This window comes from Klebsiella sp. RCJ4, from assembly GCF_009025755.1.
GTDB lineage: Bacteria > Pseudomonadota > Gammaproteobacteria > Enterobacterales > Enterobacteriaceae > Klebsiella > Klebsiella michiganensis.
The window spans coordinates 115344-171479 of record NZ_WCIN01000023.1 but is presented as its reverse complement, the minus strand read 5'-3'; the positions used below and the strand labels follow the sequence as shown (position 1 = coordinate 171479).

Sequence of the window (56136 nt, the reverse complement as noted above, 5' to 3'; positions counted from 1 at the left end):
CGCCGACCCCCTCCTTGTAAGGGAGGTGCTCTCCCAGCTGAGCTAATCACCCACTTCGGTACTTCATTTTACGGCAAGAAATCCAGCTGGCGAGAAAGTGGTGGGTGATGACGGGATCGAACCGCCGACCCCCTCCTTGTAAGGGAGGTGCTCTCCCAGCTGAGCTAATCACCCACTTCTCAATTTCTTGCTACACGGCGGAGACTACGTAAAGTAGTTGGTGGGTGATGACGGGTTCGAACCGCCGACCCCCTCCTTGTAAGGGAGGTGCTCTCCCAGCTGAGCTAATCACCCCCGCTGTGTGGAGTCGCATTATAGGGAGAGTTGAAAATGAGTCAACGCCTTTTCTAAATAATTTGTTTGTTCGTCGTAAAATTAAACAAAACGATCGCAATGTCATCCGTGGCGCATGATTTATAAACAAAAAGGGGAAAGCGTGACGTTGAAACGGTAACAACATTGAGGAATCAGCCCACGGTGTTAGAATATTCCTCCATAAAATCCAACGAACACTGCCGCGTGTCGGCACCTTTATCAAACGTAAGGCCACTTCATGAAAATCAAAACTCGCTTCGCGCCCAGCCCGACAGGCTATCTGCACGTTGGCGGCGCGCGTACTGCTCTCTATTCCTGGCTTTTTGCACGTAATCACGGCGGTGAGTTTGTGCTGCGTATTGAAGATACCGATCTTGAGCGCTCCACGCCGGAGGCCATTGAAGCCATTATGGATGGTATGAACTGGCTGAGCCTGGAATGGGACGAGGGTCCGTACTTCCAGACCAAGCGTTTTGATCGCTACAACGCCGTTATTGATGAAATGCTGGCAGCGGGCACGGCCTATAAATGCTATTGCTCTAAAGAGCGTCTGGAAGCGCTGCGTGAAGAGCAAATGGCAAAAGGCGAGAAGCCCCGCTACGACGGTCGCTGCCGCCATGGCCACGAACATCATGCTGATGACGAACCTTGCGTCGTCCGTTTCGCCAACCCGGAAGAGGGTTCCGTTGTTTTTGACGACCAGATCCGCGGTCCGATCGAATTCAGCAACCAGGAGCTGGACGATCTGATTATCCGCCGTACCGATGGTTCTCCAACCTACAACTTCTGCGTCGTGGTTGACGACTGGGATATGGAAATCACCCACGTTATTCGCGGCGAAGACCATATCAACAATACCCCGCGCCAGATTAACATCCTGAAAGCGCTGAATGCGCCAGTGCCGGTTTACGCCCACGTCTCGATGATTAACGGCGACGACGGTAAGAAACTGTCCAAGCGCCACGGTGCGGTCAGCGTTATGCAGTATCGCGACGACGGCTACCTGCCGGAAGCGCTGCTGAACTATCTGGTGCGTCTGGGATGGTCCAGCGGCGACCAGGAGATTTTCTCTCGCGAAGAGATGATTAAACTGTTCAGCCTGGGGGCGGTGAGCAAATCGGCGAGCGCGTTCAATACGGAAAAGCTGCAGTGGCTGAACCACCACTATATCAACTCGCTGGCCCCGGAGTACGTGGCAACGCATTTACAGTGGCACATTGAGCAGGAAAATATCGACACCCGTAACGGCCCGCAGCTGGCTGAGCTGGTGAAGCTGCTGGGCGAGCGCTGCAAAACCCTTAAAGAGATGGCGGCGAGCTGCCGCTATTTCTATGAAGATTTTGCCGAGTTTGATGCCGATGCGGCGAAAAAACATCTGCGTCCTGTTGCTCGTCAGCCGCTGGAAGTGGTGCGCGACAAATTAGCCGCCATCAGCGACTGGACGGCGGAAAACGTCCATCACGCGATTCAGGCGACGGCCGATGAGCTGGAAGTGGGGATGGGCAAAGTGGGAATGCCGCTGCGCGTCGCGGTGACCGGTGCGGGTCAGTCTCCGGCGCTTGATGTGACCGTCCATGCGATCGGTAAATCACGTAGCGTAGAACGTATCAACAAGGCGCTGGCCTTTATTGCTGAGCGCGAAAGCCAGCAATCCTGATCCTGATACAGCGATTGTTAAACGGCGGGGATAGCGAACCCCGCCGTTTTTTTGCCCGTTACTTCGCATCAGTAATGCCAAGCCGGGACAGAAACCCGCTGATCCCCTCGCGCGCAAGAAAATCCCGCAGGTGCAGCTGCTCAGTTGGGGTCATCAGGTGCATGGTCTCGACAATCTGGCGCCAGACTGTGTCCGCATCGTTCACAAAGTATTTGACGGGTGGTTCCGCCAGCTGGTTATCCATGGTCAGATGCCGCAGCGCCGGGATATTTGCCAGGAAATCGATCACCGACCTGTCGATGACGATAAGACGAGCGCGTCCGCCTTTGACTCCGGGGATCGGTTCCGTCCGCCATTTTTGTTCTCTGGCCCAGCGGTTTATGGTTTGCCGGGCGAGGTTAAGGCACTCGGCGAGCTCCGCTGGGGTCATTTTATCTTTAAGTTTCATCATGCTTTCACCGATCGCGAATGCCGAGTCGGTTGAGTAACCCGGTGATCCCCTCACGCAGCAGCAGCGACATCAGCAGCTTTTGCTCTCCCGGCGTCATCTCTTTACACAGGGTAAGCAGAAGAGATTCGAGATCGTTATCCGTTGCGGAATAGGGGACAGGGTTTTCGGCCACGCGCTGCGCGCTGCGAATAAACTCGCGAACCTGCTCATTAACATGTACGAGGCGCGCTTTGCCACCCTGTACGCCGGGGCGCGGGGACGTTTGCCATCCCTCTTTACGTACCCATTTGTTAATCGTTTGCCGACTGAAGCCAGTCAGATGCGCTATTTCTTCAGGTGTCATTCGTTCCTTGAGCATACTATTTCCTGAGTAAATATGTGGGAATTAGTTGCACATGTTATAGCATCCTTTTAAAGGAAAGAGTGACATGTTTAACTTCTGGCTGCGATAAGGCTCGCAATGTCAGCCGTTTGCCTGCTTTTTCAGCGATCAAATAGCCGGGATTGATTTTGCCGTTGACACCTGGCGAAGGAATTCATATTATGCCGCCCGTCAACACGACACGCTTTACGTTACGGGGCTATAGCTCAGCTGGGAGAGCGCTTGCATGGCATGCAAGAGGTCAGCGGTTCGATCCCGCTTAGCTCCACCAACACCTGCACCCATCAGGTTTGGTTCGTAAAGAGTTCCTGTGGGGCTATAGCTCAGCTGGGAGAGCGCTTGCATGGCATGCAAGAGGTCAGCGGTTCGATCCCGCTTAGCTCCACCAAATTCGGAACCCTCGCTACGGCGGGGGTTTTTTGTTTGTCTGGCGGAGGAAATGTAAAGCATTCTCTGAATAAGTCAGCAAACCTCTGCGTTAAGTAATTTCAGATTTTTTCACTATTTAAAATCTTGCCTGCCTTTATTAAGCAAAATAATATCTGTTGCCTGAATATATTTATTGCAGCCGGAGTTTTAATTAACAATAATGATTGATCATCTTAACATTAAGATCAAAAAAACTCTGCTGGCGCTCCTGGTCTGCTTTATCGCAATTCCGCTGTCCCGATTTATTTCCCCACAAACCATTATTGACGGAAATCAAATTTATCTGGCGTGGCTACCGCTGAGCTTAATGTATTCCGTACTTTTTATTTTTGGCCGCTACGCCGTTGCGCCATTGATTATCGCGTTTGCGATCACTAATGCCTGGATAATCGATCTGACGCTAACCCAGGCGCTGATCCTGCTATTTTGCCAGCTCTTCTCAGTTTTCTTGTCCTGCGCGATTGTTCGCTTTCAGCTTGGAAGGCGCTGGCGCGCTGGGCTGACGGCAAAACATATGGGCGCGAGGATTTTTTGGGGCGGCTTTTTTGCACCGCTCCTTTTGAAGGTCACCATGTATCTGGCGGGGCGTTTTTTTGCTTTTCCGTTGGCAATATCCAGCTATTTCGGCAGTATGTCGGTTATTTACACCATTATCGATATACAAAGCCTGATTAGCGCCGCATTAATTTTCACGACATTTTTTTATTATCCGTTGCGGATGATTATCAGTCCACGTTATGCACGAGCATTCTGGCGCAATCTTTGCCACTCATGGCGGGCGGGCGAGCAGCGGGTATTTACGTTGTATTGGTTTGTGGCCCTGGCGGCAATATTACTGGTGCTGTGTACGCCTTATGATTCTGTTTTTATTGCCGGTTATTTAGTCCCGCTTATTTTCATTTTATACTTCATTGGTATTAGCCGCCTGGGGCATACGCTGATTCGCATTTCATGGTCCGTTTCAGCCTTTTTACTCGTGGCGTATAACCAGAATTTTTTACACGGCGTACAAACTGAATATTCACTGTCGTTTGTCCTTTCGGTACTCATTTGTTTCACTATCTGCCTGTTTTATATGGCGGATATCTACGCTCGCAGTGAAAGAATGAAGTTCAGATGGCGGGATCAGGCGGAAGAAGATCCGCTAACCGGTTTACCGAATCTGCGCGCGCTGGAGAGTCACCTGCAGCGGAATCCTGCTGTGGCCATCAGCAGCCTGCGCATTCAGAATCTGGACTTCCTGAGCCGCCATTATGGCATGATGATGAGAGTGGAGAGCAAACGGCAGATAGCCCGGAAGCTACAGCCGCTATTAGCTCCCGGCGAGCGAATATTTCAGCTTCCCGGCAGCGAGCTACTGCTGGTACTGAAGGGGCCGGAGCCAGAGGCGCGGTTAAGTCATATTGTTTCCACGCTTAACCATAAAAAGTTTAGCTGGAATAACCAGGCGTTGGATCTGGAATTTGGCGCATCGTGGGGCGGCTACCGCGGCATAGAATCTGAGCTTCACCCGATGCTTGGTCAGCTTAGCTGGTTATCGGAGCAGGCCGGCGCTGCGCGGCGCGTATTACCGCTGGACGCGGCGCAAGAGCAGATTTCCGATCAAACGAGCGAACAGGTACGGCTGCTGGCGAAGATTAAGCAGGCGCTTAACGAACGTGGGCTGGTGCTGTACGCCCAGCCTATCCGTGACGCCTCCGGAGAGGGGTATTACGAGATACTGAGTCGTATGCGCTGCGGTAATACCATCATTACGCCCGATCGGTTTATCCCGCTGATTGCGCAGTTTAACCTGAGCCAGCGTTTTGATATGCAGGTGCTGGAAACGCTGTTTAGTTCGCTCAATCACCATCAGGGTCAGCATTTCTCCGTCAACCTTCTGCCCTATACGCTGATGCAAAAGGATAGCGCGACGCAAATCATCGCGCTGTTTAAACGCTATAACCTGTCGGCGGAGGCGATAACGATTGAAGTTACCGAAGAGCAGGCGTTTTCCGATGTCGAGACCAGCATGCATAACATCCAGCTGCTGCGAGATTTCGGTTGCGGTATAGCGATTGATGACTTTGGTACCGGCTACGCTAACTACGAGCGTCTGAAAAGCCTGCGGGCCGATATCCTGAAAATTGACGGCTGCTTCGTGCGTGATATCGAGACCGATCCGCTGGACGCCATTATGGTCAAATCCATTATTGAAATGGCTAAGGTTAAGAAGATGAAAGTGGTGGCGGAATACGTTGAAACGCCGGAGCAGCGGGAAAAGCTTCTCGAGTTAGGCGTCGATTATCTCCAGGGATATCTGGTGGGTAAGCCGCTGCCGTTGAGCGAACTGCGGGCATGAAAAAGCCGGGACTTGCCCGGCTTTCGCGATACCGCTGACGAATTACAGTACCAGCGCGGCGATAGACGCAGAGAGCACGCTCACCAGCGTAGAACCGTACACCAGCTTCAGGCCGAAGCGGGAAACCACGTTACCTTGCTCTTCGTTCAGGCCCTTAATCGCGCCGGCGATGATACCGATAGAAGAGAAGTTGGCGAAGGAGACCAGGAAGATAGAGATGATGCCTTCCGCACGCGGAGAGAGCGTGGCGGCAACTTTCTGCAGATCCATCATGGCGACGAATTCGTTAGAAACCAGCTTGGTGGCCATAATACTTCCTACCTGCAGCGCTTCACCTGCCGGTACGCCCATCACCCACGCAACCGGATAGAAGATATAGCCGAGGATCCCCTGGAAGGAGATGCTATAGCCGAACCAGCCGGTGACGGTGGCGAACAGGGCGTTCAGCGCGGAAATCAGCGCGATAAAACCAATCAGCATGGCGGCCACGATAATCGCCACTTTAAAGCCTGCCAGGATGTATTCACCCAGCATCTCGAAGAAGCTCTGTCCTTCATGCAGGTTAGACATCTGCAGATTTTCTTCGCTTTCGTCAACGCGATACGGGTTAATCAGCGACAGCACGATAAAGGTGCTGAACATGTTCAGTACCAGCGCCGCAACTACATATTTCGGCTGCAGCATGGTCATGTACGCGCCCACGATAGACATGGATACCGTAGACATCGCGGTCGCCGCCATGGTGTACATGCGGTTGCGGGACATCTTGCCAAGAATATCTTTATAGGCGATGAAGTTTTCGGACTGGCCCAGAATCAGCGAGCTGACAGCGTTAAAGGATTCCAGCTTGCCCATGCCGTTGATTTTGGACAGCACGGTACCAATCGCGCGAATGACGATAGGCAGAATACGAATATGCTGCAAAATACCAATCAGCGCAGAAATAAAGACGATCGGGCACAAAACCTTCAGGAAGAAGAACGCCAGGCCTTTGTCGTTCATGTTGCCGAAGACGAAGTTTGTCCCTTCGTTGGCGAAACCGAGAAGTTTTTCAAACATCTCGGAGAAGCCCTTCACAAAACCCAGACCAATGTCAGAGTTCAGGAAGAACCAGGCCAGCAGCACTTCAATGACAAGCAGCTGAATGACATAACGAATACGAATCTGCTTACGGTTGTGGCTGACCAACAGGGCCAGAATGGCCACCACTACGATCGCGAGAATAAAGTGCAGGACGCGGTCCATATTTGCTCCAAATATGAGGCAGGTTAAATTTCTGTGCACATTCTATGTAACAAGCGCAAAGAAAACGAGAGCCAGCACACACTATTGCAAGGATATGTGACTAATGGCAAAAATAGTGATCAACCATGCATTTTTGTTATGTTACGTAAAGGTTTTAAAAGTTGCTCGGTTGTACTATTCTGGTGATTAATTAAAAGCGTTTATCAGTTCCCCGGTTTTCCGTTGCCAACCCGCTATCGTTCTCTCCTATCACAGCAATCATTATCATCGCTCCAAATGAACTTGATAATCATTCGCATTTTGATAGCATAAAACATAGCAAAGGCTATATTTCCAGAGGCAGAAAATGACCAACAGTCGCGTTGAGAATAGCAGCGGTCGCGCAGCGCGCAAGATTAAGCTCGCCCTGATGGGGCCGGCGTTCATTGCTGCCATTGGCTATATCGATCCGGGTAACTTCGCCACCAACATTCAGGCCGGCGCCAGCTTTGGCTACCAGCTGCTGTGGGTGGTGGTATGGGCTAACCTGATGGCGATGCTGATTCAGGTGATGTCGGCGAAGCTGGGCATCGCCACCGGTAAAAATCTGGCGGAGCAAATTCGCGACCACTACCCGCGTCCTGTGGTGTGGTTCTACTGGGTGCAGGCCGAAATTATCGCTATGGCGACCGATCTTGCCGAGTTTATTGGCGCGGCTATCGGATTTAAGCTGGTGCTCGGCGTGTCATTGCTTCAGGGCGCTGTATTGACCGGAATTGCGACGTTCCTGATTCTGATGCTGCAGCGTCGCGGTCAAAAGCCGCTGGAAAAAGTGATAGGCGGGCTGCTGTTGTTTGTCGCCGCAGCGTATGTCGTTGAGCTTATCTTCTCCCAGCCCGCGCTGGCACCGCTGGCGAAAGGGATGATCGTTCCTTCACTGCCGACCAGCGAAGCGGTGTTTCTTGCCGCCGGGGTATTGGGGGCGACCATCATGCCGCATGTTATCTACTTACACTCATCGCTCACTCAGCACCTGCACGGGGGGACGCGCAAAGAGCGCTATAACGCCACGCGCTGGGATGTCGCCATCGCCATGACCATCGCGGGTTTTGTTAACCTGGCCATGATGGCGACCGCCGCCGCCGCCTTCCACTTTAACGGCCACACCGGGATTGCCGACCTCGATCAGGCCTATCTGACGCTGGAGCCCTTACTGAGCCACGCGGCAGCTACCATCTTTGGTCTGAGCCTGATAGCGGCGGGTTTATCCTCCACGGTTGTGGGAACCCTGGCAGGGCAGGTGGTAATGCAGGGCTTTATCCGCTTCCATATCCCGCTGTGGTTTCGCCGGGCGATCACCATGCTGCCGTCGTTTATCGTCATTTTAATGGGGCTGGATCCCACGCGTATTCTGGTGATGAGCCAGGTATTGCTGAGTTTTGGTATCGCCCTTGCGCTGGTGCCGCTGCTGATATTCACCAGCGATTCCCGGTTAATGGGCGACCTGGCCAATTCCCGGTGGGTAAAACTGCTGGGGTGGGGGATAGTTGCGGTCGTTGTGCTGCTTAACGGCTGGCTGATTATTGGAACGATATTCAGTTAAGCGTGACGATGAAAAAGGGAGCCGAATGGCTCCCTTTTGCGATTAATGATGGCCGTGGCCATGTCCGCGTCCGCCGCCTGGCCCACGCCCCCAGCCGCCGCGTCGGTCATCGCGATCTTTCCAGCCTTCGCGATAGCCGCGTTCGTAGGCTTTACCTTTATCCCAGCCGCGATGCCAGCCGTTGTCGTGACGGCGCCAGCGGTTATCGCGCCACTCATAGTGTCGACGCCAGTAATCACGGTCGCGCCAGCCGCCACCGTCCCAGTAGTTACCGTAATTGTCGCGATCGCCAATTTGTAATTTTATTGATGGCAACAGGGTGATTTCACCAGCGTTAGCGACCAATGGCGCTGAAGCCAGAAGCACTGCAGCCAAAATCAGTGACCTGAACATACTCTTCTCCTTCACGATCGGGGCCGTTGTCGGCCTGTTAACCTGATATTACGGGGCGGTAAAGCCCCGCCGCATCGGAGGAACTCCTAAATCGCAAGTGAGAGCACTTTTTGCTAAAGTAACAATGAATTTACACCGCAAGGATCGCGTCAATGGTGGCCCGTTCTTCGGCGCTGAAATGGCGGTTTTCCAGCATGCCAACCGCATCGTCGAGCTGCGAAGTTTTACTGGCGCCAATCAGTACCGACGTCACTTTCTCATCGCGCAGTACCCAGGCCAGCGCCATCTGTGAGAGCTTTTGCCCGCGGGATTCGGCCAGCGCATTCAGCTTACGAATCTTTTCCAGCTTGCTTTCAGTAAGCTGCTCCGGTTGCAGGAACCGGCTGCCGCTGGCGGCGCGGGAGTCTGCAGGGATACCGTGCAGGTAACGGTTGGTGAGCTGGCCGCCCGCAAGCGGTGAAAACGCTATACTTCCCACCCCCGCGCTCTGCAGGAAATCGAGTAACCCCTCCTCGACCCAGCGTTCAAACATCGAATATTTGGGCTGATGAATCAGACACGGCGTGCCGAGATCGTTAAGGATATTGACGGCTTCCTGGGCCTGTTCGAGCGGATAATTCGATAATCCGACGTAGAGCGCTTTCCCCTGGCGGACGATGTGGTCCAGCGCGCCCATGGTTTCCCGCAGCGGCGTTTCGGGATCGGGGCGGTGATGGTAGAAGATGTCGACATAGTCGAGACCCATTCGCTTAAGGCTCTGGTCGAGGCTGGCAATCAGGTACTTGCGCGATCCCCAGTCGCCATAGGGGCCGTCCCACATGGTGTAACCGGCTTTACTGGAGATAATCAGTTCATCGCGATAGGGCAAAAAATCCTCTTTCAGGATGCGGCCAAAATGACTCTCCGCCGAACCCGGCGGTGGCCCATAGTTGTTGGCTAAATCAAAATGAGTCATGCCGAGATCGAATGCGTGACGCAGAAGCTGGCGGCTGGTTTCCACCCGCGTTTCGTCGCCAAAATTGTGCCAAAGCCCAAGAGAAATCGCCGGTAGCTTTAGTCCGCTATGACCGCAGCGGCGGTATTCCATCGTTTGATATCGCGTGGCGTTTGCCTGGTAAACCATACTTCCTCCGCAGATAAAACAGGGTTGTGTATACGTTTACACTAAAGAATGTTTGCCGCGGAGTACACACCCTGAAGGCGTAAATTTTGCTTTCCACCGCCATTGTTGAGCGCAATCTGGACAGCGCACCTGCTTATTCAATACTCAACTTACCTGCACGAGAGGAGAGTAAGGATATGCAACCGACTTATACCATTGGCGATTATCTGCTGGATCGTCTCGTAGATTGCGGCATAGACCGCTTGTTTGGCGTACCGGGTGATTACAATTTACAGTTTCTCGACAGCGTTATCGCGCAGCAGAGCTTAGGGTGGGTAGGCTGTGCTAACGAGCTAAACGCCGCCTATGCCGCCGATGGCTATGCGCGCATTAAGGGCGCGGGCGCGCTGTTGACCACCTATGGCGTCGGTGAACTGAGCGCGCTCAACGGCGTTGCCGGGAGCTACGCTGAGCATGTACCGGTCCTGCATATCGTCGGCGCTCCCTGTACCGGCGCACAGCAGCGCGGCGAGCTGCTGCACCATACGCTTGGCGACGGTGATTTCAGCCACTTTTCGCGTATGAGTGAACATATTACCTGCTCTCAGGCGGTGCTCGCAGCGGGAAATGCCTGCCATGAAATAGACCGGGTACTGAGTGAAATGCTGACCCAGCATCGCCCCGGTTATCTCGTGCTGCCGGCCGATGTGGCCAAAGCAAAGGCCACCCCGCCAGCTCACCGCTTGCTTATTCACACGCTGCCCGCCGACGAGAACCAGCTGGCGGGGTTCCGCGAGCACGCCGAGCGGATGCTCAGAAGCAGCCGTCGCGTATCGCTGCTGGCGGATTTCCTCGCCCAGCGCTATGGACTACAAAACGCTCTGCGAGAGTGGGTGGCGAAGGTGCCGGTTGCTTACGCCACGATGCTGATGGGCAAAGGGCTTTTTGATGAGCAGCAGCCTGGGTTCGTCGGGACTTACAGCGGGATAGCCAGCACAGAGGATACCCGCGATGCCATTGAAAGCGCGGATACCATTATCTGCGTCGGCACGCGTTTTACCGATACCATTACCGCCGGTTTCACCCAACACCTTCCGCAGGAAAAAACGATAGAAGTCCAGCCCTTCGCCGTGCGGGTTGGCGATCGCTGGTTTAGCCGGGTACCGATGGAAAAGGCGCTGGATGTCTTAATCGAACTCTCTGCCAGCCTGGCGGCAGAATGGCATGCGCCAAATGTTCAGGCGCCGGGCGTCAGCGGCGCGCCAGAGGGGAGCCTGACGCAGAAAAACTTCTGGAGTACGGTGCAGAAACAGCTGCGCCCGGGAGATATTATCCTTGCCGATCAGGGGACGGCCGCTTTTGGCGCCGCCGCGCTTAAGCTGCCCCCTGACGCAACGCTGATTGTCCAGCCGCTATGGGGATCGATAGGCTTTACCCTTCCGGCAGCCTACGGGGCGCAAATCGCGGCAGCGGACAGAAGGGTGGTGCTGATTGTTGGCGATGGCGCTGCGCAGTTAACTATTCAGGAGCTGGGGTCGATGCTCAGAGACAAGCAGCGCCCGCTGATCCTGTTGCTCAATAACGAAGGCTATACGGTCGAGCGCGCAATTCACGGCCCCGAGCAGCGCTATAACGATATTGCGCTCTGGGACTGGAATCGCCTGCCTGACGCTTTTGCGCCGGATGTCCCTTCCCGATGCTGGCGAGTGACGCGCACCCACGAACTGCAGGAAGCGATGAATAGCAGCGTCGCCTCAGACAGGCTGACGCTGGTGGAGGTGATGCTGCCAAAAATGGATATTCCCGACTTTCTGCGCACGGTCACTCAGGCGCTGGAAGAGAGAAACAGCCGGGTTTAATCTCCACGCTTCCTGGCAATCATCAACGGTTTACCGGCCAGCAGCAGCCAGGCCGGAAGCATGACGATACACAGCAGCGGAAGCAGCGTGGAATCGGGCACCACGACCGCTGCCATAAACAGGCTCAACCAGCCATCACGCGTCACTACCAGCGTCAGTCCGAGGATGGCGCAGGAAACGGTGATGGCTGCCGGCACGGCATCCACGTGTGCGTGAAGCATCAGGCCTAGCGCGACGCCGACGAACACCGCCGGAAAAATTCGACCGCCGCGAAAACCACAGGCGGCCGCCAGCACCAGCGCCGCCAGCTTCACCAAAGCAATAAGCATGTAATCGCTGGCGGTTAACGTCTGGCTGAAGGCTAATTGCTGCATTTCATCCAGGCCTTTAAACAGCGTGATATGCCCGCCGACGACGCCCAGGATCCCCAATAAAAATCCGCCAATACCGAGGGTTAAGATCGGATTTTTCAGCCGCTGCATCAGCGCGTGCAGGCGCGGTAAGCACCAAACGCCAACCATGCCGACGGCAATAGCAATCAGCGTCACGATAGCCCCGCTAAAGATATCGACAAGCTGCCACCGCTCGTAGTGCGCAATAGGTAACGAAAAGTTGGGGTGGAAAAACAGCCCGGTGGTCAGAGAGCCCGCCGCCGCGGCAAGTAAGGGGGCGAAGAGTCGGTCCCAAAGCGGCACATCGTTACTGCTGTTCAGCGTTTGCGAAAAGATCAGCGCCGCGGCAACAGGCGTGCCAAATAGCGCCCCGATAGTGCCGGAGGACGCCAGGATCGTCCAGTCCAGCGCGCTGACTCGCGGGAAAAGGCGGGAGCCAAGCGCCACCGTGAGGGCGATATTAATCACCATGATAGGATGCTCCGGCCCGAGGCTAACGCCGCCCGCCAGGCCGACGATCAGCGCAGCGAGCAGGCCGGGCAGAGCGCCGGGACTCACCGGTGCGCCAATGAGTGACTCGGTGGCCGGATCGGGTCCGGCGTGACCAGGACTAAAACGCACGACCAGACCTACGGCGATGCCGGTGCCGGTGAGGATAGCTATCGTCCAGAAAGGGCCGCTGGCGTTCATGCCCAGCAATCCAGGCAGGCTACTCCAGAGAATATTCTGCAGCATGGCTGCCGTTTTCATCGCCACAATCAAGACCAGGCTGGCAGCAATACCAATCACGATTGCGGGTATCGATAACAACAGCATCGTTCTGGCGCGCGGGTGCAGCATGAAAATATCCTTCTGAAGGTTTCGACGCACTACTTTGCCCGGGCGCGTTAAGGTCGTTGGCGCAAATGGTGCTGAAACGATAAAGTAAAGAGCTGGCCTGACGATCGGCCGCACAATAATTTCATAAATTACAGCCTAACTGTGACGTAGGTCGCTAAACAAAGGGCGCTTATGCGTTGGTCGTTGTTGTTAGGACGTCATGAATTTAGAGTGTGCCAAAGAATCATTTTGACTTTAGCGGAGCCGTAACGGAATGACAAAATTTGCTTTAGTAGGGGACGTTGGCGGAACGAATGCTCGTCTGGCGTTATGCGATCTGGCAAGCGGGGAGATCTCCCGTGCTAAGACCTATTCCGGGCTCGATTATCCCAGTCTTGAAGCCGTTGTTCAGGTCTATCTGGAAGAGCATAACGTCCGGGTCGAAGACGGCTGTATTGCCATCGCCTGTCCGATTACCGGCGACTGGGTGGCGATGACCAACCACACCTGGGCATTTTCTATCGCTGAGATGAAAAAGAACCTGGGTTTCTCGCATCTGGAAATCATTAACGATTTTACCGCGGTATCGATGGCGATCCCCATGCTAAAAGCTGAACATCTGATTCAGTTTGGCGGCGCGGAACCGGTGGAAGGCAAGCCGATTGCCGTCTACGGCGCCGGTACCGGGCTGGGCGTTGCTCATCTGGTACACGTTGATAAGCGCTGGGTGAGCCTGCCGGGTGAGGGCGGCCATGTGGATTTCGCCCCCAATAGCGAAGAGGAAGGCATTATTCTCGAAGAGCTGCGCAGCGAGCTGGGGCACGTCTCCGCTGAACGCGTCTTATCTGGGCCGGGGTTGGTTAATCTTTACCATGCGATCGTGAAGTCTGACGGGCGTCTACCGGAAAATCTGCAGCCTAAAGATGTGACCGAACGCGCGCTGGCCGATACCTGCATCGATTGCCGCCGCGCGCTGTCGCTGTTTTGCGTCATTATGGGCCGATTTGGCGGTAACCTGGCGTTGACCCTCGGCACCTTTGGCGGCGTGTATATTGCTGGCGGTATCGTGCCGCGCTTCCTTGAATTCTTCAAAGCCTCCGGCTTTCGCGGCGGTTTTGAAGATAAAGGCCGATTTAAAGCCTTCGTCCAGGATATTCCGGTCTATCTGATTGTCCACGATAATCCGGGGCTGCTGGGCTCCGGCGCGCACCTGCGTCAGACTCTGGGGCAGATTCTGTAAGCCCCGCCTCTTACCCGAATAAAATGATTATTCGGGTAAATCCTCTACAGATGCATGAGCTGGCGAAACTCTTTCACCTTGCTGCGGCTCACCGGTACCTGAAACTCAAGGTCGCGTAGCCGCAGAATATAGGTGTTGTTGAACCAGGGTTCGATTTCGCGAATTTTGCTCAGGTTGACGCAGTACGAGCGGTGACAGCGGAAAAAGTGCGCCGGCGGTAGCTTGTTGCAGAACTCCGTGATATTCATCGGCATCACGAAGGACTCCTTGCGGGTATAAACGAACGTCATCTTTTCATGCGCTTCCGCGTAGTAAATATCGTGGATGCTGGTGACGATAATCCGTTCATCTTTAACCAGATTAATCGTGTCGTTTTCCCTGGCTGGATTGGCCGCTGCCCCGCTACCGGCGCTGACCTGCTGCTGTTGCTGCCAGGCGCCGGTCAGCTTTTGCAGCATGTTGATAATGCGTGATTCCTGGTAGGGCTTGAGAATATAATCAAACGCCTCCAGCTCAAAGGCTTCCACCGCATGCTCTTTCCACGCGGTAATAAAAACGATAAAGGGCTTATGCGCGAACTGGCTGATGTTTTGCGCCAGCAGTACGCCATCCAGAGATGGAATATTGATATCGAGAAAAATGGCGTCGACTTTGTTGTGCTGTAAAAACTTCAGCACATCCAGACCGTCGTCAAAGGTACCGACAATCTCCATTTCGCTATGGGTGTTAATCAACCAGGTGAGCTCTTGCTGCGCGAGGAACTCATCCTCCACAATGATGACCTTCATTTTATCTCCGCTCATGACAGCAGCGACTCCGTAGCCACCTGGGGCGCGTGTTGGGTTGGCACATAGAAGGCAATTTCGGTCCCCGGCGTCAGGCGTCGGATATGCAGTCCTTCCCCGTACAGTAGCTTGACCCGGTGATGAACATTGAGTAAACCGATTTTATTTCCCGGCATTTCGTCAGCCTCTACCCTCGCTACTACCGCAGGGTCGATACCGTTCCCCGTATCGCGAACGCTAATTCGTACCCGATTCCCGCACTCATTGATGCCAATGGTCACCACGCCTTTTCCTTTGCAGGGCTGAATCCCGTGGACGATAGCATTCTCCACCAGCGGCTGAATTAGCAGGCTGGGGATCATAAAGCTGACTTCATCATCAATATCATAAATCACCGTCAGCTTGTCGCCGAAGCGAGCCTGTTCAATCGCGATGTAATCCTTGATTTGATACAGCTCCCTTTTGATATCTATCTGTTCATCATCTTTTAATTCAATGTTGTAGCGTAAATAGCGCGACAAATTAAAAATTAGCTGACGCGCGGTGTCCGGATTCATGCGAATCGACGATGAAATGGCGTTCAGCGCATTAAATAAGAAATGGGGATTGATTTTGCTTTGCAGCGCCCGCAGCTCGGCTTTATTGGCCATTTCACGCAGCTGTTCAGCGCGGGAAACCTCCAGCTGCGTAGAGATGATTTGCGACAGGCCTACCGCCATTTCCTGCAATGAGGAGGTGATGCGGTGTGCGTGGCAGTAATAGATTTTTAGCGTACCGGTGACGACGCCTTTTTCCCACAGCGGAATGACCAGCATAGAGTGTATTTCCGGCGTGCGATGAGCTTCATCATTGTTTTTAATAATGATTTTCCCATAGCGGATCGCCTGTTGCGTCGTTGGGCTGATAAAGTCATCGTTATCGCGGTAGTTGATTTCCCCGACGCCGACGTAGGCCATCACGTGCTGGGTATTGGTAATCGCGACGGCATCGGCACTGATATCGCGGCGGATAATGTCGCATACCTGACGCAGGGACTCGCTGTTGACGTGGCGAAATAGCGGGAGAGTTTTGTTGGCGATGTCGAGCGCCAGTTTTGCCTGACGGGCGGCGCTGGCTTCCTTTTCCCCCTCAACGCTCTGCACCAGCAAAACGATAAAGCCGATACATACGCTGCCAAGGATCATCGGAATACCAATCTTAGACACGATATCTATCCCTAGCGCGAATGAAGGCGCCCACACGATCACGAGAATCATGGTTAAGGTTTCGCATAGCATCCCGGCGAGGATCCCCGCTTTCCAGCGCTGGGCTTTCGGCACTTTACGACCAATAAAACCAGAGAGCAGACCGGCGACAATGCTGGTAATAAAGCAGGGGACGGCGGTGACGCCATCAATATCAATCAGGTAGCGATGTACGCCGGCGATCGCGCCGACGATAGCCCCAACCCACGGGCCGAACAGGATCCCGCCGGACATGACCGCGATAATACGCACGTTGACCAGCGATCCCTCGACCGGTACGCCAGACCAGGTGCTAAAGAGGGCAAAGAGAGAGAAGATCGCGGTAACGGCCAGCAATTCTTTAGGGGTGTGCGCGGATTTATGCAGAAGTTCACGAAACAGGCGCAGGCGAATGAGGAAAAAGAGACAAATCAGCATTAATGCCGCGCGGTCAAAAACCGCCAGCAGCATAGTAAATATTTCGTGCATGTGTGCGCCGTGTTAATCGCGAGAAAGCAACATGATAGAAAACCTCGCGGCAGAAGGCCAGCTGAAGGCATGAATAGGGAAAAGTCTTACAAATAAAAGGGGATTAATAACAAACACCCGCGATTCAATAGCGTCTACGGATGAGCAAGCATTTAAGTAAAATTAAAGATATCAGCATGTTAATTTTGATGGAGTAGGCGAGGAGGGGAAAGAACGTTGCTGCCGTATTTAGTCGTACTGATGCCCGTTTTTATCGCCAGAAATTATTTTTCTCTGCCCCTCTCGACAGCAGGAAAATTTTCGGGTTATTTTCTAAACGTGCTGCACAGGCAGCAGCGTCGCTCGGACGGTCCGGGCGCTAACGTTAATCCGAGGAATCTATGGCTGAATTCAGTCCTGAACGCCGTTTTACGCGTATCGATCGTCTCCCCCCTTACGTTTTTAATATCACTGCTGAACTAAAAATGGCTGCGCGACGCCGCGGCGAAGATATTATTGATTTCAGCATGGGTAACCCCGATGGCGCCACTCCGCCGCATATCGTTGAGAAACTCTGCACCGTTGCCCAGCGTCCCGATACCCACGGCTATTCTACTTCCCGCGGCATTCCGCGCCTGCGCCGGGCGATTTCTCGCTGGTATCAAGAGCGCTATAACGTTGAGATCGATCCGGAATCAGAAGCGATAGTCACCATTGGTTCAAAAGAGGGGCTGGCGCATCTGATGCTGGCGACGCTTGACCATGGCGATACCGTACTGGTGCCAAATCCCAGCTATCCCATCCATATTTACGGTGCGGTGATTGCCGGAGCCCAGGTACGTTCGGTACCTCTGGTCGAAGGCGTGGATTTCTTCAACGAGCTTGAGCGCGCGATTCGTGAGAGTTACCCGAAGCCGAAAATGATGATCCTCGGTTTCCCCTCCAACCCGACCGCACAGTGCGTCGAACTGGAGTTCTTTGAGAAAGTCGTGGCGCTGGCGAAGCGTTATGACGTGCTGGTGGTGCACGATCTGGCCTATGCCGATATTGTTTACGATGGCTGGAAAGCGCCCTCTATCATGCAGGTCCCCGGCGCGCGCGATGTCGCCGTCGAATTCTTTACGCTCTCTAAAAGCTATAATATGGCGGGCTGGCGTATCGGCTTTATGGTCGGTAACAAAACGTTGGTTAATGCGCTGGCGCGCATTAAAAGCTATCACGATTACGGCACTTTCACCCCTCTACAGGTTGCGGCGATTGCCGCGCTTGAAGGCGATCAGCAGTGCGTTCGCGACATTGCCGAGCAGTATAAACGTCGTCGCGATGTGCTGGTGAAAGGGCTGCATGAGGCCGGATGGATGGTGGAATGTCCGAAGGCGTCAATGTATGTCTGGGCGAAGATCCCGGAGCAGTATGCGGCGATGGGCTCACTGGAGTTTGCTAAAAAGCTGCTGCAGGATGCAAAAGTCTGCGTTTCTCCGGGCATTGGCTTTGGAGACTATGGCGATACCCATGTACGCTTTGCGTTAATTGAGAACCGCGATCGTATCCGCCAGGCGGTGCGCGGCATTAAATCAATGTTCCGTGCCGACGGGCTGCTTCCCGCGTCGGCTAAGTTGACCAGCGAAAGCCACGAATAAAAAAAGGAGCCGAAAGGCTCCTTTTTTTTACACCGTTAAAGCTAGATCATCAGGGCGAAAGTTCCGGCCCAAACGATGACCATAAAAGAAATGCCCATTAAGAAATATTTCACGACTCATCACTCCGCGCTCTCGGCGAGACGCCTTAAATGAATTTGCTCTTCATTGCCTGCTCAGCTATCGCTCACGAAAACGACGCTTTTTCAGCGGGCGGTAGCTGTAAATTCTGAGCGTAAACGGCTCCAGATGGCGCTAATGTACGCCTAAAAAATGAGGGAAACAAGAGCCATTTTTTTATTAATTTTTAGTTACTTACGAGTGTCGTGATTCGGCGACACATTAATTTCATTCGGTATTAAATTTCATTCTGGCGACGGTCATTAACAACAGTTTTTGTACTGATATAGTTGTTTGATTTTGTGCTTTTTTCTGCCTGAATGCGGGAGGTGTTAACTATCCCGCATGAGGAGATGACGGGTTTAGCGAGCGGCTGAATCCTGATGTTGCCACTCTTGCGGGTAGCGTGCGGGAGCGAAACGCAGCGTTATGGCCATTAGGGCCAGGACGCAGGCGGCGTGAAGCATCCAGTCGAGCTGGTAATTGCCGCTTAAACTCCGCAGCAGTCCCGACAGCCAGGGGGAAAGCCCGGCGACAATAAAGCCTACTCCCTGCATAAACGCGACCAGTCGGCCCGCAATGGCGGGGTGCCTGGCGTGATCGAGCGCCAGGACCAGACACAGCGGAAATGCGCCGCCAAGCCCAATACCGCAGCAGATGGCCCAGACAAGCGGTACCTGCTGCGGTAGCCAGATAAAACCGCAGAAGCCGACAAGCTGTAAGGCCAATGCCAGCATCAGAAGCGTTCGTCGATCCTCATGTCTGGCCAGGATGGGCAGCAGGAGCGCTCCGCCGGTCTGGCCGATGGTCATTAACGCCAGCAGGGTACCGCTGAACTGCGCGCTGTAGCCCGACTGCATATAGTAAGGCGGCAGCCAGGCAATCAGGCTGGCATAGCCGCCGTTGATCAAACCAAAATAGAGGCTGAGCGTCCACGCGCGACGATGGCGAAAAAGCGTGACCCGGGTTGTTGATGGCGTCCGGGCGGGTAACGTTCGGCTTAGCGGCCACCAGCAGAGGAGCGCGGCGGCGGCGGGTAACGCCCACCACGCAAGCGCGTGATACCAGATAGCGCTATGCTGCGCCAGCCACGGCGTGAATGCGGCGCCCAGGCCGCCGCCGCCCATCAGCGCCGCGGACCAGAGCCCCATCACCTGCGGCATCCGACGATGAAAAAGACGCTTTATCACCGCGGGAATGAGCGCCTGAATAATACCAATGCCGATTCCGCCAAGGAGCGCGCTGCTGAGTAATAGCGCGCTCTGCGGTACCAGTTCGCGAAGTAAAGCCCCGGCGACGATCGTTAACAGGCTGAGGGAGATACTTTGACGCTCGCTGAAATGACGGTTAATCCAGCCGCCGGCTAGCGCCAGCAGACCCATGGCGATCACCGGTAGCGCGGTGAGCAGAGAGGCAAGCGTGAAGCTCATGCCGCTTGCCTGCTGGATCTGCGGAAGGAGGGGGCCAACAGAGGTCAGCAGCGGACGCATATTGATACCGATAAGCACCAGTACCAGCAGCATCGTGCCATTACGTTGCGTCAGGTTCATCGTTGAGTGGCCGGCGTTTGTTTCGCAGTGGGGAAGGTATTGAGGCAGCTCATGCCGATCTCCTGTGGCGTTTGGTAAAGAATCGCGAGCAGAGTACGTAACTTATTTCATAAGTTAAAATACTTAATTATGATTGAGTTCATTTGAATTTCTTATGGATGAATTCATGCTGCCGCGACACCTCAACTACTTCATTGCCGTTGCTGAACACGGCGGCTTTACGCGAGCGGCAGCCATCCTGCATGTTTCACAGCCGGCTTTGTCGCAGCAGATTCGACAGCTGGAAGAGACGCTGGGAGTACGGCTTTTTGATCGCAGCGGGCGCAACACTTGCCTGACGGACGCCGGTAAGGTCTGGTTAATTTATGCGCGCCGGGCTTTACGGGAACTGGCCGAGGGGCAGCGCGCGCTCCATGATGTTGACGATTTGCAGCGCGGCACCTTACGTGTGGCGGTGATGCCAACCTTTACCCATTATTTTATGGGGCCGCTGGTGGCTTCGTTTTATCAACGTTACCCGAATATAACGCTGGATATACAAGAGCTGGCGCAGGATCGAATGGAGACTCTGCTGCTCAATGATGAGCTGGATATCGGGATCGCTTTCGACGGTAGCGATTCGCGGGATATTGTGTCTCAGCCGCTGCTCTCTGAAACCCTGGCGCTGGTGGTTGGCCGCTCTCATCCTCTGGCGGCGACCCGTCGTGTGGCGCTGACGGCGCTCAATCAGGCGTCACTGATTCTGCTAAGCTGCGCTTTTGCTACTCGCGAACAAATCGATCGCGACTGCCGACAGCGCGGTATTCAACCGAAAGTGCAGATGGAGGCCAACTCGATTAGCGCAGTGCTGACCGTGGTTGAACGCACGTCGTTGGCAACCTTGCTTCCTGCTGCTATTGTTCAGGGGCGTGACGATTTAACCGCGATCGAACTCGTGCCATCATTACTGGAAAGAACCGCGTGTTTGATACAGCGAAAGGGGGCCTGGCAAAGCGCCGCGACCCGAGAGTTTATACCAATGGCACATCAGGCTGCGTCAATATTGAGCGCAGGGCAGGGTTTTCAGGAATCCACTGGCGGAGACTTAACGTCATGTTGATTCGCTGTATATGAAGTGATTCATAAACATCAGGAGCGTTTATAGAGAACAGTTTTATTGTGAAGTCAGATGTATATATGAATTCATATTGAAATGCATTTCACATTTGCTACTGCGTTGCGCGCCCTGTACCTATAGCGCTGAAATGATTCATTCTGATATAATTAAATTAAAGAAGTATCATTCGAACGTATATTCTGACGTCGGAAGATTAATGCTGCCGTAGCTGGAAACCACGCCTTCAGACCTGAGTTTATCCATAGCCCTATTAAATATTTTATTTTTTTTGTTTTCAGTCGCGTTAAGCATGTTATCGCCAAAATGTGGATTGGATTGGATGATGTGATTGATAAATTCAATGAGCAACTTATTTTGCATAATCGTTGAGGGTGTCACCATATCTTGCTCCTCAGGTAAATGTAAGGCTTTTTCAGAAAGTTCGAGAGGGCGACTGCTGATGGTATGTTCATAAATTTTCTCAATCGCCTGACTTGTGATGTAAAGCTTACTCAGCGTGATGGTTGGTCTCTCATCCTCGTCCGGTATGAAGTGACAGAAGAGGACATTGGTGGCCGGTGATATGATGCTTATCCTCTCCTCGGTAATCATGCCATCAGGCGTTTCTAAGATCTCCATTAAATTTCTTGTGTGGCAGTACCATAACCCGGAGACGGAAACCCGGAGTTTCAGCTGGGTAATCGGCATACCATATTGGGCTTCCTGATTTGCTTCACTATCATTAAATTTAAAAATTTTGTTAATTTTGGAATGCCGTGACCAAGATCTTTCGCTGATGCTCAATTCATCAACATTGGGTGCGTTAAGAAAATAGAGATTATTACTGCTCTGGTCATGTTGGAACGCACCTTTTAATGTTCCGTTAATTTTACCTACTTTTATGCACAGGCTTATCGCGCCAATATCATGCCAATGAAGCAGATCTTCTATTTCACAATTCAATAATTTTTTAGCGCGAGATATTGAACAGTATTCCAGGGGGGGGAGATTGTTTAGTTTCCATATGTTTCTTTCTTTTCTTTCCATGGTCTATATCATCTTATGAAAAATAGGGGGTTATGGTTTTCTTAAATTGACCTCTATCGACGTTGCGACGATTTAGATTCATACAAAATATTTATCAAAACAGATGTTTTATATCAAACTTTGATATTGGCATGTTATGTTGAATCTGGTCAGAATATTATCTCTAATGCATCTTATCAGCTTTCCTGTAATAATTAAATGTATCGCGGCTAAAAAAATCCGCAGTACTCATTATCCTTGTGATGAATTAATGACTTTTAATTATTTTGTTGGTGCATTGAATTTCCAATAATTATATGAAATTACTAATAATGCAGGAGGCGATATTGAGTCAAAAGGCGATGATTCATCGAAAGCGGAACCTGCTTGAAAATCCTCGGATAGCCGATGCGGCTGGTGAACGGGCAGAAGAGGGATCGCCATGGGTCAGGCCTGTATCGTGTCAATGCTTGTTTTGATGCGGGCTCGTGTGCAAAGAATCCTGCTATATCTGTCATAAGCAAAACAGAATTTCCCTTGCTGGAATCGGGCTTGCGTACTGTGCGGAGCATATTTGTGAAAGTACGGTGGGGTTATACCCCCACCGTACTGTTTTTACTTTTTCACTGCGTTTTTGGCCGCAGTTTTTGCGTTGTCGCAGGCTGCTTGGTTTTTAGCACAGGCGTCTTTGGCTGCTTTTGCTTCTTTCTGCGCATCCGCTTTTGCCGTGGACTTTGCCTGGGCGCACTGCGTCGCGTTATTCTGGCAGGCTGACTTAGCTTTTGAAACGACCTGACCATTTGCCGCGCTGGCAGCGCCACAAGCCATAAGCGCACAGATACCCAGTGCCATTGCGAGTTTTTTCATCATATCTATCCGTATAACCAATTTAGGTAAGGCAACAGGCTGTCCGCAAGTCCCGTACAGAACCCGATTCTTGTCGCAGACATCCTGCCGCAATATGAAGCGGATGGCTGAGAAGATAGCTTTTCATCCGCCATAAACCGCCGGATGCGCTGCTTTTAAGCAACGCTGATACTGAAAGAACAGCAGTTCAGCGCATCCGGCAGCGGGAAGAATACGTGACGGCAGGGATTTATCTACTGGCATTGTTTTGCGAATCGTAACGCAGGGAAACAATCAACAATGATAACTACTGTGAATGTTAAAATTTAATATATATAATTGATTTTAAATGGAATTAAATTTATATATGGAATATCAGGCCAGACATAATTATGAAAAGCGTTACGGTAGAAAAATTTTTTCCCTCTCTGGCAAGCAATACCGTGACCCGCGTTGATGCAATTCTGACCGATACTTCAGCCAGGCTGTGGGGCGTTTTATCGTCGGGAAAAAAGATTTTGCGGAAGGCGCGCGGCTAACCCAATGGGAGCCTTAAGGTGGATTAACTATAATTACCGACAGCACGGATAGTTCAGAGCGTCAGTGTGTCAAAAGCTTACGCTGGGCTTCGTAGCGAGGGGCACTCGTTATAAACGGGTAGCACAAATGGCGGGAGTGCGGAAATGGAGCGCGTATGAAGATAAGAGAAGTAGTGATGACTATTGCTGTGCTGTATCCGATAGCGGGGTATTCCGCGAGTTTTGATTGTCAGAAAGCGACGCAGGCGGATGAAAAGGCTATCTGCGCTAACCGGAGCCTGAACGATATGGACGTGGTGATGGCGACGAAGTATGAGTTTCTGCGGGGGCTTTTTCCAATGGGGACGCGTGGCGAGATGATGGATGCACAAAAAACATGGCTCCATAGCCGGCAGAAATGCGGCAGCGACAGCCGTTGTTTGACGAAATCATACGAAGACCGGCTACAGCAACTTGATGAGATCTATGCAGGAATCGATAAACCTCTGTGATTCATCTGCTTCGGGGCTGGCGTTGTTCTGCGGTGGTGATGATTAAACGAATGCTGTGAACGGAGGTGAATAATTCAAAAGTGTCCCCTGCAGGAATCGAACCTGCAACTAGCCCTTAGGAGGGGCTCGTTATATCCATTTAACTAAGGGGACGAAGCGCCGGGATTATAGCGTTATTTTCGGCGCTCGTTAAGCTTGTACAGGCCAACTGCTTAATCTATAGCCATTTAGCGCTTTTTGGCCTCCTCGGCTGCACGAGCTTTCTTCTCATGACTCATGTCATTGCGAATCTGGGCATGGCTTAGTAAAGCGAAAATAAAGGTCCCGCCGCATATGTTGCCGGCAAGCGTTGGCAGAGCAAAAGGCCAGATAAATTCCTGCCACGGTAGCGTCCCGTTAAATACCAGGTAGAAAATCTCGACGCTGCCAACCACAATATGCGTGGTGTCCGCGAGGGCGATAAGCCAGGTCATCAGAATGATGACGACAATCTTTGCAGAACCTGCGGCAGGAAACATCCACACCATGGTGGCGACCAGCCAACCGGAGATAATCGCATTGGCAAACATCTCCAGCGGCGGGTTTTGCATGACCTTCAGGCTAATTTTAAGAAAGGCTTCGCGAGTGGGCTCATCGAACACAGGCATAACATCGAACGCCCAGGCCGCGATAGCGGTCCCGATTAAGTTACCTGCCAGCACAATCCCCCATAAACGTAACAGCAGGCCGATGTTGCCTGGAGTGGTTTTATGCATAATAGGCAGGACGGCGGTGACGGTATTCTCGGTAAACAGCTGTTGGCGAGCGAGAATGACGATCACAAAACCAAAGGTATAACCAAGATTTTCCAGCAAGAAGCCGCCGGGAAGTTCGCTCAGGTGGACATGGAAGATGCCTTTGGCGACCAGCGAGGCGCCCATCGAAAGTCCGGCGGCAATCGCTGACCATAATAGCGCCATGGCATCGCGTTCGAGCTCTTTCTCGCCCTCCTGGCGAATTACTTCATGAGTGGCCATCGCCTGTGAAGGCAGGCGTTCTTCATCAACCTCAATTTCTTCACCATTCTGCTTTTCTTCACTCTCTACTTCAACATCCTCATTATCATGGTGAGTTTGCGGTTTCATAACTTTTCCTCAACGGCGGGTCTTTATTATAATCCTAGAGCGGTTTCGGCTGTTCGGGTCGGATAAGCTCCTAAATTCTTCACAATGACAAGATTAGCAATACGGAAATTGCAAAATGTGTATAGAATCGGGACACCAACAATGATGCTAAAAAAGGCTATGCTGAAAGCAGGCACATGCTTACGGGCGATATCTTTATGGAGGCTGCTGTCCCCCGATAACCCCCAGCGATAGCTTAAATTAACAGGGAGACACCTATGAATTTTCGCCTGTCGGCGCTTGCGCTTGGCGCCACATTGCTGGTGGGATGCGCCAGTTCGAGTTCTGGCGATCGGCCGCAGGGGCGTTCAGATCCGCTTGAAGGCTTTAACCGTACCATGTTCAACTTCAACTTCAACGTTGTCGATCCCTATGTCCTTCGCCCCGTCGCGGTGGCGTGGCGTGATTACGTTCCGCAGCCGGCGCGTAACGGGCTGAGTAATTTTACCAGCAACCTCGAAGAGCCGGCGGTAATGGTGAACTCCTTCCTGAAAGGCGATCCCTATAAAGGAATGGTGCACTTTACGCGTTTCTTCCTGAACACCATCCTTGGGATGGGTGGCCTGGTTGATGTGGCCGGGATGGCGAATCCGAAACTACAGCGCGTTGAGCCTGCCCGCTTCGGTAGCACGCTGGGTCACTATGGCGTTGGCTATGGTCCATATGTGCAGTTGCCTTTCTACGGCAGCTTCACCCTGCGTGATGAGGGTGGCGATATGGCTGATGACCTGTATCCGGTTCTTTCCTGGCTGACATGGCCGATGTCTATCGGCAAATGGATGGTTGAGGGCGTTGAAACGCGCGCGCAGCTGCTGGATTCAGACGGCTTGCTCCGTCAGTCCTCCGATCCGTATATTTTAATGCGTGAAGCCTACTTCCAGCGTCACGACTTTATCGCCAACGGCGGTAAACTTTCCCCGAATGAAAACCCGAACGCGCAGGCGATTGAGGGCGATCTCAAAGATATTGATTCACAGTAACCGACGGGTAGAAAGTAAAAAGGGTGAACATCATGTTCACCCTTTTTTGTGGCTTCACATTATCAGAAACGGTAGTTGAAGTTCGCGCCGTACAGCCAGGCTTTACCTTCTGATTTAAAGGTATACGGCCCTTCTGTAAATTCAACGTGCTGACCATGCATATAAGACACACCGACGTCGACTGAGGCATCTTTATTAAAGGCGTAAGTCGTACCGGCGCTGAGCCACAGACGATCCTGGTCCGGAATAGAGATAGAGCGATTGGAAGCCGGGACCGGGCTATCATCAAAGGCGATACCGGTACGGAAGGTCCAGTTATCGTCGTGGTAATAGGTCGTACCCAGCGCGATACGGTAGGAATCTTTAAAACCTTCGTCCTTGTAGAACAGCGTTTCACCACCGCTGGTTTTGGTCGCTTTCAGCTCCTGGAACTGGCTCCAGCTGGTATAGGCCAGGCTGTAGTGAACGGCCCATTTTGGCGCCACGCGGTTATAACCTGATACTTCCCACATTTCTGGCAGATTCAACGTCAGAGAACCGCCAATCGTGGAGCCGCCGGTGCCGTACGGCAGGCCCAGGCCCAGAGCGGAGTTGATGGGGTTGAGGGAAGACGGCAGGCTGCTCTTGTAATCCCCGTCAAAATCAACTTTGACTTCAGAGCGGTAGGTTAAGCCGTAGCGGTTGTTTTTATCGACTTCATATAAAATACCGGCATTCCAGCCAAAGCCCCATTCATCACCCTTCAGACGAGCAATTTGGGTGTCGCGGCTGATACCGCCGGCCTGTTGACCGATGGCCGCAGCCTGAGCCGGGGAGAGTTTGCCGGCTTTCACCATTCCCGGTAGCTGTGCGCCGATAATTTCCGGTAAATCACCCGCATAGCGCTCTAATTTTGCTCGAGCGTACACGGCGTCAAAGCCCAGACCAAAACTCCAGTGGTCGTTGAGACGATAAGCGCCGCTCAGGTTCAGGTTAAGCGTTTCGAGATCGGTGGTACCGCCCATCGAGCCCGCGGCAAAATCGTTGTTGAACTCGGTGGCTAAACCATAGTTAGAGGTCAGGGAAGCTCCCCAACCGAACTGGTCGTTAATCGGCGCCACGAAGTGCAGATTCGGCACCCATGCGGTAGGTGCGATATTGTCCTGGCTGGCGTCATTACCGATAACTGAACTACCGGTGACGTTGACATCAGGATCGACGAAAATAGCGCCGCCGGAGAAGGTTGGACGGTCGAACATCATGATTAACGCCGGGTTACGACTGGCGTTTCCCGCATCATCAGCAATAGCGCCTTCACCTGAATAGGCGCGACCAAGGCCCGATGAAGAGAATTCGTTTAGCTGAAAGCCTGCTGACCAGGCCTGGGTTGAAACGAGTGCTACAGCCACTGCAAGGGCAGATTGGGTAAGGCGGGTTTTCTGGCTCATGCCCATAACCTCATAGAGTTATTTTTATTTAAACAATGTTACATGCTGTAACAGGAGCGCGAAGTGTAGGGTCTGCTTTACGACAGAGAAATCAGACCAGTGCGCTGAGTATAGGTCTGACCAGATGATATGTTGCAAGTTTGTTTATAAGTTTTTTCAATTGTGATCTAAGAAACGCGATCCAGTTGGCAAATTTGCCCGGGTACCTGTTACCCAAAGTAGGCGCTTTTTGTTTTGGATCATTTTTAAGTGTGATTTCGGTCACTTATCCCGTTTGTCGCCATTAACGACTGGAGGCAGGCATGCCCGGGGCGTAAAATACGCACATTATTTGTCTGGCACCTTGAGTGCATATACAGAGGAAATCTACGATGAGTAAATGCAGTGCTGATGAAACCCCGGTTTGCTGCTGTATGGATGTTGGCACCATTATGGACAACACCGATTGCACCGCCTCTTATAGCCGCGTGTTTGCGAACCGTGCCGAAGCCGAAGAAACGCTCGCCGCATTAAGCGAAAGAGCGCGTAACGTTGAATCAGAGCCGTGCAAAATCACCCCGACCTTTACCGACGTTGATGGTGGCGTGAAGCTGGATATCGATTTCGTGTTCAGCTGTGAAGCTGAAACCCTGATTTTCCAGCTCGGCTTGCGTTAATCCTTCCCTTAATGCCCCTCATGGCAGGGGCGTTACCTTTTCTAATCAATGTGTTTTGGCTCCCACTTTTTCGGTTCCCCGATTGGCTTAATGTAAAATATTAGTTAAAACTGTTATCAGGTCAGACCACTTTGTTTTATCGGTTAACAGGGGAGCGTTATGAGTCAGGCATTACCGCTAGTCACCCGCCAGGGCGATCGTATCGCGATAGTCAGCGGTTTACGTACTCCGTTTGCCCGACAGGCGACGGCTTTTCACGGCGTGCCGGCCGTTGATTTAGGTAAGCTGGTGGTCGGCGAAATGCTGGCTCGCAGCAACATCCCCGCGGACATAATAGACCAGCTGGTATTTGGCCAGGTGGTGCAGATGCCGGAAGCGCCGAACATCGCCCGGGAAATTGTGCTGGGGACCGGCATGAGCGTGCATACCGATGCCTACAGCGTCAGCCGCGCCTGTGCGACCAGCTTTCAGGCGGTAGCCAACGTCGCGGAAAGCCTGATGGCAGGCACTATTCGCGCGGGTATCGCCGGCGGAGCCGACTCCTCTTCCGTATTACCTATTGGCGTCAGCAAAAAACTCGCCCGAACGCTTGTTGATGCCAACAAAGCTCGCACCCTGGGACAGCGTCTGAAGCTATTTTCTCGGCTGCGTTTTCGCGACCTTCTGCCCGTACCGCCAGCGGTTGCCGAATACTCAACCGGCCTGCGGATGGGCGATACCGCCGAGCAGATGGCGAAAACGTGGACTATCACGCGCGAACGGCAGGATGCGCTGGCGCTGCGTTCACACCAGCTTGCCGCCAGAGCCTGGGAGGAAGGTAAGCTCTCGGCAGAAGTGATGACGGCTTACACGCCGCCGTTCCGTGAGCCGCTGGAACAGGATAATAATATTCGTAAAAATTCAACCCTCGCGGATTACCAAAAGTTACGCCCGGCCTTCGATCGTCAACACGGGAGCGTAACCGCCGCGAACAGTACGCCGCTAACCGATGGAGCGGCGGCGGTGATCCTGATGACCGAATCCCGGGCTAAAGAGCTGGGCCTTGTTCCGCTGGGCTATCTGCGAAGCTACGCTTTCACCGCGATTGATGTTCGCCAGGATATGCTGCTGGGCCCGGCGTGGTCGACGCCGCTGGCGCTGGAAAGAGCGGGGCTGACGCTGGCTGATTTGACCCTGATTGATATGCATGAAGCTTTTGCCGCGCAAACGCTGGCCAACCTGCAATGTATGGCCAGCGATCGCTTTGCCCGCGAAGTGCTTGGCCGCTCTCAGGCTACCGGGGAAGTGGACGAGAGCAAATTTAACGTGCTTGGCGGCTCGATTGCCTACGGTCATCCCTTTGCCGCCACCGGCGCGCGGATGATTACCCAAACGCTGCATGAACTGCGGCGGCGCGGCGGCGGATTTGGTCTGGTCACCGCCTGCGCGGCGGGTGGGTTGGGTTCAGCGATGGTTCTGGAGACCGAATAATGGAAACCGTATCGGCATTTACGCTTGAGGTTCGCCCGGACAATATCGCCGTCATCACCATTGACGCGCCCGGTGAAAAAATGAATACCCTGAAAGCTGAGTTCGCCAGCGAGGTACGGGGGATCATCCGCCAGATCCGCGACAATAAGGAACTGCGCGGCGCGGTGTTTATCTCGGCAAAAGCGGATAACTTTATCGCCGGGGCGGATATCAATATGATTGCCCGCTGCCATTCCGCGCAGGAAGCGGAGGCGCTTGCCCGTCAGGGTCAGCAAATCATGGCCGAGATCCACGGTCTGTCGATTCCGGTGATTGCCGCTATCCACGGCGCATGCCTGGGCGGCGGCCTTGAGCTGGCGCTGGCCTGCCACGGGCGGGTATGCAGCGATGACGATAAAACCCGGCTTGGCCTCCCGGAAGTTCAGCTGGGGCTGCTGCCCGGCTCTGGCGGAACTCAGCGTCTACCGCGATTAATTGGCGTCAGCGGCGCGCTGGAGATGATCCTGACCGGTAAGCAGCTTCGCCCGCGTCAGGCCCTGAAGGCAGGGCTGGTTGATGAGGTGGTGCCGCAGACTATCCTGCTGCAAACCGCGATTGAACTGGCGCTCAAAGGTCGCCCGGCAAGCCGCGCTGTTCCGGCGCGCGAACGTATTCTCGCAGGCCCGCTTGGCCGCAGCCTGCTGTTTCGTCTGGTCGCGAAAAAGACGCATCACAAAACCCAGGGGAACTACCCGGCAACTGAGCGCATTCTGCAGGTGATTGAAACCGGACTGGCGCAGGGCTGCAGCAGCGGATACGCCGAGGAGGCCCGCGCTTTTGGCGAGCTGGCGATGACGCCGCAATCGCAGGCGCTACGGTCGATTTTTTTCGCCAGCACCGATCTGAAAAAAGATCGCGGCGCGGATGCTGAGCCCGTCGCGCTGCGCAGCGTGGGCATTCTGGGCGGAGGACTTATGGGGGGCGGTATCGCTTACGTCACCGCCTGCAAAGGCGGATTACCGGTACGCATAAAAGACATCCAGCCGCGCGGGATAAATCACGCACTGAAGTACAGCTGGGATCTGCTCGATAAACAGGTGCGTCGCCGCTATCTGCGCGCCAGCGAGCGCGATCGCCAGATGGGGTTAATATCCGGTTCGCTGGATTATCAGGGATTTGCACATCGCGATGTGGTGATCGAAGCGGTGTTTGAAAACCTTACGCTCAAGCAGAAGATGGTCAGCGAAGTTGAACAGCACTGCCGCCCGGAGACGATCTTTGCTTCTAACACCTCGTCTTTACCGATCGGCGAGATCGCGGCGCATGCAAGCAGGCCGCAGCGGGTCATCGGGCTTCACTTCTTTAGCCCGGTAGACAAAATGCCGCTGGTGGAGGTGATTCCACATAGTGGTACGGATCGGCAAACAATTGCGACGGCGGTTAAGCTGGCGAAATTGCAAGGTAAAACGCCGATTGTCGTCGCCGATAAAGCGGGCTTTTATGTTAACCGCATTCTGGCCCCCTACATAAATGAAGCCATGCGCCTGTTGATGGAAGGCGAGCCGGTAGAGCATATTGATAACGCTTTGGTTAAATTCGGTTTTCCGGTTGGCCCTATTCAGCTCCTTGATGAAGTGGGAATCGATACCGGTACCAAAATTATCCCGGTGCTGGAGGCCGCATGGGGAGAACGTTTTAGCCCGCCTGCAAACATCATTAGTTCGATTCTGAATGACGATCGCAAAGGGAGAAAAAATAACCGGGGTTTCTATCTTTATGCGGCAAAAGGGCGTAAAAGCAAAAAACGGCCCGATCCTGCAATCTACGCTTTACTGGGTATTTCCTCACCGCAGGCGCGCTTGTCCGCGCAGCAGGTGGCGGAACGCTGCGTGATGATGATGCTTAACGAAGCGGCGCGCTGCTTCGATGAGCGAGTGGTTCGCAGCGCCCGCGATGGTGATATCGGCGCCGTATTTGGCATTGGTTTTCCGCCGTTTCTTGGCGGCCCGTTCCGCTATATGGATACCCTGGGAGCGGGGGAGGTCGCCGCGATATTGCAGCGCCTGGCTGCTCAGTACGGCCCGCGTTTTACACCATGTGACACTTTGTTACACATGGCCGAGCAGGGGGCGACCTTTTGGCCCGCTGAGGAACGTACGACCTAAGTTGTGGTCAAAGAAGGTAAATCCGGTAATGAACGGCGCTGCGCTTTGGCGATTTTGTAAGCAATAGTTGACTATACTTACGCCATTGAGGTAAAAAACAGCGTTTCATTCGTTGAATGGATCAGGCACAATGCCCGGCCACCGGGTCACCTGCGTATCGTCTACGTGGGTAAGACCGCGGTGCTTCTGGTTAACAAAAGCGGTGCAATATGCAAGTTTTTATCATGCGTCACGGCGACGCTGCCCTCGATGCAGCCAGTGACTCGGTTCGTCCATTAACCGTCTGCGGTTGCGATGAGTCTCGTCAGATGGCTACCTGGCTGAAAGGTCAAAAAGTGGATATTGAGCGGGTTCTTGTGAGTCCCTACCTGCGTGCAGAACAGACGCTGGAAATTGTTGGGGAGTGCATGAATCTGCCAAAAGATGTCGACGTGATGCCGGAACTCACGCCGTGCGGCGACGTTGGCATGGTTAGCGCTTATCTGCAGGCGCTGGCGAATGAAGGTGTGGCGACGGCGCTGGTCGTGTCTCACCTCCCTCTGGTGGGGTACCTCGTCTCAGAGCTGTGCCCGGGGGAAACTCCCCCGATGTTCACCACTTCGGCGATTGCCTGCGTCACGCTTGATGCCAGCGGCAAAGGCGAATTCAACTGGCAAATGAGCCCCTGCAATTTGAAGATGGCGAAGGCTATCTGATTCCCTCCGGGGCTGACGTTTACGGAAGCTCCGGCGGTTGCCACTCTTCAACTTCAATCAGTACCAGCAGTGCGGCGTCTCCGCCGTACTCTTTTGGTGCCTGATGAAACGCCATAATATGCGGGTGCTGGGCCAGCCACAGCGGCGTTTGCTGTTTAAGAATATGCTTTCCATGCCCGTGCATCACGCAGGCGCAGAATACGTGCTCGCGACGGCAGGCGGCAATCAAGGCTCCCAGTTCCTGCTTGGCCTGCTGCTGGGTTAAACCGTGCAGGTCGAGAAACAGCTCCGGCGAATAATCACCCCGACGCAGCTTTTTCAGCTCAAAATGGCTGACGTCCGAGCGCACATACTTAACCGACCCTTCGGTATTCAGCAGCGGCTGAAACTCATCGGAAAAATAGTGGCTGTTATCCGCCTGCTCCTGGAGCAGCCGCTTGGGCGGTACTTCAGCGATTTTTTTACGCTGCGGGCGATGAACGATGGTGTCCTGCTTAATCTGACGCGTGCCGGTCATCAGCTGCCGGAACAATGCCTGATCCTCCTCGCTTAGCGATGTTTTCTTTTTCATTATCTGATCTCATTTTTTCTTTGTCGGTAGTTTACCCGACTCGCCACGCATCCAGGCAAGGAAAACCTATTTTTCCCCCTCCGCCTGACGTAAGAATGCTGATTTATCCCCGTCTTCGTGGCAAACTAGCCGCCGAATTTATAGCAGAGCGTGCCCTGGGGGATAGCGTGGATAAAATTTTTGTTGATGAAGCTGTGAATGAGCTTCATACCATTCAGGACATGCTGCGTTGGGCGGTAAGCCGCTTCAGCGCTGCAAATATCTGGTACGGACACGGCACCGATAACCCGTGGGATGAAGCCGTACAGCTGGTGATGCCTTCGCTGTATCTGCCGCTTGATATTCCGGAAGATATGCGTACCGCGCGTCTGACTTCCAGCGAAAAACATCGCATCGTTGAGCGCGTCATTCGCCGTATTAACGAGCGCATTCCGGTCGCTTATTTGACCAACAAAGCCTGGTTCTGCGGCCATGAGTTTTACGTCGATGAACGCGTGCTGGTGCCGCGCTCGCCGATTGGCGAACTCATTAACAACCATTTTTCCGGCCTGATTGACCACTATCCGCAGCACATCCTTGATATGTGCACCGGCAGCGGCTGTATCGCTATCGCCTGCGCTTACGCTTTCCCGGAAGCGGAAGTCGATGCGGTGGATATTTCCCCTGACGCGCTGGCCGTTACCGAGCAGAACGTGGAAGATCACGGTTTAATTCATAACGTTACGCCGATTCGCTCCGATCTGTTCCGCGATCTGCCGAAGGTGCAATACGATCTGATCGTGACCAATCCGCCGTACGTCGATGAAGAAGATATGTCCGACCTGCCGGGTGAATATCGCCATGAACCGGTCCTGGGGCTGGCTTCCGGAAGCGATGGCCTGAAGTTAACCCGTCGGATCCTCGCCTGCGCGCCGGATTATCTCAGCGATGACGGTATCCTGATTTGTGAAGTCGGTAACAGCATGGTACATCTGATGGAGCAATATCCTGACGTGCCATTTACCTGGCTGGAGTTTGAAAACGGCGGCGATGGCGTCTTTATGCTGACTAAACCGCAGCTGATTGCCGCCCGCGCGCATTTCGGTATTTATAAAGACTAAAACAACACGCAAACATAACGACAAAAACGGAGCCGTGATGGCAGGAAACACAATTGGACAACTCTTTCGCGTCACGACGTTCGGCGAGTCGCATGGCCTGGCGCTGGGCTGCATCGTTGACGGCGTGCCGCCAGGCATTCCGCTAACCGAAGCCGATCTCCAGCACGATCTCGATCGCCGTCGTCCGGGAACCTCACGCTATACCACCCAGCGTCGCGAGCCGGACCAGGTGAAGATCCTCTCCGGCGTATTCGAGGGGGTGACCACCGGGACCAGCATTGGCCTGCTGATTGAGAATACCGACCAGCGTTCTCAGGACTACGGCGCCATTAAGGACGTTTTCCGCCCGGGACACGCTGACTACACCTACGAGCAGAAATATGGCCTGCGCGACTATCGCGGCGGCGGTCGTTCCTCTGCGCGTGAAACCGCCATGCGCGTGGCCGCAGGGGCGATTGCCAAGAAATTCCTCGCCGCGAAATTTGGTATTGTGATTCGCGGTTGCCTGACCCAGATGGGCGATATCCCGCTGGCGATAAAAGCGTGGGATCAGGTAGAGCAGAACCCGTTCTTCTGCCCGGATCCGGACAAAATCGAAGCGCTTGATGAACTGATGCGCGGCCTGAAAAAAGAGGGCGACTCCATCGGGGCGAAGGTCACCGTGGTGGCCGATGGCGTACCGCCGGGACTGGGCGAGCCGGTATTCGACCGTCTGGATGCCGATATCGCGCACGCGCTGATGAGCATCAATGCGGTGAAGGGCGTGGAAATTGGCGATGGTTTTGAGGTGGTGAAGCTGCGCGGCAGCGAAAACCGCGATGAAATTACCAAAGCGGGCTTCCAGAGCAACCACGCGGGCGGCATTCTCGGCGGCATCAGCAGCGGTCAGCAGATCGTGGCGAATATCGCGCTGAAGCCGACCTCCAGCATCACCGTCCCGGGTCACACGATCAATCGCTTTGGCGAAGAAGTTGAGATGATCACCAAAGGGCGTCACGATCCTTGCGTCGGTATTCGTGCGGTACCTATTGCCGAAGCGATGCTGGCGATCGTGTTAATGGATCACTTTATGCGTCAGCGCGCGCAAAATGGCGACGTGACGACATCAATTCCACGCTGGTCATAGATGAAAAACACCGTTATCGCACTGCTGGCGCTCCTCGCCAGCGGTACCAGCCTGGCGGCGACGCCGTGGCAGAAAATTACGCAGCCCGTTAGCGGCAGCCCGCAGTCCATTGGCGCGTTTGCCAATGGCTGTATCGTTGGCGCGCAGGCGCTGCCGTTAAACGCCACTGGTTATCAGGTGATGCGTACCGATCAGAATCGCTACTTCGGCCATCCGGACCTCGTGCAGTTTATTCAGCGTCTGAGCAATCAGGCGCACAATAAAGGCATGGGAACGGTGCTGATTGGCGACATGGGTATGCCGGCCGGCGGGCGCTTTAACGGCGGCCACGCCAGCCATCAGTCCGGACTGGATGTCGATATTTTTCTTCAGCTGCCGCAGGCGCGTTGGAGTTCAGCTCAGCTGCTGAAGCCGCAGCCGCTGGACCTGGTGGCCCGCGACGGCAAACGCGTAGTGCCGTCGCTGTGGAGCCCGCAAATCAGCCAGCTGATTAAGATGGCGGCGCAAGATAGCGACGTTACGCGTATTTTCGTCAACCCGGCGATTAAGCAGCAGCTGTGCCTGGATGCCGGTAGCGATCGCGACTGGCTACGCAAAGTTCGCCCATGGTTCCAGCACCGAGCGCATATGCACGTGCGCCTGCGCTGCCCGGCCGACAGCCTCGAGTGTGAAGACCAGGCTCCGCCTCCGGCGGGCGATGGCTGCGGTGCGGAATTGCAAAGCTGGTTTGAACCCCCTAAGCCAGGATCAACCCCTCCTGTGAAGAAGACGCCGCCTCCGCTGCCGCCTTCCTGCCAGGCGCTACTGGATGAGCATATTCTTTAATGGATAGTTTTATCGACGTTTTTATGGTGTCACCGACGGTACTGGTCGTACTGTTTTTCGTGGCCATTCTGGCGGGATTTATCGATTCACTGGCGGGCGGCGGCGGGTTATTGACCGTCCCGGCCCTGATGGCGGCGGGTCTTCCCCCTGCGCAGGCGCTGGCCACCAACAAGCTGCAGGCCTGCGGCGGGTCGCTGTCCGCTTCGCTTTATTTCATCCGCCGCAAGGTGGTGAATCTTGCCGACCAGAAGCTCAATATTCTGATGACCTTTCTCGGCTCGACGGGCGGCGCGCTGCTGGTCCAGCACGTCCAGTCCGATATTCTCAAGCAGATACTGCCAATCCTGGTTATCGGCATTGGCCTCTATTTTCTGCTGATGCCGAAGCTCGGCGAAGAGGACCGGCAGCGACGTCTGTACGGTCTGCCGTTTGCCCTGGTGGCTGGCGGCTGCGTCGGTTTTTACGACGGTTTCTTTGGCCCGGGCGCCGGATCGTTTTACGCGCTGGCTTTCGTCACCCTCGCGGGGTTCAACCTGGCGAAATCGACCGCGCATGCAAAATTGCTTAACGCGACGTCTAACGTTGGCGGCCTGCTGTTGTTTATTATTGGCGGCAAGGTGATATGGGCTACCGGCTTTGTGATGCTGGCCGGGCAATTTATCGGCGCCCGTGCGGGATCGCGGCTGGTGCTGAGCAAAGGACAGTCACTGATTCGACCGATGATCGTCGTGGTGTCGGCGGTGATGAGTGCAAAACTGCTTTATGACAGCCATGGACAGGAGTTCCTCCAGTGGCTGGGGATGAACTAATGAACAGCACGCATAAATATGAACAGCTGATTGAAATTTTCGACGGCTGTTTTGCTGAAGATTTTAATACCCGTCTGATTAAAGGCGATGACGAACCGATCTATCTTCCGGCAGATGATGACGTGCCTTACAACCGTATCGTCTTTGCCCACGGCTTTTACGCCAGCGGACTGCACGAGATATCGCACTGGTGCATTGCCGGGAAGGCGCGACGTGAGCTGGTAGATTTCGGTTACTGGTACTGTCCGGACGGTCGCGACGCGATGACCCAGTCTCAATTTGAAGACGTTGAGGTGAAGCCTCAGGCGTTTGACTGGCTGTTTTGCGTGGCGGCGGGATACCCATTTAACGTCAGCTGCGACAACCTGGAAGGGGATTTTGAGCCCGATCGGATCGCTTTTCAGCGGCGCGTGCATGCCCAGGTAATGACCTATCTGGAGCAGGGGATCCCTGAGCGTCCCGCGCGTTTCATTCAGGCGCTGCAAGAATATTACCAAACGCCGCCCTTGACGGCAGAACAGTTCCCGTGGCCGGAAGACCTGCACTAAGGCCACACTTTACATACTATGAGGAAAGAAGATGATCGCGGAGTTTGAATCACGCATTCTGGCGTTAATTGATGATATGGTCGACCACGCCAGTGATGACGAACTGTTTGCCGGCGGTTATCTGCGCGGCCACCTGACGCTGGCGGTGGCCGAGCTGGAAGGAGAGGGCGAGCATACTGCGCAAGCGGTACATGACAAGGTATCCCGGAGCCTGGAAAAAGCCATCAGCGCGGGCGAACTGTCGCCGCCGGATCAGGTTCTGGTGCAGGAAATGTGGAACAGTTTGTACCAGAAGGCGATGCAGAAATAGTTCTGCCCTCCGCCAAAGCCCGGCATTCGCTCAGCCGGGCTCTATTTCCCGCAATTATTTCACCGCTTTCCCTTTCAGCAGTTTTCTTACCCACAGTCGGTTAGGATTCAGCGCCGCCAGCGTTTCTTGATCCATGGGTAATGGCTCATTGCTCATTTGCGACGCCAGAATTTCAGCCGCCAGCGGCGCGGAGCACAGGCCGCGCGAGCCCAGAGCTCCCAGCATATACAGGTTGCGGTAAACCGGCGCTTCTCCGGCCTGCTCCTGACGTTCAGCCAGAGAGGCATATTCGCGTAAGGTGGCCTCATAATCAGGCACGTTGCCGACCATCGGCAAATGATCGCGGGTTGCGCAGCGCACGCCGCTGCGGGCCTGATTAGCGCCCACGTCTACCTCCCGCGTCCATTCCGCCTGCGGGAAACAGTCAATCAGGCGCTGACGATTCTGCTGCTGATCCTCGGCGCTAAACGCGGCCTCTGCCTGTCCGCGGTGGTAGCTTGCGCCAATGCAGTGTTGCTGATTATGCGGGTTTTGCGGCGTCAGGTAGCCGTTGTAGCACAGGACCTGGCGCAATTTCGATAGCCCTGGCGTCGTCGGAATATGGCTAACCTGACCGGCAACCGGGTACATGGGAAGATGCTCCGTCTGGCTAAAGCGGGTCAGCTGATGGCCGTTGGCCAGCACCACGACCTCGTGGTACTGCCGCTGGTTTAATTGCCAGCCGTTGTTGTCTGCGCTGAGATCCGTGACCGGATAATCGTAGCGCACGCGCAATCCGCGAGTGGCGGCGAGGGCCAGCAGTTCAGCGGTTAACTGCTGCGGACAAAGCCAGCCGCCGGCAGGATAGGCGATGCCCCCGCAGCCGGTTTCCACACCGGTTTGTTGCGCAGTGGTTCGGGCGTCCACGGCGACGGCGATTTCCGGCGGCAGGTTAAGCGCAATCATCTGGGCGATTTTCTGTGCGCTTTTCGTATCCCAGCCCAGCTGCGTCACGCCGCACCAGTCATGATCGAACATCACCGGCAGAGCGTCATACAGGCGGCGGGCGAAAGTAAATGCCGCCGGGAAGAAGCGGGCCAGGGCGGGATCGTGCTGGCTGAGCAGCGGATAGAGCGCGCCCTGGCGGTTTCCGGATGCGCCTTCAGCCGGCGCGCTGTCGGCGCAGTATAACGTTACCTGCCATCCGCGGCGCAGCAGCGCCAGCGCGAGCAGGGCGCTGGCGATCCCCCCGCCGATAATCGCGGCATCGCGCTGTTCCGTACCGCTGCGGGCAAACCACGGCGCGCGCGCGGGGATCTCCGGCGTTTCACGCATTTCGCCGGTCAGCATTTCGCGCTTGCGGCCAAAACCCTTGCGCTTCTGCATGCTGAAACCGGCCTCCTGCAGGCCGCGGCGCACAAAGCCGGCGGAGGTGAAGGTGGCCAGGGTACCGCCGGGTCTTGCCAGACGAGCCATCGCCGCAAACAGCTCCGCCGTCCACATGTCCGGGTTTTTTGCCGGGGCAAAGCCATCAAGAAACCAGGCGTCCACCTGCTGATTAAGCGAATCATCGAGCTCGTTGGTCAGTTCATTAATATCGCCAAACCACAAATCCAGCGTGACCCGCCCTTCATCCAGCAGCAGACGATGGCAGCCAGCGATGGGCAGAGGCCACTGCGCCTGCAGCAGCTCGGCCCAGGTTGCAAGCTCCGGCCAGCGCTGGTGGGCAAGGCGCAGGTCCTCCGCTTTCAGCGGAAATTTTTCGAAACTGATGAAATGTAATCTTTGCAGGGTAGCTTCTGGGTTATCGCGGTGAAAAACGTCAAACGCCTGCCACAGCGTGAGGAAATTCAGGCCGGTACCGAACCCGCTTTCGGCAACCACAAAGAACGGACGTGCATGCTCAGGGAAGCGTTCCTTGAGCTGGTTTCCGTCGAGGAAAACGTAGCGCGTCTCTTCCAGACCGTTGTCATTGGAAAAGTAGACATCGTCAAAATCTCGGGAAACAGGTGTACCCTCAGCGTTGAATTCCAGGTTGGCGGGTTGTATGGCGTTTTGTTTCACGTAAGTTACTCGAATCACAAGGCGTAGAACGATCTTAACGATGTGTGCCTGAGGGCGCAAATTTATACACAAATTGGCTGATCGGACTTGTTCGGCGTACAAGTGTACGCTATTGTGCGACTCGAAACTTAATATAGTGCGACTTACAGAGGTATTGAATGAAACGTGCAGTGATTACTGGCCTGGGCATCGTTTCCAGTATTGGTAATAACCAGCAGGAAGTCCTGGCATCTCTGCGTGAAGGACGCTCCGGGATCACTTTCTCTGAAGAGTTTAAAGATTCAGGAATGCGCAGCCACGTATGGGGCAACGTCAAACTGGACACCACCGGCTTGATCGACCGTAAAGTGGTTCGTTTCATGAACGATGCCTCTATCTATTCCTATCTTTCCATGCAGCAGGCAATTGAAGATGCTGGCCTGAAAGATGAAGTCTATCAGCAAAACCCGCGCGTGGGCCTGATTGCCGGTTCTGGCGGTTCTTCTAAATCTCAGGTTTTCGGCGCTGATGCAATGCGCAGCCCGCGCGGTCTGAAAGCGGTTGGCCCCTACGTGGTGACCAAAGCGATGGCGTCCGCGGTATCCGCTTGCCTTGCAACACCGTTCAAAATCTACGGCGTGAACTACTCCATCAGCTCCGCCTGTGCGACTTCCGCCCACTGCATCGGTAACGCTGTTGAACAAATCCAGCTGGGCAAACAGGACATCGTGTTTGCCGGCGGCGGCGAAGAGCTGTGCTGGGAAATGGCGTGTGAATTCGACGCGATGGGCGCGCTGTCCACCAAATACAACGAAACGCCAGAAAAAGCGTCTCGTACCTATGACACCCACCGTGATGGTTTCGTTATCGCGGGCGGCGGCGGTATGGTTGTGGTTGAAGAGCTGGAACATGCTCTGGCGCGCGGCGCGCACATCTATGCTGAAATCGTTGGCTACGGCGCAACGTCCGATGGCGCAGACATGGTTGCCCCGTCCGGTGAAGGTGCGGTTCGCTGCATGAAGATGGCGATGGACGGCGTTGACACACCGATTGACTACCTGAACTCCCACGGTACTTCTACTCCGGTAGGCGATGTGAAGGAGCTGGGGGCGATTCGTGAAGTCTTCGGTGATAACAGCCCAGCGATCTCCGCGACCAAAGCGATGACCGGCCACTCCCTGGGCGCCGCTGGCGTACAGGAAGCTATCTACTCCCTGCTGATGCTGGAACACGGCTTTATTGCGCCGAGCATCAACATCGAAGAGATGGACGAGCAGGCCGCCGGCCTGAATATCGTGACCGAGCCGACCGAACGCGCGCTGACGACCGTGATGTCTAACAGCTTCGGCTTTGGCGGGACTAACGCCACGCTGGTCATGCGCAAATACCGCGCATAACGAACACGCTTTACAAGGGGAGCCAACGGGCTCCCTTTTTTGTATTCTTGACAGACCCCCGGGAGAAAAGGCAAACTCCTGGCACAACATTATTCTCTCAGATAATGCGTAAGCGTTTAACGTCATCCAACGCGCCTTAACCCTGATAATCAGGTGGAGAGGGCGTGGTCTCACCTCGCCTTACTCTGCGAACTGGAGTAAAGCATGTCCGCAGTCACTGAAACAAAACGCACTCCTTCAGCGAATGGTTCGCTGTTTCGGATCACGTTCGCCGTTTTTCTCACCTATATGACCGTCGGCCTGCCGCTACCGGTTATCCCTTTGTTTGTCCATCAGGAACTGGGATTTGGCAATACCATGGTTGGCGTCGCCGTCGGTATCCAGTTTCTGGCGACCGTATTAACCCGCGGCTATGCCGGCCGCCTTGCCGATCAGTACGGCGCCAAACGCTCTGTCCTGCAGGGGATGTTGGCCTGCGCGCTGGCGGGGGGCGCCTGGCTGTGCGCCGCGCTGCTGCCGGTGCCGGTCATGGCGAAGTTTGGCCTGCTGGTGCTTGGCCGTCTGATCCTGGGTTTTGGTGAAAGCCAGCTGCTCACCGGTAATTTAAGCTGGGGGATGGGGCTGGTGGGGCCCATGCGCTCCGGTAAAGTCATGTCGTGGAACGGTATGGCGATATACGGCTCTCTGGCGGCCGGGGCGCCGCTGGGGCTGCTGATCTACAGCTATTACGGCGTCGCGGCGCTGGCCTGCGTCACCATGGTGCTGCCGTTAGTGGCCTGGGCGATTAACGGCACGGTGCGTAAAATTCCTGCTCACGGCGGCGAGCGGCCGTCGCTGTGGAGCGTGGTGGGAATGATCTGGCGGCCCGGTATCGGTCTTGGCCTTCAGGGCGTCGGCTTCGCGGTAATTGGCACATTTGTCTCTTTGTATTTCGCCAGCAACGGCTGGGCGATGGCCGGTTTTACGCTGACCGCGTTTGGCGGGGCGTTTGTCCTGATGCGCGTACTGTTTGGCTGGATGCCGGACCGCTTCGGCGGGGTGAAAGTGGCCATCGTTTCGCTGCTGATTGAAGCGATAGGCCTGGCGCTGCTCTGGCAGGCGCCCAATGCCTGGATCGCGCTGGCGGGGGCGGCGCTCACCGGCTGCGGATGCTCGCTTATCTTCCCGGCGCTGGGCGTCGAGGTCGTGAAGCGGGTACCGCCGCAGGTACGAGGAACGGCGCTTGGCGGCTATGCCGCGTTTCAGGATATCTCTTACGGCGTCACCGGCCCGCTTACCGGGCTGCTGGCGACGTCGTTAGGCTACTCTTCCGTCTTCCTGGCCGCGGCAATATGCGCCGTGCTGGGGATCCTGGTTAGCCTGGTGTCGCTGCGTAAGTAGCGCTTCATTCGGCCCGGCATGCGGGCCGATGATATCTCCTTAAATCACCAGCCACAGCAGGGCAAGCACCACGATAGCTGCCAGCGCGATAACCCATGGTTTTTTCAATACCAGCCACGGTGAGGCGGGAGGCGCCTGAACCGGCGGGATCGCCAGCGTCTCCTGGGCTCTGGCGACCCTGAGCACGAAAATTTTGTTGAGCAGCGTCAGCAGCTGCGCCGCGCTGAGCGGCGTTTTCGCCGTCGCGTGCCAGTGGGTTTGGGCAAAATCCATCACTCTTTGCCATTCCGCGGCTTCAAGCGGCTGTTTTAATGCGGCCTGCAGCGAGGTCAGCGTCGGCGCAGCCTGCGAACTGAGCGTTTGCCGGGCATGTAGCCAGTACGAGAGGGGAGTGAAGTGGGTCGCCGGGATCAGCTCTCCGCTCTTGACGCCGCTTAGCTCCAGCATGGATTGCCAGATAAGCTTGCTGGACTCGCCGGTGGCCGCCGCGAGTCTGGTCACCTGCTGATTGAGCGTGTTGTGCTCCGCGGGCAGCAGCGGACGATGCGTTGGCGGGCGCTGCTGCGGCTGAGGAATCGAGAGCTGGCCGCTTTGCAGGAGCTGCAGAACATTCTCCAGCTGCGGCTGGGACAAGGCATGCAGGGCGGTTTGACCGTCATGCTGACGAATATAATCGCTGACCGCCTGGCGATTGTTGCCCTGATTCAGCAGCTCGCTCAGCTGCGCCAGGATTTGCCGACGGTGATGATTTTGCTGGGCGAGGATTAGGCGCTGGTTCAGGCTGTTCTCGGCGGCGGCAAAATGGCTTGCCAGCAGCGGCGCGTCGTTTTTCAGGCTCAGATCGTGTTTTACGCAGGCCCACACTTCCGCATTTTGCTGGGATGTTAAAGCCACCAGGCGCGTAATGAGCCGCTCAAGCGCGGTACGCTGCTGAGTGGTGAGCGGAGGTTCGCCTGAGCCCGGAGGGCGATCGGACATACCTGAAACGGGTTGCGTCATGATTAATCCTTTGCGTATTGCTGTACTAAATTACTGTACTAAGGGCCGGGTGGTGATGTTCCTGGCGGGCAGATTATGGCACACTTCCCCGGTTTACTCTCGCTCTCAGACAGGTACTGAACCGTGAAAATCCTCGTTGATGAAAATATGCCCTATGCGCGCGAGCTTTTTAGCCGCCTGGGGGAAGTGAAGGCCGTTGCAGGTCGCCCTGTCCCGGTTGAAGCGCTGAATGACGCCGATGCGCTGATGGTGCGATCCGTCACCAAAGTTAACGAAGCGCTACTTTCTGGCAAAGCGATCAAATTTGTTGGCACCGCGACGGCGGGTACCGATCATGTCGATCAGGCGTGGCTACAGCAGGCGGGAATCGGTTTTTCCGCGGCGCCGGGCTGCAACGCTATCGCGGTGGTGGAATATGTGTTTTCCGCGCTGCTCATGCTGGCCGAGCGTGACGGTTTTGCGCTGGCCGACCGTACCGTCGGGATCGTGGGCGTCGGCAACGTGGGCGGGCGTCTGCAAAAACGCCTTGAGGCGCTGGGAATCAAAACGCTGCTCTGCGATCCGCCGCGCGCCGATCGCGGCGACGAGGGGGATTTCCGCTCCCTTGACGAGCTGGTGCAGGACGCGGACATTTTGACGTTCCATACCCCGCTCTATAAGGAAGGGCAGTACAAAACGCTGCACCTGGCGGATGAGGCGCTGATTCGCCGCCTGAAGCCGGGGACGATTTTAATCAACGCCTGCCGTGGTCCGGTGGTGGATAACGCCGCGCTGCTGCAGCGGCTGCAGGCCGGGCAGGCATTAAGCGTGGTGCTGGATGTCTGGGAGCCGGAGCCGGATCTGAATACCGAATTGCTCAAGCGGGTGGATATTGGTACGCCGCATATTGCCGGCTATACCCTTGAAGGCAAAGCGCGCGGTACGACGCAGGTTTTTGAGGCCTACAGCGCGTTTATTGGTCATCCACAGCAGGTGGCGCTGGACACGTTGCTACCGGCGCCGGAGTTTGGCCGCATTACGCTGCACGGGCCGCTCGATCAGGCAACGCTAAAACGGCTGGCGCATTTGGTGTATGATGTGCGCCGCGATGATGCGCCGCTGCGAAAAGTCGCGGGCGCTGCGGGCGAGTTCGACAAACTGCGCAAAAATTATCAGGAACGCCGTGAATGGTCTTCGCTGTACGTACAGTGCAGCGATGCGCAGGCGGCGACGCTGTTGCGCCAGCTGGGCTTTAACGCCGTTCATCATCCTGTTCGTTAATATCATCTTAATGCTCCTGCTGGATAATCCGGCAGGGCCGCTTTTTTCTGGAGTACACCACCATGTCTGAAGGCTGGAATATTGCCGTACTGGGCGCAACGGGCGCCGTAGGCGAAGCCCTGTTCGAAACGCTTGCCGATCGTCAGTTCCCGGTGGGGGATATTTATGCGCTGGCGCGTAGCGATAGCGCCGGTGAACATCTGCGTTTTTCGGGCAAGTCGGTTATCGTTCAGGATGCGGCGGAATTTGACTGGACCCAGGCCCAGCTGGCCTTTTTTGCCGCCGGTGTAGAGGCCTCCGCCGCGTATATCGAAGACGCCACTAACGCGGGCTGCCTGGTGATTGATTTAAGCGGTCTGTTTGCGCTGGAGCCGGACGTGCCGCTGGTGGTACCGGATGTTAACCCGTTCGTACTGGCGGATTACCGCAATCGTAACGTTATCTCGGTCGCGAATAGCCTGACCAGCCAGCTGCTGTCGGCGTTGAAACCGTTGATCGATCGGGGCGGCCTGGCGCGTATCAGCGTGACCAGCCTGCTTTCCGCTTCCGCTCACGGTAAAAAAGCGGTCGATGCCCTCGCGGGGCAGAGCGCCAAATTGCTTAACGGTATTCCGATCGACGAAGATGATTTCTTCGGTCGTCAGCTGGCGTTCAACATGCTGCCGCTGCTGCCCGATCGTGAAGGAAGCGTGCGTGAAGAGCGCCGTATCGTCGATGAGGTCCGCAAAATCCTGCAGGATGATGGCCTGATGATCTCCGCAAACGTCGTTCAGTCGCCGGTGTTTTACGGCCACGCGCAGATGGTGAGTTTTGAAGCGCAGCGTCCGCTGGCCGCCGAAGAGGCGCGCGATGCCTTTAGCCTTGGCGAAGATATCGAACTGTCCGAGGAGGGCGAGTTCCCGACGCAGGTCGGCGATGCTTCCGGTAACGCCCGCCTCTCCGTCGGCTGCGTGCATAACGACTACGGTATGCCTGAGCAGGTGCAGTTCTGGTCCGTCGCCGATAACGTCCGTTTTGGCGGCGCGCTGATGGCGGTGAAAATCGCTGAGAAGCTGGTTCAGGAGTATTTGTACTGATGTCTGAGATGGAGCAGCCGCCGGTCTACAAAATCGCGCTGGGCATCGAATACGATGGCAGCAAGTACTACGGCTGGCAGCGGCAGAACGAAGTCCGCAGCGTACAGGAGAAGCTGGAAAAGGCGCTCTCGCAGGTAGCGAACGAGCCTGTTAACGTTTTTTGCGCGGGCCGTACGGATGCTGGCGTTCACGGTACCGGTCAGGTCGTGCATTTTGAAACCCGCGCGCAGCGTCAGGATGCCGCATGGACGCTGGGCGTAAATGCGAATTTGCCCGGCGATATTGCGGTGCGCTGGGTAAAGCCGGTTCCACCAGATTTTCATGCCCGCTTCAGCGCCACGGCGCGTCGCTATCGTTATGTTATCTATAATCATCGTCTGCGGCCGGCGGTATTGAGCCGCGGCGTAACCCATTATTACCTCCCGCTGGATGCGGAGCGGATGCAGCGCGCCGCTCAGTGTCTGCTGGGAGAGAATGATTTCACCTCGTTTCGTGCGGTACAGTGCCAGTCGCGCACGCCGTGGCGCAACGTGATGCATATTAACGTCACCCGTTATGGTGCATATGTGGTGGTGGACATCAAAGCGAATGCCTTTGTACATCATATGGTAAGGAACATTGTCGGCAGTCTGATGGAAGTAGGTGCCGGTAACCAGCCAGAGAGCTGGATTGCAGAACTTCTGGCGGCAAAAGACAGGACGCTTGCCGCCGCAACGGCAAAGGCGGAAGGATTGTATCTGGTGTCGGTGGACTATCCGGCACACTACGACCTCCCGGTCATGCCGATGGGCCCGCTGTTTCTGGCGGACTAACCGGGTTATTAAGGGCTAACGCAAACTATGGACCTGATTCACTTTTTAATTGATTTTATCCTGCATATTGATGTGCATCTGGCTGAGCTGGTCGCGGAGTACGGCATTTGGGTATACGCGATTTTATTTTTGATTCTGTTCTGCGAAACTGGCCTGGTGGTCACGCCGTTCCTGCCGGGGGATTCGCTGCTGTTTGTGGCAGGTGCGCTCTCCGCGCTGCCGACCAACGATCTCAACGTGCATTTAATGGTGCTGCTGATGGTCATTGCCGCGATTGTTGGCGATGCCTTGAACTACACGATTGGCCGGCTGTTTGGCGAAAAGCTCTTCAGTAATCCCAATTCGAAAATTTTCCGCCGCAGCTACCTGGATAAGACCCATAGCTTCTACGAACGCCACGGCGGTAAGACCATCATCCTGGCCCGTTTCGTGCCGATCGTCAGAACGTTTGCGCCGTTTGTGGCGGGAATGGGGCATATGTCCTATCGTCATTTTGCGATGTATAACGTTGTTGGCGCGCTGCTGTGGGTACTGTTATTTACCTACGCGGGTTATCTGTTCGGCGATTTGCCGATCGTCCAGGAAAACCTTAAGCTGCTGATCGTGGCGATTATCGTCCTGTCCGTATTGCCGGGCGTGATTGAAGTCATCCGCCACAAGCGGGCGGCGGCGAAACAGGCGAAATAACGCGGCGACGATCTTCGGGCGGTATGCCGCCGCCCGAAGAGTGAAGTGTGAGCGGTTCGACCACTTTTTTATCCCATGTTACGGGATGTTATGATTTAATGTGCAACATTCATGGTCTGTGAGGGGCAAAAATGGCATTATGCGCCCCTTGCGACAAAACTGGCATCGACCAGGTTCAGGTAGAAAGGTTATCAATGAGCTGGATTGAACGAATTAAAAGCAATATAACCCCCACCCGTAAGGCAAGTATCCCTGAAGGTGTATGGACCAAGTGCGACAGCTGCGGTCAGGTATTGTACCGCGCAGAGCTGGAGCGCAACCTGGAGGTTTGCCCTAAGTGCGATCACCACATGCGTATGTCGGCGCGCAACCGCCTGCATAGCCTGCTGGACGAAGGTTCCCTCGTGGAGCTGGGAAGCGAGCTCGAGCCGAAAGATGTGCTGAAGTTCCGCGATTCGAAAAAGTATAAAGACCGTCTGGCGTCCGCCCAGAAAGAGACCGGCGAAAAAGACGCGCTGGTGGTCATGAAAGGCACCCTGCATGATATGCCGGTTGTTGCCGCCGCTTTCGAATTCTCCTTTATGGGTGGGTCGATGGGCTCCGTGGTCGGCGCGCGCTTTGTTCGCGCGGTTGAGCAGGCTCTGGAAGACAACTGCCCGCTGATTTGCTTCTCCGCATCCGGCGGCGCCCGTATGCAGGAAGCGCTGATGTCGCTGATGCAGATGGCGAAAACCTCCGCTGCGCTGGCGAAAATGCAGGAGCGCGGCTTGCCGTATATCTCCGTGCTGACCGACCCAACCATGGGCGGCGTGTCTGCGAGCTTTGCGATGCTGGGCGATCTCAACATCGCTGAGCCAAAAGCGCTGATCGGCTTTGCCGGCCCCCGCGTTATCGAGCAGACCGTTCGCGAGAAGCTGCCGCCGGGATTCCAGCGCAGCGAGTTCCTGATTGAGAAAGGGGCGATCGACATGATCGTACGCCGCCCGGAAATGCGTCTGAAGCTGGCCAGCATTCTGGCGAAGCTGATGAACCTTCCGGCGCCAAATCCGGAACCCGCTCACGAAGGTGAGGTGGTGCCACCGGTGCCGGATCAGGAACCAGAGGCCTGATAATGCAGAGGGCAGGCCTGACGGCGCTGCCCTTTTTTTTACGCGTAGTTATCCTAACTCTTGCCGGACATCATGGAAAAACAACCTATTCCTCAGGCCACGTCGCCCCTGGCTACGTGGCTTTCTTATCTGGAACATCTGCACAGCAAAACTATCGATCTCGGGCTGGCGCGCGTCAGCGAGGTCGCGCAGCGGATGGCGGTAATGAAACCTGCGCCGTTTGTCTTTACGGTGGCGGGGACCAACGGCAAAGGCACCACCTGCCGTACCCTGGAGTCGGTGCTGATGGCGGCGGGCTATAAGGTTGGCGTTTACAGTTCGCCGCATCTGGTGCGCTACACAGAGCGGGTGCGGGTGCAGGGCGAAGAGCTGGCGGAGCTCGCGCATACGACCTCTTTTGCCGAAATTGAAGCCGCGCGCGGCGAGATTTCCCTGAGCTATTTCGAGTTTGGCACACTCTCCGCGCTGTGGCTGTTTCAGCAGGCTCGGCTGGATGTGGTGATTCTTGAGGTGGGCCTGGGCGGCCGCCTGGATGCGACCAATATCGTCGATGCTGACGTGGCGGTGGTGACCAGTATTGCCCTCGACCATACCGACTGGCTGGGGCCCGATCGCGAAAGCATCGGCCGCGAAAAGGCGGGGATTTTCCGCCCTGGTAAACCGGCTGTCGTCGGCGAACCCGATATGCCGTTGACCATCGCTGAGGTGGCGAGCGAAAAAGGGGCGCGGCTCCTGCGCCGTGACGTTGACTGGCAGTATGACGCCAGTGAACAAGGCTGGTCCTTCCGCGATCGTCAGGGGGCGTTAAGCGATCTGCCGCTGCCGCAGGTCCCGCTGCCGAATGCGGCTACGGCGATTGCGGCCTTGCGCGCCAGCGGGCTTAAGGTCAACGAGCAGGCGTTGCGCGATGGCGTTCAAAACGCGATGCTGCCGGGGCGTTTTCAGATAATCAGCGATGCTCCCCGGACGATCCTGGACGTTGCCCATAATCCGCATGCGGCGGCCTATCTCGCCGGGCGTCTCAAAACCTTATCGAAAACGGGGCGCGTGCTGGCGGTTATTGGTATGCTGCATGACAAGGATATCGCGGGAACGCTGGCAAATTTACAGGCCGAAGTTGACGACTGGTACTGCGCGCCGCTGGAAGGGCCGCGCGGAGCCACGGCGGAGCAGCTGCTGGAACATTTGCGCGCAGGTAAAGTCTATACTAGCGTCGCTGAGGCGTGGCATGCCGCGATGGCGGACGCCGGGCCTGAAGATACGGTGCTGGTGTGTGGTTCATTCCATACGGTGGCGCATGTAATGGAAGAAATAGACGCGGGGAGAATCGGTGGCGAGTAAGTTTCAGAACCGTTTAGTCGGGACGATTGTGCTGGTGGCGCTGGGGGTGATTATCCTGCCAGGGCTGCTGGATGGTCAGAAAAAACATTATCAGGATGAGTTTGCCGCCATTCCGCTGGTGCCAAAACCGGGGGATCGCGATGAGCCGGATATGCTGCCAGCGGCGACCCAGGCGCTGCCTTCGCAGCCTCCTGAAGGGGCGGCGGAAGAGGTGAGGGCCGGCGATGCCGCTGCGCCATCGCTGGATCCGTCGCGGATACCGGTGAACAACAACAGTTTTGATGTGGTGCAGGAGCCGGTGGTCGCACCGAAACCACAGCCGAAACCTCAGCCGAAGCCGGTAGAGAAGCCGCAACCGCAACCACAGCAGCAGGTTGCGGCGCAGACGCCGCCGCCTAAACCGCAGCAGCAGGCTGAAATTCCGGCACCGACCGGTAAAGCCTATGTGGTGCAGCTTGGGGCGCTGAAGAACGCCGATAAGGTCAACGAGATTGTCGGTAAGCTGCGCGCTTCCGGCTTTAAAGTTTACACGTCGCCTTCGACGCCGGTGCAGGGTAAAATTACCCGTATTCTCGTGGGGCCGGATACCTCGAAGGATAAGCTGAAAGGTCAGCTTGGTGAGCTGAAGCAGCTTTCGGGACTTAGCGGCGTGGTCATGGGCTACAGTCCGAACTAACTCTCTCTTTTTTAAAGGAGTAGAGTGCTGAAACCCCTGTCTGACGCGCCCTGAAGAGGCGAAAGGCAGTATGGCGTTGAATGTTTTTTCAGCGCCATTTTTATTTCTGTAGGGCACGGAAATCCCTACGCAAACGTTTTCTTTTTCTGTTAGAATGCGCCCCGAACCGGACGACAGGGCGTAAAATCGTGGGACGTATATGGTCTGGATTGATTACGCCATAATTGCGGTGATTGGTTTTTCCTCACTGGTTAGCCTGATCCGCGGCTTTGTTCGTGAAGCTTTATCGCTGGTAACCTGGGGATGCGCTTTCTTTGTTGCCAGTCATTACTACACTTACCTGGCTGTCTGGTTCACGGGCTTTGAAGACGAACTGGTCCGAAATGGGATTGCTATCGCGATACTGTTTATCGCAACGCTTATCGTCGGCGCTATCGTTAACTTTGTGATAGGTCAGCTGGTGGAAAAAACCGGCCTGTCGGGAACCGACAGGGTGTTAGGGATCTGCTTTGGCGCCCTGCGCGGGGTGCTAATCGTCTCGGCGATTCTGTTCTTTCTCGATAGCTTTACCGGTATGGCGAAAAGCGAAGACTGGCAAAAGTCTGAGCTTATCCCGCAGTTCAGTTTCGTTATCAGATGGTTCTTTGACTATCTGCAGAGCTCGTCAAGTTTCTTGCCCAAAGCATAAGCGTTGGGATGTAGCTTAACGAGGAAAAGACGTATGTGCGGTATTGTCGGTATCGCCGGTGTTATGCCGGTAAACCAGTCGATTTATGACGCGTTAACGGTGCTTCAGCATCGTGGCCAGGATGCCGCAGGCATCATCACCATTGATGCGAACAACTGTTTCCGTTTGCGTAAGGCGAACGGTCTGGTGAGCGACGTTTTTGAAGCTCGCCATATGCAGCGTATGCAGGGCAATATGGGTATTGGTCACGTTCGTTACCCGACGGCTGGCAGCTCCAGCGCCTCCGAGGCACAGCCTTTCTACGTCAACTCGCCGTACGGCATTACGTTGGCGCACAACGGTAACCTGACTAACGCTCACGAGCTGCGTAAAAAGCTGTTTGAAGAAAAACGCCGCCACATCAACACCACCTCTGATTCCGAAATCCTGCTCAATATCTTCGCCAGCGAGCTGGACAACTTCCGCCACTATCCGCTGGAAGCAGACAACATTTTTGCGGCGATCGCCGCCACCAACCGCCAGATTCGCGGCGCTTATGCCTGCGTGGCGATGATTATCGGTCACGGCATGGTCGCTTTCCGCGACCCGAACGGCATCCGTCCGCTGGTGCTGGGCAAGCGCGATATCGGCGATGGCCGCACCGAGTATATGGTTGCTTCGGAAAGCGTGGCGCTGGATACGCTGGGCTTTGAGTTCCTGCGCGACGTGGCGCCTGGTGAAGCGGTGTATATCACCGAAAAAGGCCAGCTGTTTACTCGCCAGTGCGCGGAAAACCCGGTCAGCAACCCGTGCCTGTTCGAGTACGTCTATTTTGCGCGTCCGGACTCCTTCATCGACAAAATTTCCGTTTACAGCGCCCGCGTCAATATGGGCACGAAGCTGGGCGAGAAAATTGCCCGCGAGTGGGAAGATCTGGATATCGATGTGGTCATTCCCATTCCGGAAACCTCCTGCGATATCGCGCTGGAAATTGCCCGCATCCTCGATAAGCCGTATCGCCAGGGGTTTGTTAAAAACCGCTACGTTGGCCGTACCTTTATCATGCCCGGTCAGCAGCTGCGCCGTAAGTCCGTGCGCCGTAAGCTTAACGCCAACCGCGCCGAGTTCCGCGATAAGAACGTGCTGCTGGTGGATGACTCCATCGTGCGCGGCACCACCTCTGAGCAGATTATCGAGATGGCGCGCGAAGCCGGGGCGAAGAAAGTGTATCTGGCCTCCGCTGCGCCGGAAATTCGCTTCCCGAACGTGTATGGCATCGATATGCCAACCGCCAATGAGCTGATAGCCCACGGGCGTGAGGTAGATGAGATCCGCCAGATCATCGGCGCCGATGGCCTGATTTTCCAGGATCTGGACGATCTGATTGACGCGGTGCGCGCGGAGAATCCGGATATTCAGCAGTTTGAATGCTCGGTGTTCAACGGTATCTACGTCACTAAAGATGTCGATCAGCAGTATCTGGACTATCTCGACTCTCTGCGTAACGACGACGCGAAAGCGGTTCAGCTGCAGAATGAAGTTGAAAACTTAGAGATGCACAACGAAGGGTAATCCTCTGTTTTGCTGAGAGCCCGCGGTCTGACGGCCGCGGGCTTTTTTATTTTCTCGCGCCAAATGCGGGTCCGCGGTTGCGTCGGAGACTATAATCCGGCAAAGTCTGCGCCATTGTGTGAAAGGGGCAATCATCGTGAAGCGACTCATTATCGGTATTTCTGGCGCCAGCGGCGCGATTTACGGCGTACGCTTGCTCCAGGTTTTGCGCGAGGTTTCGGATGTCGAAACCCATCTTATTTTAAGCCAGGCCGCGCGTCAGACGCTGGCGCTGGAGACGGATTTCTCCCTGCGCGAGGTGCAGGCGTTAGCCGACGTGGTGCACGATGCCCGCGATATCGCCGCCAGCATCTCTTCCGGCTCTTTTAAAACCGCCGGGATGGTGATTTTGCCATGCTCAATGAAGACCCTCTCCGGCATTGTTCATAGCTATACCGACGGGCTGCTGACCAGGGCGGCGGACGTGGTGCTTAAAGAGCGCCGCCCGCTGGTGCTGTGCGTACGGGAAACGCCGTTCCACCTTGGCCATTTGCGGCTGCTGGTCCAGGCGGCGGAAATGGGCGCGGTGATTATGCCGCCGGTTCCGGCGTTTTATCATCGCCCGAAAAGCCTGGACGATGTGATTAATCAGACGGTCAATCGCGTGATCGATCAGTTCGATATCTCTCTTCCGCAAGACCTCTTTTCCCGCTGGCAGGGCGCGTAGGGCGCACTAAGATAGTGCGCTTTGTTCACATCCGCCTCCCCGCAGTGCAATTTTGTCGCCTCGATCAAATCCTCAACATTTAATTTGTTTTTTTGCGCTGCGGCACTGCGGTTTATCCGTTATTGCTGGTATCTTCCCTTTTAAGACAAACTTGCAACCTTTATTTAACAAATTTAACGCCATTTCCAGCACGCACTGAGAAAATGGCATAAAACGTGCAAGATTTTGTCGGCAGTACAAATAACAAGATAACGCATCGCATAACAACATCACGACACTTAAGGGTAACCTATGAAGAAGACGGTCCTGGCTCTCTCTTTAATGATGGGAATTTGCAGCGCCTCCAGCGCGTTCGCCGCGCTGCCGCAGAGTATCCGCATTGGCACCGATGCCACCTACGCGCCTTTCTCTTCAAAGGATGCGAAAGGGGATTTCGTGGGTTTTGACATTGATTTGGGTAACGAGCTCTGTTCGCGCATCAAAGTAAAATGCACCTGGGTCGGCAGCGATTTCGACTCCCTGATCCCGTCGCTGAAGGCCAAGAAAATCGACGCCATTATCTCTTCGCTGTCGATTACGGAAAAACGCCAGCAGGAAATCGCCTTCTCTGACAAGCTCTACGCGGCCGACTCCCGCCTGATCGCCGCCAAAGGCTCGCCGATTCAACCGACGCTGGAATCCCTCAAAGGCAAGCATGTTGGCGTACTGCAGGGCTCCACCCAGGAGGCCTATGGTAATGAACGCTGGCGCAGCCACGGCGTGGACGTTGTGGCCTATCAGAATCAGGATTTGATCTACTCAGACCTCGCTGCGGGTCGCCTGGACGCCGCGTTGCAGGATGAAGTGGCCGCCAGCGAGGGCTTCCTCAAGCAACCTGCCGGTAAAGATTTTGCCTTTGCCGGTCCTTCCGTTAAAGACAAAAAGTTCTTCGGTGATGGTACCGGCATCGGCCTGCGTAAGGACGATAGCGAGCTGAAGGCCGCGTTTGATAAAGCGCTGGCCGACATGCGTAAAGACGGCACCTACGACAAAATGGCGAAGAAATACTTCGACTTCAACGTTTACGGTGATTAAGACGCCCGCTGGCCCGCACGCCGGGCCATGCGCATCCCTTTCTGTCTGATTTTGGTGCAGCTGCGCTTTTAGCGGATCAATTTGGTGCAGGAAATTGCGCACGCGATGTTAAAAAGTGCATAGTTAAGCGTTTCCGATGCGAAAAAATTTGCTTTCCGGCGCAGAATGCTTTGCCTTACCGGGGCGAATAATGGCACGATAACTGCCGTAAGTACTTCTAATAAATCCGTTAGAATGACAGTCTGTTGAGGATAGTTATGAAAAAACTGGCGTTGTCTCTCTCTTTAGCGCTGGCCCTTTCCAGCGTTTCCACTGTATTCGCAGCCATTCCGCAAAAAGTCCGCATCGGCACCGATCCTACTTATGCCCCGTTCGAATCGAAGAATGCGCAGGGTGAATTGGTGGGTTTTGACATCGATCTGGCAAAAGAGCTCTGTAAGCGTATCAATACGCAATGTACCTTCATTGAGAACCCGCTGGACGCGCTGATCCCTTCTTTAAAAGCGAAGAAAATCGACGCCATCATGTCTTCGCTTTCGATCACCGAAAAACGCCAGCAGGAAATTGCCTTCACCGACAAACTGTACGCGGCTGATTCGCGCCTGGTCGTGAAAAAAGGCAGCGATATTACGCCAGACCTCGCGAAGCTGAAAGGCAAGCGCGTTGGCGTTCTCCAGGGTACCACCCAGGAAACCTACGGCAACGAGCACTGGGCGCCAAAAGGCATTGAAATTGTTTCCTATCAGGGACAGGACAATATTTATTCCGACCTGACTGCCGGACGCATTGACGCGGCGTTCCAGGATGAAGTCGCCGCCAGCGAAGGCTTCCTCAAACAGCCTATCGGCAAGGATTATCAGTTCGGCGGTCCGTCGATTAAAGACGAGAAGCTGTTCGGCGTCGGCACCGGTATGGGGCTGCGCAAAGAGGATAACGAACTACGTGAAGCACTGAATAAAGCCTTTGCCGAGATGCGCCAGGATGGCACCTACGACAAGCTGGCGAAGAAATATTTCGATTTTAACGTGTACGGCGACTAACCATCCCGCGTACCCCGTCGCGCGTTATTTTGCGCGCGATGGTTGATGACAGACAGGGCAGACAGCATGCTGTACGGGTTTTCACAGGTTATTTTTCAGGGCGCGCTGGTCACCCTTGAGCTGGCGTTAAGCTCGGTCGTTCTGGCGGTGCTTATCGGTCTGGCGGGCGCCGGGGCGAAACTTTCCAACAATCGTCCGTTGGCGTTGATTTTTGAAGGCTATACCACCTTAATCCGCGGCGTGCCCGATCTGGTGCTGATGCTGCTGATTTTCTACGGGCTACAGATTGCGCTCAACGGCGTAACCGATGCGCTTGGCCTGGCGCAGTTTGATATCGACCCCATGGTGGCGGGGATCATCACGCTGGGCTTTATTTACGGGGCCTACTTCACCGAAACCTTTCGCGGCGCCTTCCTGGCGGTGCCAAAGGGACATATTGAAGCGGCGACGGCCTTCGGCTTTAGCGGTGGGCAAACCTTTCGTCGTATTCTGTTTCCGGCAATGAT

51 protein-coding genes, 6 tRNA genes and 1 pseudogene (2 of these 58 running past the window's edge) are annotated in these 56136 nt (G+C 55.0%); 36 read left to right on the top strand and 22 right to left on the bottom strand.

Features of this window, described 5'->3' with window-relative positions:
- The 3 genes from F8562_RS07235 to F8562_RS07225 all read right to left on the bottom strand — a co-directional run.
- Positions 1-52, bottom strand: a tRNA-Val gene (locus F8562_RS07235) (it extends 24 nt beyond the left edge of the window).
- A gap of 46 nt (positions 53-98) precedes the next feature.
- Positions 99-174, bottom strand: a tRNA-Val gene (locus tag F8562_RS07230).
- A gap of 44 nt (positions 175-218) precedes the next feature.
- Positions 219-294 (bottom strand) — tRNA-Val (locus F8562_RS07225).
- A 259-nt stretch (positions 295-553) separates the two neighbouring features.
- Here F8562_RS07225 and gltX point away from each other — a divergent pair.
- Positions 554-1972, top strand: coding sequence for a glutamate--tRNA ligase (gene gltX, locus F8562_RS07220; RefSeq protein WP_014230306.1), 1419 nt, complete (start codon positions 554-556; stop codon positions 1970-1972).
- Positions 1973-2030: 58 nt separating this feature from the next.
- On the opposite strand, the gene F8562_RS07215 is transcribed toward gltX, so the two are convergent.
- Both F8562_RS07215 and F8562_RS07210 read right to left on the bottom strand, forming a co-directional pair.
- Entirely contained in the window at positions 2031-2423 is a 393-nt protein-coding gene (locus F8562_RS07215) for a YfeC-like transcriptional regulator (RefSeq protein ID WP_014839155.1), read from the bottom strand.
- Between the two features lie 4 nt (positions 2424-2427).
- Entirely contained in the window at positions 2428-2781 is a 354-nt protein-coding gene (locus F8562_RS07210; RefSeq protein WP_004852968.1) for a YfeC-like transcriptional regulator, read from the bottom strand.
- 219 nt (positions 2782-3000) lie between these two features.
- On the opposite strand from F8562_RS07210, the gene F8562_RS07205 reads away from it, so the two are divergent.
- The 3 genes from F8562_RS07205 to F8562_RS07195 all read left to right on the top strand — a co-directional run bounded on the left by F8562_RS07205 (position 3001) and on the right by F8562_RS07195 (position 5575).
- Positions 3001-3076 (top strand) — tRNA-Ala (locus tag F8562_RS07205).
- Positions 3077-3117: 41 nt separating this feature from the next.
- Positions 3118-3193, top strand: a tRNA-Ala gene (locus F8562_RS07200).
- Between the two features lie 201 nt (positions 3194-3394).
- Positions 3395-5575, top strand: a complete 2181-nt coding sequence (locus F8562_RS07195; protein ID WP_014839154.1) for an EAL domain-containing protein — start codon at positions 3395-3397, stop codon at positions 5573-5575.
- Between the two features lie 42 nt (positions 5576-5617).
- Here the strand turns inward: F8562_RS07195 and F8562_RS07190 are convergent, their stop codons facing one another.
- The gene (locus F8562_RS07190) at positions 5618-6820 is read right to left on the bottom strand and encodes a NupC/NupG family nucleoside CNT transporter (protein ID WP_004104312.1); all 1203 of its coding nucleotides are present in this window, start codon (positions 6818-6820) and stop codon (positions 5618-5620) included.
- A gap of 346 nt (positions 6821-7166) precedes the next feature.
- Here F8562_RS07190 and F8562_RS07185 point away from each other — a divergent pair, with 346 nt between their 5' ends.
- Positions 7167-8402, top strand: coding sequence for an Nramp family divalent metal transporter (locus F8562_RS07185; protein ID WP_014230303.1), 1236 nt, complete (start codon positions 7167-7169; stop codon positions 8400-8402).
- 42 nt (positions 8403-8444) lie between these two features.
- On the opposite strand, the gene F8562_RS07180 is transcribed toward F8562_RS07185, so the two are convergent.
- The gene (locus F8562_RS07180; protein ID WP_014230302.1) at positions 8445-8795 is read right to left on the bottom strand and encodes a DUF2502 domain-containing protein; all 351 of its coding nucleotides are present in this window, start codon (positions 8793-8795) and stop codon (positions 8445-8447) included.
- A 130-nt stretch (positions 8796-8925) separates the two neighbouring features.
- Positions 8926-9918, bottom strand: a complete 993-nt coding sequence (gene mgrA / locus F8562_RS07175; protein ID WP_094909354.1) for an L-glyceraldehyde 3-phosphate reductase — start codon at positions 9916-9918, stop codon at positions 8926-8928.
- Between the two features lie 176 nt (positions 9919-10094).
- On the opposite strand from mgrA, the gene F8562_RS07170 reads away from it, so the two are divergent.
- Positions 10095-11756 (top strand): alpha-keto acid decarboxylase family protein, encoded by a 1662-nt coding sequence (locus F8562_RS07170; RefSeq protein WP_094909352.1) that lies wholly within the window; start codon positions 10095-10097, stop codon positions 11754-11756.
- Here the strand turns inward: F8562_RS07170 and F8562_RS07165 are convergent.
- Positions 11753-12988 (bottom strand): ion channel protein, encoded by a 1236-nt coding sequence (locus tag F8562_RS07165; protein WP_014230299.1) that lies wholly within the window; start codon positions 12986-12988, stop codon positions 11753-11755. The two genes, F8562_RS07170 and F8562_RS07165, sit on opposite strands and share 4 nt — an antisense overlap.
- A 253-nt stretch (positions 12989-13241) precedes the next feature.
- Between F8562_RS07165 and glk the strand changes: the two genes are divergently transcribed.
- Positions 13242-14207, top strand: a complete 966-nt coding sequence (glk, locus tag F8562_RS07160) for a glucokinase (RefSeq protein WP_014839151.1) — start codon at positions 13242-13244, stop codon at positions 14205-14207.
- A 44-nt stretch (positions 14208-14251) separates the two neighbouring features.
- Here glk and F8562_RS07155 read toward each other — a convergent pair whose 3' ends face one another.
- Together F8562_RS07155 and F8562_RS07150 are read right to left on the bottom strand one after the other, a co-directional pair.
- Entirely contained in the window at positions 14252-14995 is a 744-nt protein-coding gene (locus F8562_RS07155) for a LytR/AlgR family response regulator transcription factor (RefSeq protein WP_032694853.1), read from the bottom strand.
- An 11-nt stretch (positions 14996-15006) separates the two neighbouring features.
- On the bottom strand, positions 15007-16686 hold the full coding sequence (locus F8562_RS07150; RefSeq protein WP_161506375.1) for a sensor histidine kinase: 1680 nt from the start codon (positions 16684-16686) through the stop codon (positions 15007-15009).
- Between the two features lie 398 nt (positions 16687-17084).
- Here F8562_RS07150 and alaC point away from each other — a divergent pair, with 398 nt between their 5' ends.
- The gene (gene alaC / locus F8562_RS07145; protein WP_009654875.1) at positions 17085-18323 is read left to right on the top strand and encodes an alanine transaminase; all 1239 of its coding nucleotides are present in this window, start codon (positions 17085-17087) and stop codon (positions 18321-18323) included.
- 41 nt (positions 18324-18364) lie between these two features.
- Here the strand turns inward: alaC and ypdK are convergent, their stop codons facing one another.
- Both ypdK and F8562_RS07135 read right to left on the bottom strand, forming a co-directional pair.
- Positions 18365-18436, bottom strand: a complete 72-nt coding sequence (gene ypdK / locus F8562_RS07140) for a membrane protein YpdK (protein ID WP_077777854.1) — start codon at positions 18434-18436, stop codon at positions 18365-18367.
- A gap of 366 nt (positions 18437-18802) precedes the next feature.
- On the bottom strand, positions 18803-19990 hold the full coding sequence (locus F8562_RS07135) for a cyanate transporter (RefSeq protein WP_151891895.1): 1188 nt from the start codon (positions 19988-19990) through the stop codon (positions 18803-18805).
- 166 nt (positions 19991-20156) lie between these two features.
- Between F8562_RS07135 and cynR the strand changes: the two genes are divergently transcribed.
- The gene (cynR, locus tag F8562_RS07130; protein ID WP_014839148.1) at positions 20157-21089 is read left to right on the top strand and encodes a transcriptional regulator CynR; all 933 of its coding nucleotides are present in this window, start codon (positions 20157-20159) and stop codon (positions 21087-21089) included.
- Positions 21090-21269: 180 nt separating this feature from the next.
- Here the strand turns inward: cynR and F8562_RS07125 are convergent, their stop codons facing one another.
- Together F8562_RS07125 and F8562_RS07120 are read right to left on the bottom strand one after the other, a co-directional pair.
- On the bottom strand, positions 21270-22133 hold the full coding sequence (locus F8562_RS07125) for a hypothetical protein (RefSeq protein ID WP_032720501.1): 864 nt from the start codon (positions 22131-22133) through the stop codon (positions 21270-21272).
- Positions 22134-22727: 594 nt separating this feature from the next.
- A complete protein-coding gene (locus F8562_RS07120; RefSeq protein ID WP_004852922.1) occupies positions 22728-22982 on the bottom strand; it encodes a hypothetical protein in 255 nt (84 codons plus the stop codon).
- A 670-nt stretch (positions 22983-23652) separates the two neighbouring features.
- Here F8562_RS07120 and F8562_RS07115 point away from each other — a divergent pair.
- The gene (locus F8562_RS07115; RefSeq protein WP_014839144.1) at positions 23653-23988 is read left to right on the top strand and encodes a lysozyme inhibitor LprI family protein; all 336 of its coding nucleotides are present in this window, start codon (positions 23653-23655) and stop codon (positions 23986-23988) included.
- Positions 23989-24069: 81 nt separating this feature from the next.
- Here the strand turns inward: F8562_RS07115 and F8562_RS07110 are convergent.
- Together F8562_RS07110 and F8562_RS07105 are read right to left on the bottom strand one after the other, a co-directional pair.
- Positions 24070-24141 (bottom strand) — tRNA-Arg (locus F8562_RS07110).
- A 74-nt stretch (positions 24142-24215) separates the two neighbouring features.
- Positions 24216-25112, bottom strand: coding sequence for a formate/nitrite transporter family protein (locus F8562_RS07105; protein WP_014839143.1), 897 nt, complete (start codon positions 25110-25112; stop codon positions 24216-24218).
- Between the two features lie 257 nt (positions 25113-25369).
- Here F8562_RS07105 and mlaA point away from each other — a divergent pair, with 257 nt between their 5' ends.
- The gene (gene mlaA / locus F8562_RS07100) at positions 25370-26131 is read left to right on the top strand and encodes a phospholipid-binding lipoprotein MlaA (RefSeq protein WP_014230289.1); all 762 of its coding nucleotides are present in this window, start codon (positions 25370-25372) and stop codon (positions 26129-26131) included.
- Between the two features lie 62 nt (positions 26132-26193).
- On the opposite strand, the gene fadL is transcribed toward mlaA, so the two are convergent.
- Entirely contained in the window at positions 26194-27558 is a 1365-nt protein-coding gene (gene fadL, locus F8562_RS07095; protein WP_014839142.1) for a long-chain fatty acid transporter FadL, read from the bottom strand.
- Between the two features lie 371 nt (positions 27559-27929).
- Between fadL and F8562_RS07090 the strand changes: the two genes are divergently transcribed.
- From F8562_RS07090 to sixA, 4 genes are all read left to right on the top strand, one after another.
- Positions 27930-28214: a YfcZ/YiiS family protein gene (locus tag F8562_RS07090; protein WP_014230287.1), complete on the top strand. Its 285-nt coding sequence runs from the start codon at positions 27930-27932 to the stop codon at positions 28212-28214.
- A 159-nt stretch (positions 28215-28373) separates the two neighbouring features.
- Complete coding sequence (gene fadI / locus F8562_RS07085) at positions 28374-29684, top strand: acetyl-CoA C-acyltransferase FadI (protein ID WP_014839141.1); 1311 nt, start codon at positions 28374-28376, stop codon at positions 29682-29684.
- Positions 29684-31828 (top strand): fatty acid oxidation complex subunit alpha FadJ, encoded by a 2145-nt coding sequence (gene fadJ, locus F8562_RS07080; RefSeq protein WP_014839140.1) that lies wholly within the window; start codon positions 29684-29686, stop codon positions 31826-31828. The genes fadI and fadJ overlap by 1 nt, the downstream gene beginning before the upstream one ends.
- Before the next feature lie 209 nt (positions 31829-32037).
- The gene (gene sixA / locus F8562_RS07075) at positions 32038-32523 is read left to right on the top strand and encodes a phosphohistidine phosphatase SixA (RefSeq protein ID WP_014230284.1); all 486 of its coding nucleotides are present in this window, start codon (positions 32038-32040) and stop codon (positions 32521-32523) included.
- 19 nt (positions 32524-32542) lie between these two features.
- Here the strand turns inward: sixA and smrB are convergent, their stop codons facing one another.
- Positions 32543-33094, bottom strand: coding sequence for an endonuclease SmrB (smrB, locus tag F8562_RS07070; protein WP_004123257.1), 552 nt, complete (start codon positions 33092-33094; stop codon positions 32543-32545).
- Positions 33095-33261: 167 nt separating this feature from the next.
- Here smrB and prmB point away from each other — a divergent pair, with 167 nt between their 5' ends.
- Genes prmB through F8562_RS07040 form a run of 6 tightly spaced genes read left to right on the top strand, consistent with a single transcriptional unit; the run spans position 33262 to position 37812 of the window.
- The gene (prmB, locus tag F8562_RS07065) at positions 33262-34194 is read left to right on the top strand and encodes a 50S ribosomal protein L3 N(5)-glutamine methyltransferase (RefSeq protein WP_009652591.1); all 933 of its coding nucleotides are present in this window, start codon (positions 33262-33264) and stop codon (positions 34192-34194) included.
- Between the two features lie 37 nt (positions 34195-34231).
- Positions 34232-35320 carry a chorismate synthase gene (gene aroC, locus F8562_RS07060; protein ID WP_014230282.1) on the top strand — a complete coding sequence of 363 codons (1089 nt, stop codon included), beginning with the start codon at positions 34232-34234 and terminating at the stop codon, positions 35318-35320.
- Complete coding sequence (gene mepA, locus F8562_RS07055; protein ID WP_014839139.1) at positions 35321-36145, top strand: penicillin-insensitive murein endopeptidase; 825 nt, start codon at positions 35321-35323, stop codon at positions 36143-36145. It abuts the gene before it with no gap.
- The gene (locus F8562_RS07050) at positions 36145-36954 is read left to right on the top strand and encodes a sulfite exporter TauE/SafE family protein (protein ID WP_014230280.1); all 810 of its coding nucleotides are present in this window, start codon (positions 36145-36147) and stop codon (positions 36952-36954) included. The genes mepA and F8562_RS07050 overlap by 1 nt, the downstream gene beginning before the upstream one ends.
- Positions 36954-37502, top strand: coding sequence for an elongation factor P hydroxylase (locus F8562_RS07045; protein WP_014230279.1), 549 nt, complete (start codon positions 36954-36956; stop codon positions 37500-37502). The genes F8562_RS07050 and F8562_RS07045 overlap by 1 nt, the downstream gene beginning before the upstream one ends.
- A gap of 31 nt (positions 37503-37533) precedes the next feature.
- Positions 37534-37812: a YfcL family protein gene (locus F8562_RS07040; protein ID WP_014230278.1), complete on the top strand. Its 279-nt coding sequence runs from the start codon at positions 37534-37536 to the stop codon at positions 37810-37812.
- 54 nt (positions 37813-37866) lie between these two features.
- On the opposite strand, the gene mnmC is transcribed toward F8562_RS07040, so the two are convergent.
- Positions 37867-39855 (bottom strand): bifunctional tRNA (5-methylaminomethyl-2-thiouridine)(34)-methyltransferase MnmD/FAD-dependent 5-carboxymethylaminomethyl-2-thiouridine(34) oxidoreductase MnmC, encoded by a 1989-nt coding sequence (gene mnmC / locus F8562_RS07035; RefSeq protein WP_094909364.1) that lies wholly within the window; start codon positions 39853-39855, stop codon positions 37867-37869.
- 158 nt (positions 39856-40013) lie between these two features.
- Between mnmC and fabB the strand changes: the two genes are divergently transcribed.
- Both fabB and F8562_RS07025 read left to right on the top strand, forming a co-directional pair.
- On the top strand, positions 40014-41231 hold the full coding sequence (gene fabB / locus F8562_RS07030; protein ID WP_014230276.1) for a beta-ketoacyl-ACP synthase I: 1218 nt from the start codon (positions 40014-40016) through the stop codon (positions 41229-41231).
- 204 nt (positions 41232-41435) lie between these two features.
- Positions 41436-42611 (top strand): MFS transporter, encoded by a 1176-nt coding sequence (locus F8562_RS07025; RefSeq protein WP_014839137.1) that lies wholly within the window; start codon positions 41436-41438, stop codon positions 42609-42611.
- 39 nt (positions 42612-42650) lie between these two features.
- Here F8562_RS07025 and flk read toward each other — a convergent pair whose 3' ends face one another.
- Positions 42651-43610 (bottom strand): flagella biosynthesis regulator Flk, encoded by a 960-nt coding sequence (gene flk / locus F8562_RS07020; protein ID WP_014839136.1) that lies wholly within the window; start codon positions 43608-43610, stop codon positions 42651-42653.
- A gap of 123 nt (positions 43611-43733) precedes the next feature.
- On the opposite strand from flk, the gene pdxB reads away from it, so the two are divergent.
- The 10 genes from pdxB (at position 43734) to F8562_RS06970 (ending at position 53516) form a co-directional block, all read left to right on the top strand.
- The gene (pdxB, locus tag F8562_RS07015; RefSeq protein ID WP_009654654.1) at positions 43734-44870 is read left to right on the top strand and encodes a 4-phosphoerythronate dehydrogenase PdxB; all 1137 of its coding nucleotides are present in this window, start codon (positions 43734-43736) and stop codon (positions 44868-44870) included.
- 62 nt (positions 44871-44932) lie between these two features.
- Complete coding sequence (locus tag F8562_RS07010; RefSeq protein WP_004852895.1) at positions 44933-45946, top strand: aspartate-semialdehyde dehydrogenase; 1014 nt, start codon at positions 44933-44935, stop codon at positions 45944-45946.
- Positions 45946-46758 (top strand): tRNA pseudouridine(38-40) synthase TruA, encoded by an 813-nt coding sequence (gene truA, locus F8562_RS07005; RefSeq protein ID WP_009654666.1) that lies wholly within the window; start codon positions 45946-45948, stop codon positions 46756-46758. Before F8562_RS07010 ends, truA begins: the two co-directional genes overlap by 1 nt.
- A gap of 27 nt (positions 46759-46785) precedes the next feature.
- Complete coding sequence (locus F8562_RS07000) at positions 46786-47445, top strand: DedA family protein (protein WP_004123217.1); 660 nt, start codon at positions 46786-46788, stop codon at positions 47443-47445.
- Between the two features lie 194 nt (positions 47446-47639).
- Positions 47640-48554: an acetyl-CoA carboxylase, carboxyltransferase subunit beta gene (gene accD / locus F8562_RS06995; RefSeq protein ID WP_004870882.1), complete on the top strand. Its 915-nt coding sequence runs from the start codon at positions 47640-47642 to the stop codon at positions 48552-48554.
- A 72-nt stretch (positions 48555-48626) separates the two neighbouring features.
- Positions 48627-49895, top strand: coding sequence for a bifunctional tetrahydrofolate synthase/dihydrofolate synthase (gene folC / locus F8562_RS06990; protein ID WP_014839135.1), 1269 nt, complete (start codon positions 48627-48629; stop codon positions 49893-49895).
- On the top strand, positions 49885-50571 hold the full coding sequence (dedD, locus tag F8562_RS06985; RefSeq protein WP_014839134.1) for a cell division protein DedD: 687 nt from the start codon (positions 49885-49887) through the stop codon (positions 50569-50571). Before folC ends, dedD begins: the two co-directional genes overlap by 11 nt.
- Before the next feature lie 199 nt (positions 50572-50770).
- On the top strand, positions 50771-51259 hold the full coding sequence (gene cvpA / locus F8562_RS06980) for a colicin V production protein (protein ID WP_004104143.1): 489 nt from the start codon (positions 50771-50773) through the stop codon (positions 51257-51259).
- Positions 51260-51292: 33 nt separating this feature from the next.
- On the top strand, positions 51293-52810 hold the full coding sequence (gene purF, locus F8562_RS06975) for an amidophosphoribosyltransferase (protein ID WP_004123211.1): 1518 nt from the start codon (positions 51293-51295) through the stop codon (positions 52808-52810).
- A gap of 136 nt (positions 52811-52946) precedes the next feature.
- Positions 52947-53516, top strand: a complete 570-nt coding sequence (locus F8562_RS06970) for a UbiX family flavin prenyltransferase (protein ID WP_004852887.1) — start codon at positions 52947-52949, stop codon at positions 53514-53516.
- A 112-nt stretch (positions 53517-53628) separates the two neighbouring features.
- Here the strand turns inward: F8562_RS06970 and F8562_RS29755 are convergent.
- Positions 53629-53778 (bottom strand): annotated as a pseudogene (locus F8562_RS29755) (hypothetical protein).
- Positions 53779-53807: 29 nt separating this feature from the next.
- Between F8562_RS29755 and argT the strand changes: the two are divergent.
- The 3 genes from argT to F8562_RS06955 form a co-directional block, all read left to right on the top strand.
- Complete coding sequence (gene argT, locus F8562_RS06965) at positions 53808-54590, top strand: lysine/arginine/ornithine ABC transporter substrate-binding protein ArgT (RefSeq protein WP_014230270.1); 783 nt, start codon at positions 53808-53810, stop codon at positions 54588-54590.
- 257 nt (positions 54591-54847) lie between these two features.
- Positions 54848-55630, top strand: coding sequence for a histidine ABC transporter substrate-binding protein HisJ (gene hisJ, locus F8562_RS06960; RefSeq protein ID WP_004123203.1), 783 nt, complete (start codon positions 54848-54850; stop codon positions 55628-55630).
- A 66-nt stretch (positions 55631-55696) separates the two neighbouring features.
- A protein-coding gene (locus tag F8562_RS06955) for a histidine ABC transporter permease HisQ (protein ID WP_014230269.1) crosses the window boundary here: on the top strand, positions 55697-56136 show its 5' portion. Its footprint extends 247 nt past the window's final position; only the first 440 of its 687 coding nucleotides appear in the window; the start codon lies at positions 55697-55699; the stop codon falls past the right edge of the window.

What these genes read in the sequence shown, in the direction of transcription:
- F8562_RS07135 (WP_151891895.1), bottom strand. Translation starts at nt 19,990, where the DNA reads ATGAACCTGACGCAACGTAATGGCACGATGCTGCTGGTACTGGTGCTT.
- F8562_RS07170 (WP_094909352.1), top strand. Translation starts at nt 10,095, where the DNA reads ATGCAACCGACTTATACCATTGGCGATTATCTGCTGGATCGTCTCGTA.
- F8562_RS07185 (WP_014230303.1), top strand. Translation starts at nt 7,167, where the DNA reads ATGACCAACAGTCGCGTTGAGAATAGCAGCGGTCGCGCAGCGCGCAAG.
- gltX (WP_014230306.1), top strand. Translation starts at nt 554, where the DNA reads ATGAAAATCAAAACTCGCTTCGCGCCCAGCCCGACAGGCTATCTGCAC.
- folC (WP_014839135.1), top strand. Translation starts at nt 48,627, where the DNA reads ATGGAAAAACAACCTATTCCTCAGGCCACGTCGCCCCTGGCTACGTGG.
- truA (WP_009654666.1), top strand. Translation starts at nt 45,946, where the DNA reads ATGTCTGAGATGGAGCAGCCGCCGGTCTACAAAATCGCGCTGGGCATC.
- F8562_RS07155 (WP_032694853.1), bottom strand. Translation starts at nt 14,995, where the DNA reads ATGAAGGTCATCATTGTGGAGGATGAGTTCCTCGCGCAGCAAGAGCTC.
- mlaA (WP_014230289.1), top strand. Translation starts at nt 25,370, where the DNA reads ATGAATTTTCGCCTGTCGGCGCTTGCGCTTGGCGCCACATTGCTGGTG.
- accD (WP_004870882.1), top strand. Translation starts at nt 47,640, where the DNA reads ATGAGCTGGATTGAACGAATTAAAAGCAATATAACCCCCACCCGTAAG.
- F8562_RS07050 (WP_014230280.1), top strand. Translation starts at nt 36,145, where the DNA reads ATGGATAGTTTTATCGACGTTTTTATGGTGTCACCGACGGTACTGGTC.
- fadJ (WP_014839140.1), top strand. Translation starts at nt 29,684, where the DNA reads ATGGAAACCGTATCGGCATTTACGCTTGAGGTTCGCCCGGACAATATC.
- alaC (WP_009654875.1), top strand. Translation starts at nt 17,085, where the DNA reads ATGGCTGAATTCAGTCCTGAACGCCGTTTTACGCGTATCGATCGTCTC.
- smrB (WP_004123257.1), bottom strand. Translation starts at nt 33,094, where the DNA reads ATGAAAAAGAAAACATCGCTAAGCGAGGAGGATCAGGCATTGTTCCGG.
- F8562_RS07195 (WP_014839154.1), top strand. Translation starts at nt 3,395, where the DNA reads ATGATTGATCATCTTAACATTAAGATCAAAAAAACTCTGCTGGCGCTC.
- F8562_RS07180 (WP_014230302.1), bottom strand. Translation starts at nt 8,795, where the DNA reads ATGTTCAGGTCACTGATTTTGGCTGCAGTGCTTCTGGCTTCAGCGCCA.
- fabB (WP_014230276.1), top strand. Translation starts at nt 40,014, where the DNA reads ATGAAACGTGCAGTGATTACTGGCCTGGGCATCGTTTCCAGTATTGGT.
- cynR (WP_014839148.1), top strand. Translation starts at nt 20,157, where the DNA reads ATGCTGCCGCGACACCTCAACTACTTCATTGCCGTTGCTGAACACGGC.
- F8562_RS07190 (WP_004104312.1), bottom strand. Translation starts at nt 6,820, where the DNA reads ATGGACCGCGTCCTGCACTTTATTCTCGCGATCGTAGTGGTGGCCATT.
- F8562_RS07165 (WP_014230299.1), bottom strand. Translation starts at nt 12,988, where the DNA reads ATGCTGCACCCGCGCGCCAGAACGATGCTGTTGTTATCGATACCCGCA.
- aroC (WP_014230282.1), top strand. Translation starts at nt 34,232, where the DNA reads ATGGCAGGAAACACAATTGGACAACTCTTTCGCGTCACGACGTTCGGC.
- mgrA (WP_094909354.1), bottom strand. Translation starts at nt 9,918, where the DNA reads ATGGTTTACCAGGCAAACGCCACGCGATATCAAACGATGGAATACCGC.
- cvpA (WP_004104143.1), top strand. Translation starts at nt 50,771, where the DNA reads ATGGTCTGGATTGATTACGCCATAATTGCGGTGATTGGTTTTTCCTCA.
- F8562_RS07025 (WP_014839137.1), top strand. Translation starts at nt 41,436, where the DNA reads ATGTCCGCAGTCACTGAAACAAAACGCACTCCTTCAGCGAATGGTTCG.
- glk (WP_014839151.1), top strand. Translation starts at nt 13,242, where the DNA reads ATGACAAAATTTGCTTTAGTAGGGGACGTTGGCGGAACGAATGCTCGT.
- hisJ (WP_004123203.1), top strand. Translation starts at nt 54,848, where the DNA reads ATGAAAAAACTGGCGTTGTCTCTCTCTTTAGCGCTGGCCCTTTCCAGC.
- F8562_RS07210 (WP_004852968.1), bottom strand. Translation starts at nt 2,781, where the DNA reads ATGCTCAAGGAACGAATGACACCTGAAGAAATAGCGCATCTGACTGGC.
- fadL (WP_014839142.1), bottom strand. Translation starts at nt 27,558, where the DNA reads ATGAGCCAGAAAACCCGCCTTACCCAATCTGCCCTTGCAGTGGCTGTA.
- F8562_RS07040 (WP_014230278.1), top strand. Translation starts at nt 37,534, where the DNA reads ATGATCGCGGAGTTTGAATCACGCATTCTGGCGTTAATTGATGATATG.
- F8562_RS07045 (WP_014230279.1), top strand. Translation starts at nt 36,954, where the DNA reads ATGAACAGCACGCATAAATATGAACAGCTGATTGAAATTTTCGACGGC.
- fadI (WP_014839141.1), top strand. Translation starts at nt 28,374, where the DNA reads ATGAGTCAGGCATTACCGCTAGTCACCCGCCAGGGCGATCGTATCGCG.
- purF (WP_004123211.1), top strand. Translation starts at nt 51,293, where the DNA reads ATGTGCGGTATTGTCGGTATCGCCGGTGTTATGCCGGTAAACCAGTCG.
- F8562_RS07125 (WP_032720501.1), bottom strand. Translation starts at nt 22,133, where the DNA reads ATGGAAAGAAAAGAAAGAAACATATGGAAACTAAACAATCTCCCCCCC.
- F8562_RS07010 (WP_004852895.1), top strand. Translation starts at nt 44,933, where the DNA reads ATGTCTGAAGGCTGGAATATTGCCGTACTGGGCGCAACGGGCGCCGTA.
- F8562_RS07150 (WP_161506375.1), bottom strand. Translation starts at nt 16,686, where the DNA reads ATGCTGCTGGCGGTTTTTGACCGCGCGGCATTAATGCTGATTTGTCTC.
- F8562_RS07090 (WP_014230287.1), top strand. Translation starts at nt 27,930, where the DNA reads ATGAGTAAATGCAGTGCTGATGAAACCCCGGTTTGCTGCTGTATGGAT.
- F8562_RS07215 (WP_014839155.1), bottom strand. Translation starts at nt 2,423, where the DNA reads ATGATGAAACTTAAAGATAAAATGACCCCAGCGGAGCTCGCCGAGTGC.
- argT (WP_014230270.1), top strand. Translation starts at nt 53,808, where the DNA reads ATGAAGAAGACGGTCCTGGCTCTCTCTTTAATGATGGGAATTTGCAGC.
- F8562_RS07115 (WP_014839144.1), top strand. Translation starts at nt 23,653, where the DNA reads ATGAAGATAAGAGAAGTAGTGATGACTATTGCTGTGCTGTATCCGATA.
- F8562_RS07105 (WP_014839143.1), bottom strand. Translation starts at nt 25,112, where the DNA reads ATGAAACCGCAAACTCACCATGATAATGAGGATGTTGAAGTAGAGAGT.
- sixA (WP_014230284.1), top strand. Translation starts at nt 32,038, where the DNA reads ATGCAAGTTTTTATCATGCGTCACGGCGACGCTGCCCTCGATGCAGCC.
- F8562_RS07120 (WP_004852922.1), bottom strand. Translation starts at nt 22,982, where the DNA reads ATGATGAAAAAACTCGCAATGGCACTGGGTATCTGTGCGCTTATGGCT.
- mepA (WP_014839139.1), top strand. Translation starts at nt 35,321, where the DNA reads ATGAAAAACACCGTTATCGCACTGCTGGCGCTCCTCGCCAGCGGTACC.
- flk (WP_014839136.1), bottom strand. Translation starts at nt 43,610, where the DNA reads ATGACGCAACCCGTTTCAGGTATGTCCGATCGCCCTCCGGGCTCAGGC.
- F8562_RS07000 (WP_004123217.1), top strand. Translation starts at nt 46,786, where the DNA reads ATGGACCTGATTCACTTTTTAATTGATTTTATCCTGCATATTGATGTG.